The 54,167-nt window shown below is 63.9% G+C and carries 60 protein-coding genes (2 of these 60 cut by a window edge); 48 read left to right on the top strand and 12 right to left on the bottom strand.

Features of this window, described 5'->3' with window-relative positions:
- A protein-coding gene (locus FHY55_RS11790) for a cell wall metabolism sensor histidine kinase WalK (protein WP_140016095.1) crosses the window boundary here: on the top strand, positions 1 to 313 show its final stretch. Its footprint begins 683 nt before the window's first position; only the last 313 of its 996 coding nucleotides appear in the window; its start codon lies beyond the left edge, outside the window; the stop codon is at positions 311 to 313.
- A gap of 162 nt (positions 314 to 475) precedes the next feature.
- Here the strand turns inward: FHY55_RS11790 and FHY55_RS11785 are convergent, their stop codons facing one another.
- Positions 476 to 1,849, bottom strand: a complete 1,374-nt coding sequence (locus FHY55_RS11785; protein ID WP_140014382.1) for a hypothetical protein — start codon at positions 1,847 to 1,849, stop codon at positions 476 to 478.
- A 428-nt stretch (positions 1,850 to 2,277) separates the two neighbouring features.
- Here FHY55_RS11785 and FHY55_RS11780 point away from each other — a divergent pair, with 428 nt between their 5' ends.
- From FHY55_RS11780 to phoB, 6 genes are all read left to right on the top strand, one after another.
- A complete protein-coding gene (locus tag FHY55_RS11780; RefSeq protein ID WP_140014381.1) occupies positions 2,278 to 3,318 on the top strand; it encodes a substrate-binding domain-containing protein in 1,041 nt (346 codons plus the stop codon).
- A 118-nt stretch (positions 3,319 to 3,436) separates the two neighbouring features.
- Positions 3,437 to 4,900 carry a phosphate ABC transporter permease subunit PstC gene (gene pstC / locus FHY55_RS11775; RefSeq protein ID WP_140014380.1) on the top strand — a complete coding sequence of 488 codons (1,464 nt, stop codon included), beginning with the start codon at positions 3,437 to 3,439 and terminating at the stop codon, positions 4,898 to 4,900.
- Positions 4,900 to 6,228: a phosphate ABC transporter permease PstA gene (pstA, locus tag FHY55_RS11770; RefSeq protein WP_140014379.1), complete on the top strand. Its 1,329-nt coding sequence runs from the start codon at positions 4,900 to 4,902 to the stop codon at positions 6,226 to 6,228. The genes pstC and pstA overlap by 1 nt, the downstream gene beginning before the upstream one ends.
- A gap of 14 nt (positions 6,229 to 6,242) precedes the next feature.
- The gene (gene pstB / locus FHY55_RS11765) at positions 6,243 to 7,040 is read left to right on the top strand and encodes a phosphate ABC transporter ATP-binding protein PstB (protein WP_140014378.1); all 798 of its coding nucleotides are present in this window, start codon (positions 6,243 to 6,245) and stop codon (positions 7,038 to 7,040) included.
- A gap of 4 nt (positions 7,041 to 7,044) precedes the next feature.
- Positions 7,045 to 7,767 (top strand): phosphate signaling complex protein PhoU, encoded by a 723-nt coding sequence (gene phoU / locus FHY55_RS11760; protein WP_140014377.1) that lies wholly within the window; start codon positions 7,045 to 7,047, stop codon positions 7,765 to 7,767.
- A 1-nt stretch (position 7,768) separates the two neighbouring features.
- Complete coding sequence (phoB, locus tag FHY55_RS11755) at positions 7,769 to 8,461, top strand: phosphate regulon transcriptional regulator PhoB (protein ID WP_140014376.1); 693 nt, start codon at positions 7,769 to 7,771, stop codon at positions 8,459 to 8,461.
- A 113-nt stretch (positions 8,462 to 8,574) separates the two neighbouring features.
- Here the strand turns inward: phoB and FHY55_RS11750 are convergent, their stop codons facing one another.
- Positions 8,575 to 8,784 carry a hypothetical protein gene (locus FHY55_RS11750; RefSeq protein ID WP_140014375.1) on the bottom strand — a complete coding sequence of 70 codons (210 nt, stop codon included), beginning with the start codon at positions 8,782 to 8,784 and terminating at the stop codon, positions 8,575 to 8,577.
- Between the two features lie 268 nt (positions 8,785 to 9,052).
- On the opposite strand from FHY55_RS11750, the gene FHY55_RS11745 reads away from it, so the two are divergent.
- From FHY55_RS11745 to FHY55_RS11685, 13 genes are all read left to right on the top strand, one after another.
- Positions 9,053 to 9,997 carry a MoxR family ATPase gene (locus tag FHY55_RS11745; protein WP_140014374.1) on the top strand — a complete coding sequence of 315 codons (945 nt, stop codon included), beginning with the start codon at positions 9,053 to 9,055 and terminating at the stop codon, positions 9,995 to 9,997.
- Positions 9,994 to 10,893 (top strand): DUF58 domain-containing protein, encoded by a 900-nt coding sequence (locus tag FHY55_RS11740; protein ID WP_254695293.1) that lies wholly within the window; start codon positions 9,994 to 9,996, stop codon positions 10,891 to 10,893. The genes FHY55_RS11745 and FHY55_RS11740 overlap by 4 nt, the downstream gene beginning before the upstream one ends.
- 4 nt (positions 10,894 to 10,897) lie before the next feature.
- Complete coding sequence (locus FHY55_RS11735; protein ID WP_140014373.1) at positions 10,898 to 11,281, top strand: hypothetical protein; 384 nt, start codon at positions 10,898 to 10,900, stop codon at positions 11,279 to 11,281.
- On the top strand, positions 11,274 to 12,224 hold the full coding sequence (locus tag FHY55_RS11730) for a VWA domain-containing protein (RefSeq protein ID WP_140014372.1): 951 nt from the start codon (positions 11,274 to 11,276) through the stop codon (positions 12,222 to 12,224). Before FHY55_RS11735 ends, FHY55_RS11730 begins: the two co-directional genes overlap by 8 nt.
- Complete coding sequence (locus tag FHY55_RS11725; protein WP_140014371.1) at positions 12,221 to 13,111, top strand: VWA domain-containing protein; 891 nt, start codon at positions 12,221 to 12,223, stop codon at positions 13,109 to 13,111. The genes FHY55_RS11730 and FHY55_RS11725 overlap by 4 nt, the downstream gene beginning before the upstream one ends.
- Positions 13,108 to 13,782, top strand: a complete 675-nt coding sequence (locus tag FHY55_RS11720) for a hypothetical protein (protein WP_140014370.1) — start codon at positions 13,108 to 13,110, stop codon at positions 13,780 to 13,782. The genes FHY55_RS11725 and FHY55_RS11720 overlap by 4 nt, the downstream gene beginning before the upstream one ends.
- A complete protein-coding gene (locus FHY55_RS11715; RefSeq protein ID WP_140014369.1) occupies positions 13,779 to 14,954 on the top strand; it encodes a BatD family protein in 1,176 nt (391 codons plus the stop codon). The genes FHY55_RS11720 and FHY55_RS11715 overlap by 4 nt, the downstream gene beginning before the upstream one ends.
- A 144-nt stretch (positions 14,955 to 15,098) precedes the next feature.
- On the top strand, positions 15,099 to 15,677 hold the full coding sequence (gfa, locus tag FHY55_RS11710) for an S-(hydroxymethyl)glutathione synthase (RefSeq protein WP_210410478.1): 579 nt from the start codon (positions 15,099 to 15,101) through the stop codon (positions 15,675 to 15,677).
- 175 nt (positions 15,678 to 15,852) lie between these two features.
- Positions 15,853 to 16,578: a response regulator transcription factor gene (locus FHY55_RS11705; RefSeq protein WP_140014367.1), complete on the top strand. Its 726-nt coding sequence runs from the start codon at positions 15,853 to 15,855 to the stop codon at positions 16,576 to 16,578.
- 4 nt (positions 16,579 to 16,582) lie between these two features.
- Positions 16,583 to 17,746, top strand: coding sequence for an FIST N-terminal domain-containing protein (locus FHY55_RS11700; protein WP_140014366.1), 1,164 nt, complete (start codon positions 16,583 to 16,585; stop codon positions 17,744 to 17,746).
- Positions 17,746 to 20,025, top strand: coding sequence for a PAS-domain containing protein (locus FHY55_RS11695; RefSeq protein ID WP_140014365.1), 2,280 nt, complete (start codon positions 17,746 to 17,748; stop codon positions 20,023 to 20,025). Before FHY55_RS11700 ends, FHY55_RS11695 begins: the two co-directional genes overlap by 1 nt.
- A 28-nt stretch (positions 20,026 to 20,053) precedes the next feature.
- Positions 20,054 to 20,683 (top strand): hypothetical protein, encoded by a 630-nt coding sequence (locus FHY55_RS11690; protein WP_140014364.1) that lies wholly within the window; start codon positions 20,054 to 20,056, stop codon positions 20,681 to 20,683.
- On the top strand, positions 20,680 to 21,021 hold the full coding sequence (locus FHY55_RS11685; RefSeq protein WP_140014363.1) for a hypothetical protein: 342 nt from the start codon (positions 20,680 to 20,682) through the stop codon (positions 21,019 to 21,021). The genes FHY55_RS11690 and FHY55_RS11685 overlap by 4 nt, the downstream gene beginning before the upstream one ends.
- A gap of 1 nt (position 21,022) precedes the next feature.
- Here the strand turns inward: FHY55_RS11685 and FHY55_RS11680 are convergent, their stop codons facing one another.
- Positions 21,023 to 21,826, bottom strand: coding sequence for a quinoprotein dehydrogenase-associated SoxYZ-like carrier (locus tag FHY55_RS11680; RefSeq protein ID WP_140014362.1), 804 nt, complete (start codon positions 21,824 to 21,826; stop codon positions 21,023 to 21,025).
- A gap of 112 nt (positions 21,827 to 21,938) precedes the next feature.
- Between FHY55_RS11680 and FHY55_RS11675 the strand changes: the two genes are divergently transcribed.
- Complete coding sequence (locus tag FHY55_RS11675) at positions 21,939 to 22,955, top strand: quinoprotein relay system zinc metallohydrolase 2 (protein ID WP_140014361.1); 1,017 nt, start codon at positions 21,939 to 21,941, stop codon at positions 22,953 to 22,955.
- Between the two features lie 3 nt (positions 22,956 to 22,958).
- On the opposite strand, the gene FHY55_RS11670 is transcribed toward FHY55_RS11675, so the two are convergent.
- Positions 22,959 to 23,567, bottom strand: coding sequence for a hypothetical protein (locus FHY55_RS11670; protein WP_140014360.1), 609 nt, complete (start codon positions 23,565 to 23,567; stop codon positions 22,959 to 22,961).
- A 144-nt stretch (positions 23,568 to 23,711) separates the two neighbouring features.
- Here FHY55_RS11670 and FHY55_RS11665 point away from each other — a divergent pair, with 144 nt between their 5' ends.
- From FHY55_RS11665 to FHY55_RS11635, 7 genes are all read left to right on the top strand, one after another.
- Positions 23,712 to 24,839 carry an S-(hydroxymethyl)glutathione dehydrogenase/class III alcohol dehydrogenase gene (locus tag FHY55_RS11665; protein WP_140014359.1) on the top strand — a complete coding sequence of 376 codons (1,128 nt, stop codon included), beginning with the start codon at positions 23,712 to 23,714 and terminating at the stop codon, positions 24,837 to 24,839.
- On the top strand, positions 24,839 to 25,672 hold the full coding sequence (fghA, locus tag FHY55_RS11660) for an S-formylglutathione hydrolase (RefSeq protein ID WP_371706927.1): 834 nt from the start codon (positions 24,839 to 24,841) through the stop codon (positions 25,670 to 25,672). Before FHY55_RS11665 ends, fghA begins: the two co-directional genes overlap by 1 nt.
- A 34-nt stretch (positions 25,673 to 25,706) precedes the next feature.
- The gene (locus FHY55_RS11655; RefSeq protein ID WP_140014358.1) at positions 25,707 to 26,126 is read left to right on the top strand and encodes a cytochrome c family protein; all 420 of its coding nucleotides are present in this window, start codon (positions 25,707 to 25,709) and stop codon (positions 26,124 to 26,126) included.
- A gap of 115 nt (positions 26,127 to 26,241) precedes the next feature.
- Complete coding sequence (locus FHY55_RS11650) at positions 26,242 to 28,038, top strand: methanol/ethanol family PQQ-dependent dehydrogenase (protein WP_140014357.1); 1,797 nt, start codon at positions 26,242 to 26,244, stop codon at positions 28,036 to 28,038.
- Positions 28,039 to 28,165: 127 nt separating this feature from the next.
- The gene (locus FHY55_RS11645) at positions 28,166 to 28,693 is read left to right on the top strand and encodes a c-type cytochrome, methanol metabolism-related (protein WP_140014356.1); all 528 of its coding nucleotides are present in this window, start codon (positions 28,166 to 28,168) and stop codon (positions 28,691 to 28,693) included.
- Entirely contained in the window at positions 28,674 to 29,510 is an 837-nt protein-coding gene (locus tag FHY55_RS11640; RefSeq protein WP_140014355.1) for a substrate-binding domain-containing protein, read from the top strand. The genes FHY55_RS11645 and FHY55_RS11640 overlap by 20 nt, the downstream gene beginning before the upstream one ends.
- Complete coding sequence (locus FHY55_RS11635; RefSeq protein ID WP_140014354.1) at positions 29,507 to 30,040, top strand: PQQ-dependent catabolism-associated CXXCW motif protein; 534 nt, start codon at positions 29,507 to 29,509, stop codon at positions 30,038 to 30,040. The genes FHY55_RS11640 and FHY55_RS11635 overlap by 4 nt, the downstream gene beginning before the upstream one ends.
- A 53-nt stretch (positions 30,041 to 30,093) precedes the next feature.
- On the opposite strand, the gene FHY55_RS11630 is transcribed toward FHY55_RS11635, so the two are convergent.
- From FHY55_RS11630 to FHY55_RS11620, 3 genes are read right to left on the bottom strand one after another with little or no spacing between them, the layout of a single operon-like run.
- A complete protein-coding gene (locus tag FHY55_RS11630; protein ID WP_140014353.1) occupies positions 30,094 to 30,900 on the bottom strand; it encodes a quinoprotein dehydrogenase-associated SoxYZ-like carrier in 807 nt (268 codons plus the stop codon).
- Entirely contained in the window at positions 30,897 to 31,856 is a 960-nt protein-coding gene (locus tag FHY55_RS11625) for a beta-propeller fold lactonase family protein (protein WP_140014352.1), read from the bottom strand. Before FHY55_RS11625 ends, FHY55_RS11630 begins: the two co-directional genes overlap by 4 nt.
- A complete protein-coding gene (locus FHY55_RS11620; protein WP_140016092.1) occupies positions 31,822 to 32,325 on the bottom strand; it encodes an SRPBCC family protein in 504 nt (167 codons plus the stop codon). Before FHY55_RS11620 ends, FHY55_RS11625 begins: the two co-directional genes overlap by 35 nt.
- Before the next feature lie 326 nt (positions 32,326 to 32,651).
- Here FHY55_RS11620 and FHY55_RS11615 point away from each other — a divergent pair, with 326 nt between their 5' ends.
- From FHY55_RS11615 to FHY55_RS11570, 10 genes are all read left to right on the top strand, one after another.
- A complete protein-coding gene (locus FHY55_RS11615; RefSeq protein WP_371707730.1) occupies positions 32,652 to 33,806 on the top strand; it encodes an ABC transporter substrate-binding protein in 1,155 nt (384 codons plus the stop codon).
- A gap of 2 nt (positions 33,807 to 33,808) precedes the next feature.
- Positions 33,809 to 34,777: a YVTN family beta-propeller repeat protein gene (locus FHY55_RS11610; protein ID WP_140014351.1), complete on the top strand. Its 969-nt coding sequence runs from the start codon at positions 33,809 to 33,811 to the stop codon at positions 34,775 to 34,777.
- A gap of 11 nt (positions 34,778 to 34,788) precedes the next feature.
- Positions 34,789 to 35,229 (top strand): hypothetical protein, encoded by a 441-nt coding sequence (locus FHY55_RS11605; RefSeq protein WP_140014350.1) that lies wholly within the window; start codon positions 34,789 to 34,791, stop codon positions 35,227 to 35,229.
- A gap of 15 nt (positions 35,230 to 35,244) precedes the next feature.
- On the top strand, positions 35,245 to 35,511 hold the full coding sequence (locus tag FHY55_RS11600) for a PepSY domain-containing protein (protein WP_140014349.1): 267 nt from the start codon (positions 35,245 to 35,247) through the stop codon (positions 35,509 to 35,511).
- Positions 35,512 to 35,576: 65 nt separating this feature from the next.
- The gene (locus tag FHY55_RS11595) at positions 35,577 to 36,551 is read left to right on the top strand and encodes an ABC transporter substrate-binding protein (RefSeq protein ID WP_140014348.1); all 975 of its coding nucleotides are present in this window, start codon (positions 35,577 to 35,579) and stop codon (positions 36,549 to 36,551) included.
- A gap of 4 nt (positions 36,552 to 36,555) precedes the next feature.
- Complete coding sequence (locus FHY55_RS11590; protein WP_140014347.1) at positions 36,556 to 37,302, top strand: ABC transporter permease; 747 nt, start codon at positions 36,556 to 36,558, stop codon at positions 37,300 to 37,302.
- Positions 37,299 to 37,925, top strand: coding sequence for an ABC transporter ATP-binding protein (locus tag FHY55_RS11585; RefSeq protein ID WP_140014346.1), 627 nt, complete (start codon positions 37,299 to 37,301; stop codon positions 37,923 to 37,925). The genes FHY55_RS11590 and FHY55_RS11585 overlap by 4 nt, the downstream gene beginning before the upstream one ends.
- Positions 37,926 to 37,944: 19 nt before the next feature.
- Entirely contained in the window at positions 37,945 to 38,670 is a 726-nt protein-coding gene (locus tag FHY55_RS11580) for an ABC transporter ATP-binding protein (protein ID WP_140014345.1), read from the top strand.
- Positions 38,667 to 39,461 carry an ABC transporter permease gene (locus FHY55_RS11575; protein WP_140014344.1) on the top strand — a complete coding sequence of 265 codons (795 nt, stop codon included), beginning with the start codon at positions 38,667 to 38,669 and terminating at the stop codon, positions 39,459 to 39,461. Before FHY55_RS11580 ends, FHY55_RS11575 begins: the two co-directional genes overlap by 4 nt.
- 321 nt (positions 39,462 to 39,782) lie before the next feature.
- Complete coding sequence (locus FHY55_RS11570; protein WP_254695292.1) at positions 39,783 to 40,499, top strand: LuxR family transcriptional regulator; 717 nt, start codon at positions 39,783 to 39,785, stop codon at positions 40,497 to 40,499.
- Between the two features lie 412 nt (positions 40,500 to 40,911).
- Here FHY55_RS11570 and tsf read toward each other — a convergent pair whose 3' ends face one another.
- Positions 40,912 to 41,793 (bottom strand): translation elongation factor Ts, encoded by an 882-nt coding sequence (gene tsf, locus FHY55_RS11565; RefSeq protein ID WP_140014342.1) that lies wholly within the window; start codon positions 41,791 to 41,793, stop codon positions 40,912 to 40,914.
- Between the two features lie 114 nt (positions 41,794 to 41,907).
- A complete protein-coding gene (gene rpsB / locus FHY55_RS11560; RefSeq protein WP_140014341.1) occupies positions 41,908 to 42,744 on the bottom strand; it encodes a 30S ribosomal protein S2 in 837 nt (278 codons plus the stop codon).
- A gap of 262 nt (positions 42,745 to 43,006) precedes the next feature.
- On the opposite strand from rpsB, the gene FHY55_RS11555 reads away from it, so the two are divergent.
- The 6 genes from FHY55_RS11555 to FHY55_RS11530 all read left to right on the top strand — a co-directional run bounded on the left by FHY55_RS11555 (position 43,007) and on the right by FHY55_RS11530 (position 47,175).
- Positions 43,007 to 43,738 carry a PAAR domain-containing protein gene (locus tag FHY55_RS11555; protein ID WP_254695291.1) on the top strand — a complete coding sequence of 244 codons (732 nt, stop codon included), beginning with the start codon at positions 43,007 to 43,009 and terminating at the stop codon, positions 43,736 to 43,738.
- Positions 43,739 to 43,754: 16 nt separating this feature from the next.
- The gene (locus tag FHY55_RS11550) at positions 43,755 to 44,072 is read left to right on the top strand and encodes a YrhB domain-containing protein (RefSeq protein WP_168222986.1); all 318 of its coding nucleotides are present in this window, start codon (positions 43,755 to 43,757) and stop codon (positions 44,070 to 44,072) included.
- A 51-nt stretch (positions 44,073 to 44,123) separates the two neighbouring features.
- Positions 44,124 to 45,014 (top strand): PfkB family carbohydrate kinase, encoded by an 891-nt coding sequence (locus FHY55_RS11545; protein ID WP_140014338.1) that lies wholly within the window; start codon positions 44,124 to 44,126, stop codon positions 45,012 to 45,014.
- Positions 45,011 to 45,934: a pseudouridine-5'-phosphate glycosidase gene (locus FHY55_RS11540; RefSeq protein WP_140014337.1), complete on the top strand. Its 924-nt coding sequence runs from the start codon at positions 45,011 to 45,013 to the stop codon at positions 45,932 to 45,934. The genes FHY55_RS11545 and FHY55_RS11540 overlap by 4 nt, the downstream gene beginning before the upstream one ends.
- 75 nt (positions 45,935 to 46,009) lie before the next feature.
- Positions 46,010 to 46,789: a DUF502 domain-containing protein gene (locus tag FHY55_RS11535; protein WP_140014336.1), complete on the top strand. Its 780-nt coding sequence runs from the start codon at positions 46,010 to 46,012 to the stop codon at positions 46,787 to 46,789.
- Between the two features lie 149 nt (positions 46,790 to 46,938).
- Positions 46,939 to 47,175, top strand: a complete 237-nt coding sequence (locus FHY55_RS11530; protein WP_140014335.1) for a hypothetical protein — start codon at positions 46,939 to 46,941, stop codon at positions 47,173 to 47,175.
- A 66-nt stretch (positions 47,176 to 47,241) separates the two neighbouring features.
- On the opposite strand, the gene FHY55_RS11525 is transcribed toward FHY55_RS11530, so the two are convergent.
- Entirely contained in the window at positions 47,242 to 48,339 is a 1,098-nt protein-coding gene (locus FHY55_RS11525) for a patatin-like phospholipase family protein (RefSeq protein ID WP_140014334.1), read from the bottom strand.
- A gap of 9 nt (positions 48,340 to 48,348) precedes the next feature.
- Positions 48,349 to 49,122 (bottom strand): 3-hydroxybutyrate dehydrogenase, encoded by a 774-nt coding sequence (locus FHY55_RS11520; protein WP_140014333.1) that lies wholly within the window; start codon positions 49,120 to 49,122, stop codon positions 48,349 to 48,351.
- 346 nt (positions 49,123 to 49,468) lie between these two features.
- Here FHY55_RS11520 and FHY55_RS11515 point away from each other — a divergent pair, with 346 nt between their 5' ends.
- The 3 genes from FHY55_RS11515 to FHY55_RS11505 all read left to right on the top strand — a co-directional run bounded on the left by FHY55_RS11515 (position 49,469) and on the right by FHY55_RS11505 (position 52,580).
- Positions 49,469 to 51,289: an extracellular solute-binding protein gene (locus FHY55_RS11515; RefSeq protein WP_140014332.1), complete on the top strand. Its 1,821-nt coding sequence runs from the start codon at positions 49,469 to 49,471 to the stop codon at positions 51,287 to 51,289.
- The gene (locus tag FHY55_RS11510; RefSeq protein WP_140014331.1) at positions 51,286 to 52,218 is read left to right on the top strand and encodes an alpha/beta hydrolase; all 933 of its coding nucleotides are present in this window, start codon (positions 51,286 to 51,288) and stop codon (positions 52,216 to 52,218) included. The genes FHY55_RS11515 and FHY55_RS11510 overlap by 4 nt, the downstream gene beginning before the upstream one ends.
- Before the next feature lie 137 nt (positions 52,219 to 52,355).
- Positions 52,356 to 52,580, top strand: a complete 225-nt coding sequence (locus FHY55_RS11505; RefSeq protein ID WP_140014330.1) for a hypothetical protein — start codon at positions 52,356 to 52,358, stop codon at positions 52,578 to 52,580.
- Between the two features lie 42 nt (positions 52,581 to 52,622).
- Here FHY55_RS11505 and FHY55_RS11500 read toward each other — a convergent pair whose 3' ends face one another.
- On the bottom strand, positions 52,623 to 53,243 hold the full coding sequence (locus tag FHY55_RS11500; RefSeq protein WP_140014329.1) for a helix-turn-helix domain-containing protein: 621 nt from the start codon (positions 53,241 to 53,243) through the stop codon (positions 52,623 to 52,625).
- 67 nt (positions 53,244 to 53,310) lie between these two features.
- Here FHY55_RS11500 and FHY55_RS11495 point away from each other — a divergent pair, with 67 nt between their 5' ends.
- Positions 53,311 to 54,167: the 5' portion of a class I adenylate-forming enzyme family protein gene (locus FHY55_RS11495; RefSeq protein ID WP_140014328.1), read on the top strand. 604 nt of this gene lie beyond the right edge of the window; 857 of the gene's 1,461 nt are visible here — the first part of the coding sequence; the start codon lies at positions 53,311 to 53,313; its stop codon lies off the right edge, out of view.

Here is a 54,167-nt window from a genome sequence, read left to right as displayed (position 1 = left end):
ATATGGCGGCGGGGGCGGGAAGATCGAGATTTCGGTGGTGGCGGAAGAGCGCGTGGTGGCCCTGCGCGGCCCGGCGCTGCGCTGCTCTGTGCGGGATTTCGGGGACGGGATCGACCCGAGGCATATTCCGCGCCTGACGGAACGGTTTTACCGGGTGGATTCGCACCGCTCGCGGGAGATGGGCGGCACCGGGCTGGGGCTGGCGATTGCCAAACACATCGTCGCGCGCCATCGGGGGCGCTTTCAGATCGAGAGCGAGCCGGGGCAGGGGGCGTGTTTTACGGTGTTTTTGCCGTTGGGGGACGGGGGGTAGAGGGCGGCTGTGCGGGAAATGCACCAATTCGTCGCTCGGGCTCGAGTGACCGGCTTCTAGCTCTTGGCTGTGAGATTCGTAGATTTTATCAAACTGCGAAACACCGGCCTTTGCAGCACTTCAGTGCACAATGCGCTTTGATTCCGCTACATATATAAGTTTTCAGATTCCGTCTACCGTTATTTCTGTAGAAATAATACTCCAGCCATCTGGTGCTCCATATTTCCAAAAAGGAAGTATACCCAGGCCACTGGAGTAGTATGGCACCGAGCTCAACATTCTGCTAATGTTTGCGTCTGTTAAGGTAAATTTTTCAGATATTTCTCGGGTTGAGCCGTCAACAGAATAACTCATTGAGAAAGTCCAATCTCCCGCTTCCAGCGGAAACCGTTCATATGCAATACTTGAAATCTCTGCAACCAAACGATCCGATACCAAGTCTAGATCTGGGTCCCATTTGTTAACAGCCAATTTGCTATTCTGAAAATTCTTGAATATTTCATTCAGCACAGGCGTTTGCTCAAATGCATCTTCGGCAAATGCAAGTCGCAAAGACCTCGACTGGCTTGGCGATACGATAATGGGAGTAGACGTCGCCGGAAACATAGGCGTAGGCGCCCCCGCAACCCTTTCACCGATCATAAAAAATCTAACGTCAAGTGCTTGCTGACTCGGCCCAAATAATTTGCCCGTGAAGTTTGAGAATTCGGAGATTTCGCGGCTATTGTTTTCAAAAATTAGATGCACTTCAATTTCCGCTGCTCCAACATAATGGGCAACGAAAAAGTTCGCACCGAATTCGATTGAAGAAATTTTTGAATCTTCGTAAGTTAGAAACCCCCAAGACCCCAGGAGTGCCAAAGCTAGAACATATAATATTTTCAATGGAAGGATTGACAATAGTGATTGCCAGTAGGGTGGGTTGCCTCTTTCGACTTCCCATTCCGTAGGCACCACAACACCTTCAGAAATATATGGGCGCCAGTATTCCTCAACAAAGTCCTGTGAGAAGTACTGGCTGTGGGAAAACTTGTTGAAGCGATCACGAATACCCACTGTTCCAAACCCAAATGTCCCTGTTGATCCGTAACCCCAAGTGACTGATTTTGCGAGTAGCGGCCAGATATCGTGTGTCCCGCAGTCGTTTAAGATTGGGTCAAATGTAATTTGTGCTCTGTGCGAAGCCACTCGGAAACTCTCAGGAACAATTGAGCCGCACAGAATGATTCTATAAAGCTCTATGTCAGGTGCTCGCAGAGCCTTTGTAAGGGCAAAGGTTCCGAAGCTATGAGCGATCACTGATATCTTGGCGTTTGGAAAATTTCGCCTCGTATCTCGGTATTCTTGGATGACCCGTCGAATTGGTTCCTCTCTTGTCCAAAATGGCGATAGGAACCGGAATGTGTCGAAGAAGCCATACTTGATGGGCTGGACTTTTATAGTAGGGTCTCGCTCAAGGGTTTGTGAAACCATTTCGGCCCAGGAGCCTTGCGTCCTGATGCCGTGTATTAGCAAAACTATGTGATTTTTTTCCATATCGTCCTATCTTGGCGAGCTGACTTCTGACCAAGATGCCGTTTGGGTCAAGCCTAAAATACCTTATTCATTGACGATGCATTGAAGTCCCGACCTGATCAAGAAATTTTTTGGCAGTGGACATGAGCCAGATCGGGTGCGAGGATCAGGGCAAAGGGAGCCTCCATAGGCTAGGTTGCGAGCAATCCCAAGAGAATTTCATTCAATGTGCCACCTTGGCGGACATTGATCCACGTCGCAGCATCGGTGACTCTGGGCTCTGAACGGCCGTTAGCCGTATCTGCACTACAGAGATTTCCCTTCCCCTACGCCATGTCATAAAACTGTTACACACCTGTCACAAAAGCCTAACACGCAGAGCAGAGAAGGGCCCTGCGAACGCCCCTCATGAGCAGATGGGGCGAGCCTGACATGCAACGGAGTTCCAGATGTCTTTCACCAAGCTCACAGTTTCCACCCTCGCGCTGACCGCGCTGGCCGCCGGCACTGCTGCCGCCCGTGACCAAGTGCAGGTTGCCGGGTCGTCCACCGTGCTGCCCTACGCCTCCATCGTTGCCGAAGCCTTCGGCGAAAACACCGACTTCCCGACCCCGGTTGTGGAATCGGGCGGCTCCTCGGCTGGCCTCAAGCGCTTCTGCGAAGGCGTGGGCGAGAACACCATCGACGTGGCCAACGCCTCGCGCGCCATCCGCGAAAAAGAGATCAAGGCCTGTGCCGATGCCGGCGTGACCGACATCATCGAAGTGCGCATCGGCTATGATGGCATCGTGTTTGCCTCCCAGCAGTCCGGCCCGGCCTTCACCGCCTTCCAGCCGGCCGACATTTTCAACGCCCTGGCCCCGAAAGTGGTTGTGGACGGTGAGCTGGTCGACAACCCCTACACCAAGTGGAACGAGTTCAACGCCGATCTGCCCGACGCTGAAATCGCCGCTTTCATCCCCGGCACCAAGCACGGCACCCGCGAAGTCTTCGAAGAGAAGGTGATGGCGGCTGGTTGTGAAGTCACCGGCGCCATGGAAGCCATGGTTGCAGGCGGCATGTCCGAGGACGACGCCGAAGACGCCTGCCTCGCAGTGCGCACCGACGGCAAGTCGGTCGACATCGACGGCGACTACACCGAGACCCTCGCCCGCATCGACTCCAACCCCAACGGCATCGGCGTGTTCGGCCTGGCGTTCTACGAGAACAACCAGGACAAGCTGAAGGTTGCCACCATGGGCGGCGTTGAGCCCAAGACCGAGACCATCGCCTCGGGTGAATACCCGGTGTCGCGTCCGCTCTACTTCTACATCAAGAAGGCCCACATCGGCGTGATCCCCGGCCTGAAAGAGTATGCCCAGTTCTTCATCTCCGATGACCTTGCTGGCCCGACCGGCCCGCTGGCCAACTACGGCCTCGTCTCCGACCCGGAGCTGGCCAAGACCCAGGCCATGGTGAACGAAGAGCAGACCATGGGCGAAGGCATGTAAGCCTTTTCGCTGATCGGGGGCGGTGCCGCTGTGGTGCCGCCCCCTTTTTTGCGCGTGATGATACCAGTGACAGCCCCGAGTTGACGGGGCACAGAATTCAGACCCCGGGGGACGGCACATGCCGGTTTTGTGGATCATCCTGATTGTTCTTGGCCTTGGCGTGGTGGGCTATGTGGTAGCCCGCAGCCGTGCGCTGGCCACTGCGGGCAACGACCCGCGGCACCTGCACTCGCTGCCCAGCTATTACGGCTACATGGGCTTTTTGTTCGCCGTGGCGCCGGCCGTTCTGCTGCTGATTGTCTGGCTCATCGCCTCTCCCATCGTGATCGAGAAGCGGGTGGCCGGACAATTGCCTGCCGATGTGGTGGAGCAGGCGGCCTCGACGAACCTGCTGATGGCCGAGGTGCGGCGGGTTTCCGATGGCCTCGATAACGCGGTTTCGATGGGGGTGATGAGTGAAGACACCGCCGCCAACGCCCGCGCCGATTTTACCGATATGACTGCCCGACTGAAGGACGCCGGTCAGGTGATTACCCAGAACGTCACCACGCCGGTGCTGCGGGCCGCGCAGGAGATGCGGCTGGCCAATCGCGCCTCGCGCCTGTGGATGACTGTTGCGGTGATTGCGATTGCCCTCGCCGGTGCCGCGCTGGCGGTGATGCGGGCACAAAAGGACTATCGCGCCCGCAATGTGGTGGAGCGGGGCGTGCGCTGGCTGCTGGTCGGCGCGGCCTCGATTGCCATTCTGACAACGGTCGGCATTGTGCTGAGCCTGCTGTTCAACACCATCGAGTTCTTCCGGATCTACCCGCCCAGCGAGTTTTTCGGTTCGCTCACATGGTCGCCCTCCTTTGGCGGCGGCTCGGAGCTGGGCATCTGGCCGCTGCTCTGGGGCACGCTCTACATTTCGGTCATCGCACTGGCGGTGGCGGTGCCGATTGGCCTCTTCGCGGCGATCTACCTCAGCGAATACGCCTCCAACCGGGTGCGCTCGGTGGCCAAGCCGCTGCTGGAGATCCTCGCCGGTATCCCGACCATTGTTTACGGCCTCTTCGCGCTGCTCACCGTTGGCCCGCTGCTGATGGCGGTCTTTGGCGGCGAAGGGCTTGGCTGGATGCAATCGGGCACGGCGGTGATGACCGCCGGGCTGGTGATGGGGATCATGCTCATCCCCTTCGTCTCCTCGCTGAGCGATGACATCATCAACGCGGTGCCCCAGGCGATGCGCGATGGCTCCTATGGCCTTGGCGCGACCCAGTCGGAGACGATCCGGCAGGTGGTGCTGCCCGCCGCGCTGCCCGGCATCGTTGGTGCGGTGCTGCTGGCGGCCTCGCGCGCCATTGGTGAGACCATGATTGTGGTGCTCGGCGCGGGTGCTGCGGCGCGGCTCAGCCTCAACCCGTTTGAAGCGATGACCACGATCACCGCAAAGATCGTTAGCCAGCTGACCGGCGATGCAGACTTTGCCTCGCCCGAGGCTCTGGTGGCCTTTGCCCTCGGGATGACGCTCTTCGTCATCACCCTCGGGCTCAACGTTTTCGCGCTCTACATCGTGCGCAAATATCAGGAGCAATACGACTGATGGCCGATGCAACTGCAAATGCCGCTCCGGCTCGGCGCCATGGCTCGCTTGCCACGCTGGACCCGCGCACAAAGCGCCGTAATGCCGCCGAAAGCCGCTTCAAGGCCTATGGGATTGCCGCGATTGCGCTGGGGCTGTTCTTTCTGGTGGTGCTCGCGGTTTCGATCCTGCGCTCGGGCATTCCGGCTTTCACCACCACGGTGGTGACGCTGGAGATGAACGTAAGCCAGGCCGAGATCGACGAGGCCGAAAGCGGGATGCTGAAGACCGCTGCCTATACCAAGCTCTTCATCGCGCAGCTCGGCAACCAGCTGCGCGAGGCAGGGATTGGCGACGATGTGCAGGATGACGCGATTGAGCGGATCATGGGCAAGGTGGGCAGCGATCTGCGGGTGTTCTTTCAGGAGAACCCGGAGAGCATTGGCGAGCCTGTGAGCTTTACGCTCAATGCCTCCAGCCGGGTGGATGGCTACTTCAAGGGCAGGGTCAATCGCGAGACGCTGGTTGACAGCCGCTTCATGGTGGCCAGTGACCTCGACGTGGTGGATGCGCTGACCAAGGCGGGGATCATAACCCGGCAGTTCGACTGGGGCTTCATCACCGGCAAGGATGCGGGCGTGGACAACCCCGGCGGTGCGGGCATTGGCGCCTCGGTGCTGGGCTCGTTCTTCATGATGCTGGTGGTGCTGGCGCTCAGCCTGCCGATCGGCGTGGCCGCCTCGATCTATCTTGAGGAGTTTGCGCCCAAGAACCGCTGGACGGATATCATCGAGGTGAACATCTCCAACCTCGCCGCCGTGCCCTCCATCGTGTTTGGTATCCTCGGCCTTGCGGTCTTCATCCAGTTTGCCGGGCTGCCGCAATCGGCCCCGATCGTGGGTGGGCTTGTGCTGACGCTGATGACCCTGCCGACGATTATCATCTCGACCCGCGCCAGCCTGAAGGCCGTGCCGCCCAGCATCCGCGATGCGGCGCTGGGGGTGGGGGCGAGCAAGATGCAGGCCGTCTTCCACCACGTATTGCCGCTGGCTGCGCCCGGCATTCTGACCGGCACGATCATCGGCCTGGCCCAAGCGCTGGGAGAGACCGCGCCGCTGCTGCTGATCGGGATGGTGGGCTTTGTCGCCCGCGAATATCCGGGCGGCTTTATCGAGGGGTTCGTGGAGCCGAACTCAGCAATGCCCGCACAAATCTACACCTGGGCCGCCCGTTCGGACGCGGCCTTCTATGAAAAGGCCTGGGGCGGTATCATCGTGCTGCTCGTGTTCTTGCTGATCATGAACGCCATTGCCATCGTGCTGCGCCGGCGCTTTGAACGGCGCTGGTAAGGGGAGCCATCGAAATGAATGACATGCGACCGCTGGAGAGAATAGTGGACACTGACAATATCAAGATCTCGGCCAGCAAGTGTCAGGTCTATTATGGCGATACCCACGCCATCAAGGACGTGGACGTGCAGATCGAGGACAAGACCGTGACCGCCTTCATCGGGCCGTCGGGCTGCGGCAAATCCACCTTCCTGCGCTGCCTGAACCGGATGAACGACACCATCGACATCTGCCGGGTCGAGGGCGAAATTCTGCTCGACGGCGAAAACATCTATGACAAGAAGGTCGACCCGGTGCAGCTGCGCGCCAAGGTGGGCATGGTCTTTCAGAAGCCCAACCCCTTTCCGAAGTCGATCTATGACAACATCGCCTACGGCCCGCGTATCCATGGCCTCGCCAAGAGCAAGGCCGATCTGGATGTGATCGTGGAAAAGAGCCTGCGGCGCGGGGCGATCTGGGATGAGGTGAAGGACCGGCTGGATGCGCCGGGCACCGGGCTTTCGGGCGGGCAGCAGCAGCGCCTGTGCATCGCCCGCGCCATCGCCACTGAGCCCGAGGTTCTGTTGATGGACGAGCCCTGCTCAGCGCTCGACCCGATTGCCACCAGCCAGGTGGAAGAGCTGATTGACGAGCTCCGCGCGCAATACTCGGTGGTGATCGTGACCCACTCGATGCAGCAGGCCGCCCGGGTGAGCCAGAAGACAGCGTTCTTCCACCTCGGCAATCTGGTGGAGTTCGGCGAGACAGGCACCATCTTTACCCGCCCGACAGACCCGCGCACCGAATCCTACATCTCTGGCAAGATTGGCTGATAACATGTCTGCACTTCCCCCGAACGAACAGCATATCGCCTCGGCCTTCGACCGTGATCTGGAGGCCATTCAGGCGATGATCATGAAGATGGGCGGCATGGTGGAGACCGCCATCACCGAGGCCGCCGCCTCGCTGGATGCCCGTGACGAAGAGACCGCCGAGCGCGTGCGCAAGAACGACAAGGCCATCGACGGGCTTGAAGAGCAGGTGGCCGAAGAGGTTGCCCGGCTCATCGCGCTGCGCGCCCCGGTGGGCACCGATCTGCGCACCGCGCTTTCGGTGATGAAGATATCGGGCAACCTTGAGCGGGTTGGCGACTATGCCAAGAACATGGCCAAGCGCACTGGCGTGCTGGTGCAGCTGGACCCGATTGAAGGAGCCACCACCTCGATCCGCCGGATGTGCCGCGCGGTGGAGGGGATGCTGAAGGACGCGCTGGACGCCTATGTGCAGCGCGATGCCGAGCTGGCTGCTGATGTGCGGATGCGCGATCAGGAGGTGGACCAGATGTATAACGCGCTGTTCCGCGAGTTCCTGACCTACATGATGGAAGATCCGCGCAACATCACCGCCTGCATGCATCTGCATTTCATCGCCAAGAACACTGAACGGATGGGAGACCATGTGACTTCGATTGCCGAGCAGGTGATTTATCTGGTCACCGGCGAGATGCCCGAGGAAAGCCGCCCGAAAGACACCGCGCTGGCCTATGAGGTGGAACGCTGAGATGAGCCGCACTGCACAACCTCTGGTGCTGGTTGTCGAAGATGAGCCAGCGCAACGCGAGGTCTTGAGCTACAACCTTGAGGCGGAAGGGTTTGACCTTGTTTCGGCGGACAATGGCGAGGATGCCATTTTGCTGGTCGAAGAGGAGCGTCCCGACCTGATCGTGCTGGACTGGATGCTGCCGAATCTTTCGGGTATCGAGGTGTGCCGCCGCCTGAAGCTGAAGAACGACACTCGCGCGATCCCGATCATCATGCTCTCGGCTCGTGCCGAGGAGGTTGACCGCGTGCGCGGGCTGGAGACCGGGGCCGATGACTACGTGGTGAAGCCCTACAGCGTGATCGAGCTGATGGCCCGCATCCGCGCCCAGCTGCGCCGCACCCGGCCTGCTACGGTGGGTGCGCGGCTGGAGTATGAAGACATCATGCTGGATGCCGAGACCCACAAGGTTGAGCGCAGCGGGCGTGAGCTGAAGCTGGGGCCAAAGGAGTTTCGGCTGCTCTCTACCTTCATGGAAAAGCCCGGCCGGGTTTGGAGCCGCGAGCAGTTGCTCGACAGGGTCTGGGGGCGGGATATCTATGTCGATACCCGCACAGTCGACGTGCATATCGGGCGGCTGCGCAAGGCGCTCGGCGCCCATGGCGGGGATGACCTGCTGCGCACGGTGCGCGGCGCGGGCTACGCGCTGGGGTAAAGCATAGTCTCCGGGAAGGTGGGCAGATTGCCCACCCTACAGGTGGCGCAGGTTGCTGCGGGTCTCTGCATACGGGCCCTCGCGATCTTCCCAAAACGCCCAGGCCGTTAGGCTCAGATGTCGACCGGGCCTTCACCGGCCTCAAAGGCGCGGCACTTCCAGCGCGCGACCGTCCAGTTGGGGTGTTCGTTTGCCCATTTTGCCAGTTGCGAAGGTGCCATCCTCATACAGGTTGTGGGCGTGCCATCCTGAAACAGCAGGCTGCGGTTTTCGCAATCGGTGGGGCTGGCGGCGAGGCAGGTGACAAAGGCAAGTTCGATCATCGCGGGCGCTTTCCGGTTAAGGGGCGTGCTTGCACCGTGGCCGGGCATCACGCGCATGCCATCATTTTCCGGACACAGGGTAAACGTGCCTTCATGCGGGCGCAAATTTAAGCGCCTCGGGGCTGCAACGCGCTAAGCCGAGGCCGCTCCCATGCCCCGACGGGCACAACCTTGCATTGCACCACCGAGCTGAGAACCAAGACTTTGGGCTGTGTTTCCGCTTCCGGCGGGCAGGGTCTAGGCTGGGGCTGCGAATTGGGAGGATTGCATGGATACCGAAACCGGCACCCGCGGGCTGGCCGCTCTCTCTGCGCATCTTGGGCAGGTGCTGGTTGGCCATGAGCGGCTGATCGAGCGACTGCTTACCGGCATCCTCGCAGGGGGGCACCTGCTGGTGGAGGGGGCGCCCGGCCTTGCCAAGACACGCGCGGTCAAGAGCCTGGCTTCGGCCCTCAGCGGCTCCTTTGCCCGGATCCAGTGCACGCCCGACCTGCTGCCCTCGGACCTCACCGGCACCCCAGTCTTCCGGCCACAGACCGGGGATTTCGAGTTTGTGCCCGGCCCGATCTTTCACAACCTCGTTCTGGTCGATGAGATCAACCGCGCCCCGCCCAAGGTGCAATCGGCCCTGCTGGAGGCGATGGGCGAAGGGCAGGTGACGAGCGGCAATGCCACCCATGGGCTGCCTGACCCGTTTTTGGTGGTGGCCACGCAAAACCCCATTGAGCATGAGGGCACCTTTCCGCTCCCCGAAGCGCAACTGGACCGTTTTTTGCTGCATGTGATGCTGGAGCTGCCCGATGCCGCGATGGAGCGGCGGATCCTTGATTTGGTGGAAGCCGAGGGGCAAAGCGAGGCCGGGGCCTTGCCCGAGGTTGAGGACATTCGCGAGGCGCGGGTGGCGGCGATGGGCACCCATCTTTCCGGCCCGGTGCGCGACTATATCGTGCGACTTGTCACCGCCACACGCGCCGCGCCCTTTGCCGAAGAGCTGGCCCATCCCGCCAGCCCGCGCGGCAGCCTTGCGCTGGCGGCGGCGGCCAAGGCGCGCGCATGGCTGCGGGGCCGCGACCATGTGCTGCCGGAGGATGTTGAGGTGCTGGCTGAAGACGCGCTGGCCCATCGGCTGGTGCTGACGTGGCAGGCGCAGTCGGAGGGGCGCAGCGCGCGGGCGCTGGTGGCCGATGTGCTGGCTGCCACCGAGCCGCTGTGAGCCCCCCGGTGGAGCCCTTGCTCTCTATCCCCGGCGTGGCGCTCGATGCCGAGCGGCTGATTGCCCTGCGCGAGATGGCCGTTGAGCGCGAGCTTACGGCCCCGCCCGCCGCCATTCCGGGCGGCTTCTTGAGCAAGCGGCGGGGCAGCGGGCAAGAGATTGCGGACACGCGAGAATATGTGGCGGGCGATGACATTCGCCATCTCGACAGGGGCAGCACGGCACGCACCGGGGTGCTGCATATCCGGCGGTTTCAGGAAGAGCGCGACCGGGTGAGCTTTTTGGTGCTGGATCTGCGCCCCTCGATGCTTTGGGGCACGGGGCGGGCGTTTCGCTCGGTGGCTGCAGCAGAGGCGCTGGCGCTGATCGGGTGGCGTGCGGTGGAGGAAGGCGGGCGCGTTGGGCTTGTGACCCTTGGCGCGGGCGGGCCGGAGATTGTGGGCGCGCGGGGCCGGACACGGGGGATGCTCGGCGTGATCGGCGGCATGGTGCGCGCACATCGCGCGGCCCTTCATGCGGCCATGGCCAGCGGCGAAGACGAGGAGGAGCCGGAGCTGGCCGCGCAGCTGCTTTCGCTGGAGCGGATCGCGCCGCGCGGGGCCGAGGTGCTGATTGCCAGCGGGTTTGACAGCTCGGGTTCCGGGCTGGCCGCGCGACTGGGCGAGCTGGCCCAAAAGCGCCATCCGTTCTTGCTGGAGGTCGCCGACCGGGGGCCGGGCGGCTTGCCGGAGGGGCGCTACCCGGTGCGGTTGCGCAGCGGCGTGGTGCGGATGCTGCGGGTTTCGGGCAGCAGCCCGGGCCCGGCGGCGCCGGAGGGCTTTCCGCATGTGATGATCGAGGCCGCCGCGCCGTTGGAGCAGACGGCCCGGCAGCTTTATGCGGCATGGGGGCGGTGAGGCGATGGCAGACGGGCAGGCGCTGACGGAAGAGGCGGTGCAGGCCGGGCTGCTGGATATTCGCCTGCCAAGCGAGGCCGCCGGGGGCGGGCTGGCCGAGGTGGCCGCCGGGGCCGGGATTGGCCTTGCCCTTGCGCTCTGCCTTGCCGCGCTGCTGCGGCCTATGCTGCATCGGCGGCAAAGGCCCGCGCGCCTGCCGAGCTTTGCCGAACGGCTGGCGGCGGCAGAGGCGCTGCCTGAGGCCGAGCGGGAAATTGCCCTGCTGCGACTCTGGCGCGAGGCGGACCCGGCGGGCTATGCCGCCCGCCGCGCCACGCTCTACACGCAGGATGGGCTGCCGGAGGGGCTGGGCGAGAGGCTCGGTGAGAGGCAGGGGGCCAATGGCTGAATTTGCACAGCCCTGGTGGTTTTTACTGTTGCCCGTGCCGCTCCTCGCTTGGGCCTTGTTGCCCGCGACGAGCGGGGGCGGGGCGGCGCTGCGGATGCCAGAGCGGGTGGCGGCGGGCTTTTTGCAGGCGGGCGCGGGTGGCGGGCGGCGGGAGGTGCCGTGGATGGCGGCGCTGGCATGGTGCCTTCTGGTGGTGGCGCTGGCCGGGCCAAGGGTGCTCGCCCCGGTTTCGGCGTTGCGGGTGACCGGGCGCGACCTTGCGATTGCAATAGATCTCTCTGGCTCGATGGTGCGCGAGGACTTTGCGCTCGACGGGCAAGCAATTTCGCGGCTTGAGGCGGTGCAGCGGGTGGGGGCGGAATTTGCCCGCCGCCGCGCCGGGGACCGGGTGGCGCTGATCTTCTTCGGCTCGGAGGCCTATTACGCCGCGCCCTTCACCTTCGACACCGAGGCGGTGGCGCGGCGGATCGAAGAGGCGCAGATCGGCATTTCGGGGCGGGCGACCAACATGGCCGATGCGGTGGGCCTTGCGTTGAAGCGGATGGTGCGGAGCGAGGCGGCGACGAAGGTGGTGATCCTGTTGTCGGACGGGGCGAACAACGCGGGCGCGACCAACCCGCGCGGTGTGGCCAGCCTTGCCGCCGAGATGGGCGTGCGGGTCCACACCATCGCCATGGGGCCGAAGGCTCTGGACGAGGCCGAAGAGGGCGAGCGCGGCGTGGTGGATGCGGCGACCCTGCGGGCGGTGGCGAGCCTGAGCGGGGGAGAGACATTTCGGGTGCGCACAACGGAAGACCTTGTGGCGGTGGGCGAGGCGCTTGACCGGCTGGAGGCAACGGCGGGTGACGGCTTGTCAGCGGAGGTCTGGCGGGAGTTCTGGGTTTGGCCTGCGGGGTTGGCGTTGATGCTGTGCCTCGGGCTGGCGTGGCGGGGGCAGGGATGAGCGGGCTTGTGCTGCTGCGCCCGTGGTGGCTGCTCGCATTGCCGGTGCTGGCGGTGGTGGCGGTGCTGCTCTGGCAGCGCCGCGCACGGCTGGGTGATTGGGAGCGCGTGGTGCGCCCCGAGATGATGGAGGCCCTGCGGCGGCTGGGGCATGTGCAGAGCGGGCGGCGGGGGATGCGCGGGCTGGGCGCGCTGGCCGCCGCTGCGCTGGTGGTGCTGGCGCTGACCGGCCCGGCAACCACCCGGCGCGAGGCGGCGGCCTTTCGCAACCTCGATGGGGTCATCTTTGTGCTCGATGCCTCGCCTTCGATGACCGGAGCAGAGGGGTGGGGCCAGATGCAAACCGCGGGCCGTGCCGCGATGGCGGGGCTTGGCGCACGGCCCGCCGCACTGGTGGTGGTGGCGGGTGATGCCTATCACGCAGCGGATTTGACCAGCGATCACAGGGAGTTGGCCCAGACGTGGCAATTGGTGGATGCCAAGACCGTGCCTGACAGGGGCAGCCGTCCGTGGCTGGGGCTGGGCAAGGCGAGCGAGGTTTTGGCTGAGGCGCGGCTGGTGAGCGCGGATGTGGTGCTGTTCAGCGATGGTGGCGGCCTCGGGCCGGAGACGGCGGAGGCGGCGGCGCGATTGGCCGGGCAGGGCGCGCGGCTTTCGGTGGTGGCGCCGGAGGGCTTGGCCTCGGCAGAGGTGTTGGCGCGCGCGGGGGGCGGCAAGCTGTTTTCACCGCTGGAGGGCCCAGCGCTGGCGGCGTTTCTGGCCGAGGGCGGGCGGGCTCGATTGGAGCGGGCGGAATATCCGCTGTTGTTTCTGGCCGATCACGGGCGGTTGGTGCTGCTGTTTGCGTTGATCCCGCTGCTGCTTGCCTTTCGGCGGAGGCTGGCATGAGGGGGGCGGCGATCCTTGCCGGGGCGTTGCTCGCGCTGGCCCTGCTGGCGGGCGGGCTTGCGCCTTTTGGCCGGGCGCTGATGGCCGCCGGGGTGCCGGTGCCTGCGCTCTTTTCCGATCCCGGTTGGCGCGGGGTGGCGCTTTATCGCGCGGGGCGCTTTGACGAGGCGGCAGAGGCGTTTGGCGCGGCGGGGCAGCCGTTCAACCGGGGCAATGCCCTGGCGCGCGCCGGGCAATATGCTGCGGCGCTGGAGGCCTATGACCTTGCCCGCGCAGGCGATGACAGTGCGGCGGGGGCGAATTTTGACCTTGTGGCGGCCTACTATGCAGGGCTCGCGCTTGAGGCCGGCTCGGTTGTGGAATGGTTCTCGGAGCGCGATCAAAACCAGGAGGCGGTGGAGAGCTTTGAGGCGCGGGGCAATGCGCGGGCGGCGGGGACCGGCACGGAGGTGACGAATGTGGGTGCACTCGTTGGCCTCCCTGAAGTCGTCACCAATGGTGCGCGCGAGGTGCGCAAGGTGTTTGATGACAAATACATCACCGCCGATGAGCGCTGGCTGGAGACGCTGGAGGACGTGCCCGGTGCCTTCCTCGCGGCCCGTATCCGGCATGAGGCCAAGCGGCGGGCACAGGCCGGGGAGGCCCAGCCCGAGGCGGAGGATCCAGAGTGAGGGCCTTGCTGATCTGGATGATGCTGGCGGGGGCGGCGCTGGGGCAGAGCGCGGAGGTGCGCCCCGGAGAGATTGAGCTGACCGTCACCGTGGAGGATGTGGGCACTTTTCCTGAGGCGGGGCCACTCACCGGCGAGATGGTGCTGGTGACGATCCACGGCGTCTACCGCCGCCACATTGCCCGTGAGCGGCTGGAGCAGCCGGAGCTGGAAGGATTTGCGTGGATGCAGCTGGGGCAGGACCACTGGTATGAAACCCGCGAACGGGGCCAGCCGGTCAAGAACTTCCGGCGGCGGATGGCGCTGTTTGCCGAGGAGCCCGGCCCGGTGGAGATTGGCGCCTTCACCCATCACCTGACGCTGATCGACGAAAACGACGATTGGTTTGACCATGATCTGGCCTCCGAGCCGGTGACGGTGCAGGTGGCCGAGGCCCCGGGTGATGCGAGGTGGTGGTTTCCGGTGCGGCGGCTGGTGGTGACCGACAGCTGGTCGAACGCGCCCGATCAGCTTGCGCCGGGGGCAGGGGTGCTGCGGATCGTGCGGGTGGCCGCCACGGGCGCCGCGCCGCAGATGATCCCGCCGATGCCGGACCTGCGCTCGCCCACGGGGCTGGTGTTTGCGCATCCTGAGCAGCGACTGGTGGAGCTTTCGCCGGAGGGGCCTGTCTCTGTTGCGTTCTGGCGCTGGACGATCCAGCCGGGCAACGGGGTGTCGGCGATCACCGAGCCGATGGAGTTTGACTGGTACGACACGGCGGAACGGCAGCCGAGGCGGGTGCGTATTGGGGCACAGCGCGTGGCCTATGCCGCGCCGATCGCCGCTGTGCCCGCGCCGGGCAAGGCCGGAACGGTGCGGGCGGGGCTATCGCTCGGCGCATTCGGCGCGGCGCTTGCGGTGGGGCTGGTGGCGCTGCTCTGGGGGCGGCGGTGGGCGAGGCCCGGTTTTGCCGATCCGCTGCGCTGGCAGGTGCGGCGGGCCGCGCGGGCGGGTGACCTTGCGGCGCTGAGGCGGGCAGGGGCGGCGCTGGCGCGGCAGGGGCGCAGCAGCCCGGCGTCGCAAAGGGCGATGGCCGAGCTTGACGCTGCACTCTTCGGCAAGGGCGCTGCGCGGCCCGATCCGCGCGCGCTGGCCCATGCGCTGCTGGCCCGGCCCACCGATACTGATGGCTAAATTGCCAGATGCACCGGGGCGCGGCACCATCCCGCCACCATTGCCGAGGCTGCGAGGGGAGCGCTCAGCGGCAGACCCAACAGAGAGGGACGTGCCATGAGTCTGTGGTCCAGACTGTTTGGTGGCAAGGAGGAGGAACCTGCCATGAGCCAAGTTACGATACACCCGGCGGTCGACAGGGGCGTGAAGCCCGGCAACCCCGGCTTCAGCGGAGGCACGTTAAGGTGCCTCTGCGCCAATGATCCGGTGATTGTGGAGATCGCAAGCCAGACGGCCCATAACCACGTGTGCGGGTGCACCAAGTGCTGGAAGCCCGATGGGGCCGTGTTCAGCCAGGTTGCCGTTGTCGGGCGGGATGCGGTGACGGTGACACAGGGGGCCAACAAGCTTTCGGTGGTTGACCCGAGCGCCGCGATCCAGCGCCATGCCTGCTCGGGCTGCGGGGCGCATATGTATGGCCGGATCGAGGACACCGGGCATCCGTTTCACGGGCTCGACTTTGTGCATACGGAACTCAGTGACCAATCCGGCTGGTCGGCGCCCGAGTTTGCCGCCTTCTGCTCGTCGGTCATCGAGAGCGGGGTGAATCCCGAACGGATGGACGGCATTCGCGCCCGGCTGAGAGAATTGGGATTGGCGCCCTATGATTGCCTGTCACCGCCGCTGATGGACGCGATTGCGACCCATGTGGCCAAGGCGAACGGGGTGCTTGAACCGGCCTGACCGCAGGCCCCGAGCGGGCAAGCGGGCACAACAGACAGCCGGAGGCGGGCGATGGCCCGGCTCCGGGCAGAGCGTTGCATCCTAAGGCGGAAAACAGCCAAGCTGTTCAACTTGTGCGACATTGTTGCACAGGCGGAATTTTTCCTGTTAGCCTCCCGCATAGGGAGGACGAACCATGAGACATGAGGCGCTTGGCCGACAAGCCGGCCCGGTCCGATCGGTGTTGGTGATCGACGATCATCCGCTTTATGGCGCGGCGCTGGAAACCGCGCTGCAGCACGTTTTCGAGGGCTGCGAGATTGTTACCGCGACCACCTTGGGCGATGGTTTGAAGGCGCTGAGCAAGGCGTTTTCGCCCGATATGGTGCTGCTAGACCTCAAGCTGCCGGATGTGACCGGGATCAGCGGCTTTTTGCGGCTGCGGGCAGAATTGCCGGATGTGCCGGTGGTGGTGATTTCGTCGCTCACCTCCGATGAGGTGATTCAGGCGGTGCTGGATGCGGGCGCGGCGGGCTTTGTGCCCAAGGATGCGCCGATGGCCGACCTGCGGGCCGCACTTTGCGATGTGCGCGGCGGAATGACTTACCTGCCCAAGGGCTTTACCCGGGTGCGCCGTGCGCCCGAGCATCAGCGCGACAGCCATGACATTGCCCGCCGCATTGCCGAACTCACCCCGCAGCAGACCCGGATCATGAAGCTGATCTGCGTGGGCAAGCCCAACAAGCAGATTGCCTATGAGATGGACCTTGCGGAGGCCACGGTGAAGGCGCATATCACCGCGCTACTGCGCCGCCTTGGGGTGCAGAACCGCACTCAGGCGGCCGTGCTGGTCGAGAGCGCCAGCCTTGACGGGGCCGGGGTGGGCGAGCAGAGCGATGCGCAGGCGTTCTTGAGCAACTGAGGTGATGAACGCACCATCAGGGGGAGAGCCGGACACGCTAGTTGGCGTTGCCGTATCACATGCGCTCGATGGCGCAACAGCGGTGGCCGAAGTTGCGGCGGCGCTGAGCCCGCGCGACGCCTGTTTCATCCTGCTTTTCGTACCCGAGGCGCTGGACCTTGCAGAAATCGAGGCCGGGCTGGCCGCGCATCTGCCGGGCAGCCCGGTGTTTGGCTGCACCACGGCGGGTCAGATCACGCCGGAGGGCTATGAGAACGACGCTCTGCTGGCGCTCTCCTTTCCGCGCAGCCATTTTCGCTGCGCCTCCCAGCTCATCGCGCCGCTCAAGCCGCTCTCGATCCAGCGGATCACCACAGAGGCCCGCGCCCTTGCGGCCCGCTTTCAGCACACCGCCCATTGGAACCGGCTCGCCCTGACCATCAGTGATGGGCTTTCCAAGCAAGAAGATATGCTGGTGGCCGCGCTGGAGGCCGGGTTGGATGACATGCCTATCTTTGGCGGATCGGCGGCCAACGGACTGAATTTCAAGCAAACCTCGGTTTTGCATGGCGGCAAGTTCCACACCAATGCCGCGCTGCTCTTGGTGCTGGAAACCGATCTGGAGTTCTCCGGCATCGGGTTTGACCACTTTCTGCCCACGGGCCACCAGATGGTGGTGACCGGTGCCGAGCCGGAAGAGCGGGTGGTGTATGAGATCAACGGCGCACCGGCGGCAGATGAATACGCGCGGCTTGTCGGGGTGTCGCGCGAGGCGCTGTCGCCTGAGGTCTTTGCCGAAAACCCGGTGCTGGTGCGCAACTCGGCGCTTTACCATGTGCGCGCGATACAGGAGGTGCACGCGGGCGGGGCGCTCTCGTTTCTCAGCGCGATTGACGAGGGGCTGCTGCTGACGCTGGGCAAGGGCCAGGAGATTGTGAAGACGATGGCGCAGGAGCTTGATCTGCGCGACGGGCGCGGACGGGCGCCGGAGTTTATCCTCGGGTTCGATTGCGTGCTGCGGCGCATCGAGATTGACCACAAGCAGCTGACCCGGCAGGCCTCTGAGGTGCTGCGCGAGCGCCGGGTGCTGGGCTTCAACACCTATGGCGAGCAGCATTGCGGCGTGCATGTGAACCAGACCTTCGTGGGCGTTGCCTTCTTTGAGCCGAAGGCGCGGGCACTCCATTGATGATCGACCCGGATGATCCGCTTGAGGTGCAGGTCGAGAAACAGGCCAAGATCATCGCTGCGCTGGTGCGCCGGGCGGGGCGGCAGAACGAGGTGGGCAATCAGGCCTATTCGGCGTTTCAGTCCGCCATCGCCCTGCAGGGGCAGGTTTGGGACAAGACCCGTGATCTGGAACGCGCCTCCAGCGAGCTGAGCCAGCTCAGGCATGACCGCGAGCGCAGCCAGAAGAACCTGAGCGATGCGCTTTCGGTGATGGAAGGGGGCTTTGCGCTGTTCGAGGAGGGGCGGCTGCGGATTTGCAACGAGCTGTTCCGCACGTTGCTGCCCGATATTTCCGAGCGCATCCTGCCGGGGCTGACGCTGGATGACTACTTTGACGCAATGGAGCATTCCGGCCACCTTGAGCCTGATGAGGAGCAGGTTGCCCCGCCATTGCGCACGCACCGCGAGGAGCGCACGGGCACGGCCCTTTCGTCTTTCGTGATCGCGCTAAAGGGCGACAGGTGGTTTCAGATTTCCCAGCAGGGCACGGGCGGGGAGACGGTGATTGTTCTGCAAACCGAGATCACCGATATCGTCCGTAAGAACCGCTCGGAAAAGGCGCAGCTGATCGACCTTCAGGCGCATTACCTGCAGGCGGCGATCGACCACATGAGCCTTGGTCTGTGCACGGTCAGCGCAGAGGGCACGATTACGCTGCACAATGACAGGTTTCATGACCTGCTGGGCCTGCCCTACACGGTTGTGCAATCGGGCACCCTGTTCACCGAGGTGGTGGAATTTATCCGCGCCAACTATCTGATCGACCTTGAAAACCTTGCGTTGTTCGATGGCTGGATGGAGCGGGCGGGCAATGACGGGCGGTTGCGGCAGACCCTGCGGCACGCCTCTGGCCGGGTGCTCGACATGCACACCCACGCGCTGCCCGACCGGGGCTTTCTCGTCGACATCAAGGATGTGACGCTGGAATATCGCGCCACGGAGCTGTTGGAAAAGCGGGTGAAGGAGCGCACCGCCGAGCTGACCCGCGCGAATGATCGGCTGACCGCGCAGTTTGAAGAGCTGGCCCGGGTGCAGGAGGCGCTGCGGCTGGCCAAGGAGGAGGCGGAGGCGGCGAACTCCTCCAAAACGCGGTTTCTGGCCGCCGCAAGCCACGACCTGCTGCAACCGATCAACGCCGCCAAGCTGCTGATCTCGACGCTCTTTGACATGTCCCGTCAGACCGACATGGCCGACACCGTGGAGCGGCTGGAGGGGGCGTTCACCTCGATGGAGCAGCTTCTGCACGCGCTGCTCGACATCTCGCGCCTCGAAAGCTCCACCGGCAACCTCAACCCGACCGAATTTTCGCTTTCCTCGGTGATGCAGACGGTAACGCAGGACCAGCAGGCCTTTGCCGACCGCAAGGGGGTGCGCCTCAGTGCGGTGCCCTCCAGCGTGTGGGTGCGCTCTGACCAGCGCTACCTGTTCCGCTCGATCCAGAACCTCGTGGTGAACGCGATCCAATACACCGAGAGCGGGCGGGTGCTGGTGGGCTGCCGCCGCAAACCCGGCGGCAAGGTGGAGCTTCAGGTTTGGGATACGGGCATCGGGATTTCGCGCAAGGATCAGCGGCGCATTTTCGAGGAGTTCACCCGGGCCGACAATGTGCCGCCGGGCAGTGGCATGGGGCTTGGCCTTTCAATCGTGGATCGCACCTGCCGCCACTTGGGCCATCGGGTTGGCGTGCGCTCGAAGCCGGGCGTGGGCTCGGTGTTCTCGATCGAGATGGACGCCGTGGAGGCACAGGCCCCGGTGGCGGAGGCGGTGATGAGCCCGGGGGCAGGGGACTTCCCAGAGATGGACCTGATCGTGCTGGTGGTCGAAAACGACACCACGGTGCTGGATGCAACCACCCGGAAGCTGGAGCGCTGGGGGGCCTCGGTGCTTGGCGCGCGCGGCACCGAGGAGGCGCTGGCGATGGTGCGGGAGCTGGGCCTGCCGCCGGATATCATGCTGGCCGATTATCACCTTGATGGCGACGAGCTGGGCACCGATGCGATCCGGGCCATCCGCGCAGCGAGCGGGGCGCATGTGCCGGCCATCATGATCACCGCCAACCGCTCGCCCGAACTGGCGCAGGCCGGGGTTGAGGAGGATTTCACGGTGATGACCAAGCCTGTGGAACTGTCGCGCCTGCGCCCGTTGATGCATTGGAAGGCCCGAGCGGGAGCGCAGGAGGGGACGACGGGGGGCGTGAGGGCACCGACAAAAGTATCCGGTGACCTCGGCTCGACGTGAGATAGGCTCAGGCCGGGAGGATTGACTGATGAACAAGGTGATTTCGGCGCTGGCCGCCGGGCTGATGGCTCTGGGGAGCGCGGCGCAGGCTGCGGACCCGGTGGATACGGCGGCCTATGATCTGCTCTTCAAGCAGGGCACGCTCGACGGATTTGAGAAGGGCGATGTGCTGGATTACCGTCGCGAGGTGAGCAACACGTTGGTGCCCGCTGCCGCCGCACGTGACACCGGCGAGATTGAACTGACGCTGGAGGGCGGCACACCGCCGGTGGCCAGGCTGGAGTTTCGTCAGGATGAAAAGCACCGCTCGCTGGGCAACTTCCCGGCCAGCGTGGGCAACCCGGTGATCATGTATTTCGTCGAGACGGTGGTACGCGACATGGCCGAAAGCGCCGGTGGCAGCCCGTTTTACATTCGCAACCGGGTGAAAGAGGCGCTGGTGCGCCCGGCTGATATTACTGAAGCCGAAGACGGCACCGTGACGGTGGTGATGCACCCCTTTGAGGATGATCCGAACGTCGCGCGGATGCAGGGCTTTGGCGATCTTGCGCTGACGGTGGAAATGTCGACCGAGGTGCCGGGTTGGTATAGCAGCCTCTCGGCCGAGGCTGGTGAGGTCTATCGCTCGACGGTGGTGTTTGAAGGGGTGGCCGAATGAGGTGGCTTGCCGCATTGGCCCTGCTCGCCGCGCCGCTCCAGGCCCAGAGCGTGGCCGAGCGGCTGAATGACTATCCCACGGCGGCGCGCGCGGACTATGTGTTTGCCTGCATGCAGACCAACGGCCAGAGCCGCGACGTGATGATAAAATGCGCCTGCTCGATCGACGTGGTCGCCTCGATCCTGCCCTATGAGGATTACGTGGAGGCCGAAACCGTGCTGTCTATGCGGCAGGTGGGCGGTGAGCGTATGGCGATCTTCCGCAGCGCCGCCAGCGCAGAGGCCATCGTGGCCGAGCTGCGCCGGGCGCAAGCGGAAGCGGAGATTTTGTGCTTCTAGCTCAGGAGGCCTCATCCTTGGGCAGGCGCTGCTCAAAGCTGTTGCCCTCGGTGTCCGTCGCCTTCACCACGATCTCGGGTGCGCCGTTGTCATTGTAGCTGAAGCGAAACACCGGGTTTTCGGAAATCGAGATGCCGCCCTCCATGGTGAACAGGAGTTCGTCGCCCTGATGCACTTCGAGCGTGTCGATGAAGTGGGCCGGCACGAAGAGCTGGGTGATCTGGTCACGTTGGAGGCCGGAGTAATTGGGGTGGCGGATCATGATTTGGGCTTCGCGGCGCGGGGTGCTCATCTGCGGCTGGGCCCCGAAGCTGCGCAGGCGCATTTCGCCCATTCCCGCCAGCGCCGCTTCCGGGTCGGAGGTGGCCGGGGCCGAGCAGCCGCCCGAGGCCTTCACGAAGCGACCGGCCATAACGAGGCTGTCTGCCGTTTGGGCGATCACGCGGACGTTGGAATACTGATTCACCCGCACGCGGATCTCCAGATCGAGCGGATGCATCGCCGCGCCGAAGGTGAAGGTGCCTGCGACCGGGGCGGGGTTTTCGTCGATCACCACGATGGCCGTGTCGATCTTTGCCGCCTCGTCGGTTTGCACGATATGCACCGGCACGGTGGCCGCATCATTGGCGCGGTAGGGCGCATCAACGGTGAAGAGCGCGCCGCCTTCGGTGGGGGTGGCCTCCCCCAGCACGTCATATTGCAGCGCGTCCCAGCTCTCGCTGGCGGTGAGCGGGTTATCTTCTGCCGCGTGAGCGGGCAGGGCGACGAGCGCCGCGGCGATGGCGGTGCGGATAAACGGCGTCATTGGGTCTCCTCCCGTGGTCGCGCGTGGCGCGAGCATAGCAGATTGCGCCGCATCGCGCACCGATCCGTTTGTCGGCATGGTGCGCGGGCGCGTGCGGGGCGCACGCTGAGATATGTTTGAAGCGCTCGTGACCCTCTGCCTCTTGTCCGATCCGGGCCTGTGTCGCGACGCTTTGGTGGTGGGCGGCGAGGCAGAAACGCGGGCGGGATGCGAGGCAAAGCTGGCGCAGGTGGTGGTGCCGCAGGGGCGCTGGAGCACGGGCCAGCCGTTTTGCGCGCCACGCGGGGCGGCGCTGGCGTTTGAGGAGGTTGCGCCGGGGGTGTTTGTGCACAGCGGCGCGGTGGCGGAGCCGGATGAGGCCAACCGGGGGGATGTTTCCAACATCGCTTTCGTCGTGGGCCGCGAGGCTGTGGCGGTGGTTGACAGCGGGTCGGCCCGGTGGATTGGCGAGGCAACGTGGCGCGCAGTGCGCGAGGTGACGGATCTGCCGGTGCGCCATGTGGTGCTGACCCATATGCACCCCGACCACGTGTTCGGCGCCACGGCGTTCGAGGGGGCGCAGGTGATGGGCCATGCGGCACTGGCCCGTGCGCTGGCGGACCGGGCCGAGAACTACAGCGAAAGCCTTGAAGGGTTGGTCGGGGCGGAGGCATTTTTGGGCACCGCCGCGCCTGATGTGACCGTGGAGGTGGCGGAGCAGGTAGAAATTGACCTTGGTCATATTTCGCTGGAGCTGGAGCCTTGGCCACGGGCGCATACCGGCACCGATCTGACCGTGAAGGTGGGCGATGTGGTGATTGCCGGGGATCTTGTGTTCGACAAGCACACGCCCGCGCTCGACGGCTCGGTGCTGGGCTGGCTCGCAGCGCTGGATCGGCTGGAGGGGCAGGGCGCTCGGGTGGTGCCGGGGCACGGCAGACCGGTGCTTGAGATGACAGAGGCGATTGCCCCGATGCGGCGCTATCTTGAGGTTTTGCGCGACGACACCCGGGCCGCGATTGCAGCGGGTGAGCGTCTTGGGGAGGCTGTGGAGCATGTGGCCGCTGGGGAGGGGGCGCATTGGGCGCTCTTCGAGGCCTACAACAAGCGCAACGCGACGGTGGCCTTTACGGAGTTGGAGTGGGACTAGGCCCTACTCGGGCAGCGCGCCCTGCAACATCTGGGCGATGGCGTAGAGGCGCTTTTCCAGCAGAACCGGGGTTTCGCACACATAGGTGAGGCTTTGGCGGCGGTCGGTGTAGATGCGTTCATCCCAGTCGATCTGCTCTTCCAACTCATCCACCCGGTCGTAATCGGGGGCCTCCTTGGCCATTTCACTGCCCATCTCCACGCGGGCGGCGTCGATCCGGGCGGCGAGGTCGATCTGGCCAAGGGAGTATTCGCCGATGCCGGTGATGATGCGGCTGCGCAGGTTGTTGAGCTGGTCGAAGGCGCGAGTGAATACATGGCCGAGCAGGGCCGGGTCGTGTCCATGCGCTTGGGTAAAGGCGGTGAGGCGGGGCTGCACCTCTTCAAGCGGCAGGCGGCGCAGGGTGAGGTAGCCCACCAGATCGGCAACGGCAGCCTCGGTTTTTTCGGTGAGCTCGGGCTCTTCCAACGCCACGGGCCACATCAGGCCGGGGGACAGGGCCTCTACCTTGCGCTGGACGCAAGGCCATGTCGGATCCGAGAAATCGGCGGCGAGCACGGGGGTGGCCGGGGTAAGCGCCAAAAGCAGTGCGAGCAGAGCCCTTGTTTTCATGATGTTCCTCCCGCTTGCCACTCTATCCGCGGGTGCACCTTTGTCTACAGCGCCCAATACCACCTTTGGTCTGCATTGTTCCGTATCGGCTCTGCTCCTAGCCTCATCGGAAACAGAAGTGCCTATAAGTCTGGGAGGAATTTGATGCGGACACGTGCCGCCGTGGCCCTTGAGGCCGGCAAACCGCTTGAGATCATGGAGGTCAACCTCGAGGGCCCGAAGGCGGGCGAGGTTTTGGTGGAGATCAAGGCCACCGGGATTTGCCATACCGACGAGTTTACCCGCTCGGGGGCGGACCCTGAGGGGCTTTTCCCGTCGATTCTGGGCCATGAGGGCGCAGGCGTGGTGATGGAGGTGGGCGAGGGCGTGACAACGCTGAAGCCGGGCGACCATGTCATCCCGCTTTACACGCCGGAATGCCGGCAATGCGCCTCCTGCCTCAGCGGCAAGACCAACCTCTGCACCGCGATCCGCAACACGCAGGGGCAGGGCCTGATGCCCGATGGCACGACCCGGTTTTCCATGCTCGATGGCACGCCGATCTATCACTACATGGGCTGTTCCACCTTTGCGAACCACACGGTGATGCCCGAAATCGCGCTCGCCAAGGTGCGCGAAGACGCCCCTTTCGACAAGATTTGCTACATTGGCTGCGGCGTAACCACCGGCATCGGCGCGGTGATTAACACGGCAGGTGTTGAGATTGGGTCAACGGCGGCGGTTTTTGGCCTCGGCGGGATTGGCCTGAACGTGATCCAGGGCCTGCGGATGGCCGGGGCCGACAAGATCATCGGCGTGGATCTCAATGATTCCAAACGGGAAATGGCCGAGAAATTCGGCATGACACATTTTGTTAACCCCTCGAAGGTAGAGAATACCGTGGCGGAGATCGTGAAGATCACCCAAACGGAGTTCGACCAGATCGGCGGGGTCGACTATTCGTTTGACGCGACGGGCAACGTGAAGGTGATGCGCGACGCGCTGGAATGCTCGCACCGCGGCTGGGGCTGCTCGGTGATCATCGGCGTGGCACCTGCCGGGGCCGAGATCAGCACGCGCCCGTTCCAGCTGGTGACGGGCCGGGTGTGGAAAGGCACGGCCTTCGGCGGCGCCAAGGGCCGCACGGATGTGCCCAAGTTCGTCGACTGGTACATGGACGGGAAGATCGAGATCGACCCGATGATCACCCACACCCTCAAGCTCGACGACATCAACGAAGGCTTCGACCTGATGCACGAGGGTAAATCCATCCGAGCGGTGGTGGAGTATTGATGGCGATGGAGGTGATCTCCGAGACGGCCTGCTATGGCGGGCGGCAGATTGTGGCCAAGCACCCCAGCAACGCCTGCGGCTGCGAGATGACCTTTGCCGTCTACCTGCCGCCACAGGCCGAAGACGGGCCGGTGCCGGTGCTCTGGTATTTGTCCGGGCTCACCTGCACCCATGAGAACGCCATGACCAAGGGCGGGTTTCAGGAACATGCCGCCGAGCACGGGTTGGCGGTGATCTTCCCCGACACCTCGCCGCGCGGCGAGGCGGTGGCGGATGACGAGGCCTATGACCTTGGGCAGGGCGCAGGGTTTTACGTGAACGCCACGCGAGAGCCGTGGTCGCCGCATTTCAGCATGTATGATTACATTACCGGCGAGTTGCGCGGGTTGGTGATGGAGAACTTCCCACTGCAGGACCGCCACGGCATCACCGGCCACTCGATGGGCGGGCATGGGGCGCTGACGATCGCCATGCGCAACGCCGAGATGTTCGACAGCCTCTCGGCCTTTGCGCCCATCGCCAACCCCACCCGCTCGGATTGGGGCCGCAAACAGCTCAGCGCCTATCTGGGCGATGACGAGAGCTCTTGGGCCGATCATGACGCCACCATCCTTCTGGAGGAGAAGGGCTGGAAGGGCGAGATTCTTGTGGATCAGGGGGCCAGTGATCAGTTCCTTGATCTGCTGAAGCCCGAGGCGCTGGCCGAAGCCATGGTAAAGCGCCGCCAACCCGGCGCGATCCGGATGCAGCCGGGCTATGACCACTCTTATTTTTTCGTCACGACCTTCGCCCGGGACCACGTGGCCTGGCATGCGGAGCGACTTTGCGGCTGAGGCGCCGCGACCAAAACAGGGAGAGAGACCAACAATGATCGCAAGACTGCTCGCCGCCGCCAGCCTGACGCTTGCCGCCTCCGTTGCAGGAGCCCAGGACATGGCCGGCGACCCAGCCAAGGGTGAGAGGGTGTTCAAGAAATGTCAGGCCTGCCACATGGTTGGCGCTGACGCCAAGGCCAAGACAGGCCCGGTGCTCAACGGCATCATCGGGCGCGCCGCTGCCAGTTACGAAGACTTCAAATATTCCGACGCGATGCAGGAGGCCGCCGCGGGTGGCCTTGAGTGGACCGAGGAAAACCTCGCCGCCTTCCTGACCAAGCCGAAGGAATTCATGGATGGCACCAAGATGACTTTCGCGGGGCTTCGCAAGGAGAAGGACGTGGCCAATGTGCTCGCCTATCTGGCGACCTTTGGCGAGGACGGCACGGCAGCAGAAGGGGAGGGTTCCTGACCAGAGATTCTGCCCGGCGCGAGGAGGACACGTGAAGCCGGGCCAAACCGCCAGCCAGTGAAATGGGCCCGGGACACCGGGCTTTGGCGGCACCAACCAAATGGGAGAGAAGACAATGAAAAAGCTACTTGCTTTGACTTCCGTCGCAGCGATGTGCGCAACCGGCGCACTGGCCAACGACGGGCTGATCGCGGAGATGGAGAAGCCCGAACAATGGGCCATCCAGACCGGCGACTACAAGAACCAGCGATATTCTGCGCTTGACCAGATCACCGCCGACAACGTGGGCGACCTGCAAGCCAACTGGACGTTCTCAACCGGCGTTCTGCGCGGCCACGAGGGCAGCCCGCTGGTGATTGGCGACGTGATGTATGTGCACACGCCCTTCCCCAACATCGTCTATGCGCTCGACCTGACCCAGGATGGCAAGATCATCTGGAAGTACGAGCCCAAGCAGGATCCGAACGTCATTCCGGTGATGTGTTGTGACACGGTGAACCGCGGCGTGGCCTATGCCAACGGCAAGATCTACCTGCACCAGGCCGACACCAAGGTTGTCGCGCTCGATGCGATGACCGGCGAAGAGGTTTGGTCGGCGGTCAACGGTGATCCTTCGAAGGGTGAAACCAACACCGCAACGGTTCTGCCGGTGAAAGACAAGCTCATCGTGGGTATCTCGGGCGGCGAATTCGGCGTTCAAGGTCATGTGACCGCCTATGACCTCGACAGTGGCGAGCAGCTTTGGCGCGCCTATTCGGTGGGTCCGGACGACCAGATCCTGTTCAACGAAGAAACCACCGAACTCGGCAAGCCGGTTGGCGCCGACAGCTCGATCAACTCCTGGGAAGGTGACCAGTGGATGATCGGTGGCGGCACCACATGGGGCTGGTATGCGGCTGATATGGAAGAGAATCTCTTCTATTACGGCTCGGGCAACCCCAGCACGTGGAACCCCGCGCAGCGCCCGGGTGACAACAAGTGGTCGATGACCATCTTCGCCCGTGACATCGACACCGGCGAAGCCAAGTGGGTCTACCAGATGACGCCCCATGACGAATGGGACTTTGACGGCGTCAACGAGATGATCCTCACCGAGCAGGAGATCGACGGCGAGGAGCGCAAGCTGCTCACCCACTTCGACCGCAACGGTCTGGCCTACACGATGGACCGTGTCAGCGGCGAGCTGCTGGTGGCCGAGAAGTATGACCCGGCGGTGAACTGGACCTCTGGCGTTGACATGGACCCGGAGTCGGACACCTACGGGCGTCCCGCAGTGGTGGCGCAATACTCCACCGAGCAGAACGGCGAGGACGTGAACTCGACCGGTATCTGCCCGGCGGCGCTTGGCACCAAAGACCAACAGCCGGCGGCCTACAGCCCGAAGACCGAGCTGATGTATGTGCCCACCAACCACGTGTGCATGGACTATGAGCCGTTCCGTGTGAGCTACACCGCAGGCCAGCCCTATGTGGGCGCCACCTTGTCGATGTATCCCGCGCCGGACAGCCATGGCGGCATGGGCAACTTCATCGCGTGGGACAACACCACCGGTGAAATCAAGTGGTCGCTGCCCGAGCAGTTCTCGGTGTGGTCGGGTGCTTTGGCAACCGCGGGTGACGTGGTGTTCTACGGCACGCTGGAAGGCTACCTGAAGGCGGTCCATGCCGAGACGGGCGAAGAGCTTTACAAGTTCAAAACCCCATCGGGCATCATCGGCAACGTGATGACCTATGAGCATGGCGGCAAGCAGCACATCGCTGTGCTCTCGGGCATTGGCGGCTGGGCGGGCATCGGCCTTGCGGCTGGCCTCACCAACCCGAATGACGGCCTTGGCGCCGTGGGTGGCTATGCCGCGCTGAGCGATTACACCGCCCTTGGTGGCCAGCTCACCGTGTTCTCCCTGCCGGACTGATACCCCGGCCTCCGGCATCGCTGCCACTCCCCGGTGGCGGTGCCGACAAGCAATAAAAGCGATCGGCACGGGCAGGCCCTCAGAGGCCCGGCCCGTGCCGCACCGCCTAACCACTCCGAGGACATACATGCAACTGACGCGCACCCTTGTCGCCTCCGCCCTCTTCGCCGCCCTGGCCGCGCCGCTGGCCGCGCAGGAGGAAGAAGAGTTCGACAACATCTCCGTCGCCTATGAGGAGGACGGACGCTATTACACCGAAGATGACATCCCCACCTACAACGTCACCGAAGACGGGGCGAAGGTGGACTGGCTGACCTATTCGGGCTTCCGCCGCTATCACTCCGAATGCCACGTGTGCCACGGGCCCGAGGGCATGGGCTCTACCTACGCCCCGGCCCTGAAGGACTCGGCCATCAACATGGATTACTACGATTTCGTGGACGTGGTGGTGAACGGGCGCCAGAAGATCAACGCCGCCGAAAACTCGGTGATGCCCGCCTTCGGCGATAACCCCAATGTCATGTGCTATCTCGACGACATCTATGTTTACCTCAAGGCGCGCGGAACCGAGGCTGTGCCCCGTGGTCGCCCCGGCGGCCGGGAGGACAAGTCCGAGGCGATCCGCGAGGCGGAGAATGCCTGCCTTGGCCTGTAGGGCGCTCACATGGGCGGCGGGGCTGGTGATGCTGGCCTCCGCCGCCGCCGCGCAAACATCCGACCTTGTCAGCAAGACGGCGTTCAGGGTCTGCGCCGATCCGGCCAATGCGCCGATGTCGGTGGAGGACGGCAGCGGCTATGAAAACGCGCTGGCCGAGTTGATCGCCGGAAAGCTGGAACTGCCGGTGGAATACACGTGGTTTCCGATGGCCACCGGTTTCATCCGCCAGACGCTGCGGGCCAACCGCTGCGATGTGGTGATGGGCTATGCCCAGGGCCACGAGCTGGTGCTGAACACCAACCACTACATGACCTCGGTTTACGTGCTGATCCTGCCGGAAGATACCGGGCTGGAGGGGGTGACGCGCCTCTCTGACCCAGCGCTAAAGGGCAAGCGGATCGGGGTGATCGCGGGCTCGCCGCCCGCCACGCACATGGCCCGCAACGGGCTGATCGGGAAGGCAAAACCCTACAACCTCATGGTTGATCGGCGGGTGGAATCTCCGACCGAAGACATGCTGAACGACCTTGAGGCGGGCGAGATCGACGCCGCCATTCTCTGGGGGCCGATAGGCGGGCCACTGGTGAAGCAGGATCATCCGGGCATGACGGTGGTGCCGCTGATTGCTGAAGAGCTTCCGCCGCGGCTGTTTTTCCGCATCACCATGGGCGTTCGGCTGGGGGATAAGGTGTGGCAGCGCAAGCTGAACTCGCTGATCCGGCGGCATCAGGATGAGATCAACGCGATCCTGACCGAGGCCGGTGTGCCGCTGGTGGCGGACATGGGCGACAGGATGCTGGACGCGGAGAAATGAGGGCGGCGTGGCTGGCGCTGGTGCTGCTGGCCACCCCCGCGCTCGCCCAGGTGAGCGAGCCGGAAGACTACCGCATGGACCACTACCGCGCGCCGGTGCCCGAGACGCTTGAGGGCGGCACAGTGCTTGGCCCCGAAGAGGCCCATGCGCTTTGGGCGGCGGGCGGCATGGCCTTTATCGACGTGCTGCCGCGCGCGCCCAAACCGGAGAACCTGCCCAAAGGCACGATCTGGCGCGAGAAACCGCGCGAGAGCATCCCAGGCGCGATCTGGCTGCCCAACGTCGGCTATGGCGCGATTGCCGAGGAGACGGCGGCCTATTTCCGGGCCGGTCTGGAGAAGGCCACGGCGGGCAACAAGGCGCATCCGGTGACGATCTTTTGCCTCGATGAGTGCTGGATGAGCTGGAACGCGGCGAAGCGGGCGTTGGAGTGGGGGTATTCTGACGTGTATTGGCTGCCCGAAGGCACCGATGGTTGGGCGTTTTTTGACTACCCGACAGAAGTGGTGGAGCCGGAGCCGGGCGGGTAAGGGCTGCTCTTCAAGCCCTTCGGCCATTCATCGCATCTGCGCAGCAGGCCGGTTCAATAGTCGGCCAGCGCCCGCTCGGCGTGGGTGGTGGTGCCTTCGGTGTCGGTCATCGTGACGCCGAGGTGAGCGGCGGAGCGGGGCACCGAGAGGGAGACGCTCGGGTTCTCGCTGAGCGAGATGGAGCCGGTTATGTCGACATATCCCGCCCCATCAAGCTCCACATCCAAGCTCTCGACGTAGCGCATTGGGATGAAGAGCAGCGTGATCTGATCCATCTGCATGCCCGAATGGCTGGGGTGCATCACGTCGATGTCCACCTGCTTCTCGCCATGCGCCAGCGCCCCGAGCCGGTCGAGCGCGGAGCCGGAGGGGCCGGGCTCCAGTGCGATCTCCATGTTGCCCAGCGTGGCCAAGGCCTCTTCCGGATCGGTGCCCGGCGGCGCGGCGCAGGCGCCTTGGCCGGAGGTTTTGACGAAGGTTTCCACCATCCAAAGCGCGCCATCGGTGGTTTCGGCGACCATATGCATCGGCGTGGGGCCGTTGATGCGGAAGGTCGCCTCGAAGTTGAAGCGGGGCAGGGGCTGGCGGAAGGTGAACACTGCCGAGACCGGCATTGGGTTTTCATCAAGGATGACGGTGACGGACGACAGCAGCCGCCCCTCGGGCGCGGCCACCTGCGCGGCAATCAGGGTGCGGGCATCGTCATAGGTGCGGTAGGGGGCGTCGATGGCGATGACATCATCGCCGGGCAGGAGCGTGCGGCCCTCATAGAGCGCGGCTTCAAGATCAGGCCAGGCGGGCTCCAGCGCGAAGGCGGGGCTGGCGAGCGCGAATAGCGCGGGCAGGAACAGGGCTTTCATTTGTCCTCCATCACGAAGCGGCCAAAGGCGCGGGGGCCGTCGCCGGTGGGAATTTCGGCCAAGGTTTCAAGGCTTTGCGCGTCGATCACGGTGAGCGTGTTGGAGAACCAGCCCGCCACCACCACCTGCGCGCCGCCCTCGGCCACGTCGATCCCCTCCGGGTATTCGCCCACGTCGAGGGTGGCGACGGGGGCGAGGCTGGCCAAGTCTATCACGGAAACCGTGTCGGCGTATTGGTTTGTGACGAAGGCGCGGCCCTGGGCGAAGGCGATGCCATAGGGACGCTCGCCCACGGGGAGGGTGGTGATAGCGCTGGGGGCCTCCGGGTCGATCACCGTCACGTCGTTGGTGCCGACATTGCCGACCCAGAGGCGGCCTGACGGGTCGAACCCGAGGCCGTAGGGGCGGGTGCCGGTGGGGACGGTAGCGTGGGGCGCGAGGGATTGCGCGTCGAAGAGGGCGACCTCGTGGGCATCGCGGGCAGCGGCGGCGAGCCAGCGGCCATCGGGGGAGATTTCGAGGCCAGCGGGGGCGGCGCCGGTTTGCAGCTCCGTCACCGGGGCAAGGGTGGTGGCATCGCGCACCCAGATGCGGGCATTGAACCAGTCGGAGATGAACAGGCGATTGCGGGTGGCGTCCAGCGCCACGCCGGTTGGGCCACCCTCGAGCGTGGTTTCGGCCTGGATGCTGCCCTCGGGGGAGAGGCGGCGGATGGTTTTGGTTTCAGGCGCGACGACCCAGACCATGCCGCCATGCGCCACCACCCCGGCGGGCTGGCCGGGAACGGGGATGCGGGCGCGTTCGGTGCGGGTTGCGAGGTCGATCACCGAGAGATCAGAGGAGCTCTGGTTGGTGACGTAGGCCAGATCCCCCGCCGCAAGCTGGCCTGCGACGAGGGTGGGGAGGATGAGGCAGAGGAGGCTAGTTGGAGCCGGCAAAGCGCTCGGCCAGCGCATCCAGCCCGGCCTGATACACAGCGGAGACGGCGGCAATGGAGGCCTCGTCGTTGAGCTCGGGGGGCGGGTCGTTGTTGGGGTAGCCCCGGTAGAACGCGCCGCGCCACTCGATGATTGAGCCGCCGTTTGCGCCCGGTTTCACAGTAAGGTGCGAGGAGTAGTTGGTGACAGGCAGCGTTTCGACCGCGACTTCGGTGATGCGGTAAGAATAGCTCATCTTCTCGTCGGAGAACTTGTAGAGCACCTCGTCAATCGTCGGGCCGCCTTCTTCGCCCAGCGTCAGCAGGCGCGTGGCGTCAATCTCGTTGCCGCCTTCGCCCTCCGTCGAAAACACGGCGGGGTGCCAGCTCATATCCTGAAAATTGCCGACCACCGCCCAAACCTCTGCGGGCGGGGCGGGCACTTCGGTTGTGAGCGTCACCTTCTGACGGGTCGGCCCATGCGCGGCGGCTGGAAGCGCGGCGATCATGGGGGCGGTGAGCGCAGCAAGAAGTAGCGCGCGGCGGGTGCGGTTTGGCACGGGGTCTGATCCTCCCTTGAACGCTGTGCCTGCGCGCTTTTTCGCCGGCCCGCTCCTCCGCGGGATTTGGCAATTAATGCCGGAAAAACAAGGCCCCGGCGCGCAACTGCGGCACAATCTTGGGAAGAATGCTAAGGGGTATACCATGGTGCGCAATTGCGCCAAAGGTATCGGTTTGGTGGCGGCTTGGGCTGTGGCAGGCTGAGGCCAAGCGCCGCATGTGACGGTGCAGGGAGGACAATTTGCGAAACGTTGCCATCATGCTGGTACTCGGCATGTGCGGGCTGCTCGTCGCCGCGCCTGCGGCGGCTGTTGAGATGCGCTCTGCCGTGTTCCGGATCGACTATCCAACGCTTGCGCCGATTTCTCGCTTTGATGACGTGCCCGAAGACCTGGGCTTTGCAGGCGCGGTGCTGGCGACCGAAGACAACATGACCACCGGCAGCTTTCTGGGCCATACCTACGAGGTAGAGACCGTCGCCGCCCCGCCCGAAGAGGCCGACGCCGCCTTTCAGGCGCTGCTCGATGCGGGCCATGAAATCATTGTTGTAATGGCCGCGGGAGACGACCTGCTGCGCCTTGCTGATATGGCGGGCGAGGGGGTGCTGTTGCTCAATGCGCTGGCCGGGGACGTGGCCCTGCGAGACGGCGAATGCCGTGCCAACGTGCTGCATATCGCGCCGTCCATGGCCCAGAGGGCCGATGCCGTGGCGCAATTCGCCGTATGGAAAAAATGGACGGAGTGGATGCTGATCCACGGCTCCAACCCCGCCGATCTGGCGCAGGCCGAGGCCTACCGCCGGGCCGCGGCGAAGTTTGGCGCACAGATCGTGGAGGAGCGCGAGTTTGAAGACACCGGCGGCGCACGGCGCACGGATTCGGGGCATGTGCTTGTGCAACGCCAGATCCCCGTCGCCACGCAGGGGGCCGAAGAGCATGACATTGTCATCGCTGCCGACGCCTCCGACTACTTCGCACCCTACCTGCCGTTTCACCTCTGGACGCCCGCGCCGGTGATGGGGGCGGCGGGGCTTCGGCCCGTAACCTTCCACGGCTCGCAAGAGGCCTGGGGTGCGACCCAGTTTCAGACCCGCTTTGAGGAACTCGCCGGTCGCTACGTGCGCGAGGAGGATTACAACACATGGCTCGCCTTGCGGATCGTTGGCGAGGCGGTGACGCGGGCGAGCACCGGTGAGGTGGCGGCCTTGCGCGACTACCTCTTGAGCGACGATTTCGAAGTGGCCGCCTTCAAGGGGGTGCCCGTCACATTCCGCCCGTGGAACGGGCAATTACGCCAGCCGGTCTTGCTTTTTGACGGGCGGATCACAGCCAGCGTCTCACCGCAGGACGGCTTTTTGCATCAGGTCTCACCGCTCGACACGCTCGGGCTGGACCGGCCTGAAAGCGCCTGCACGGCATTTGGAGGATGAGTATGAGAGGATTGGCCCTGGCCGCTTTGCTGGCTACAACGGCGCTGCCCGCGATGGCGGAGAAGGTGTTTGTTTCAAACGAGCGGGGCAACACCGTCACAGTGCTGGACGCCGGAAGCTGGGAGGTGCTGGAAGAGTTTTCCGCAGGGAACCGCCCGCGCGGCATTACCATCAGCCCAGACGGCAAGCTGCTTTATGTCTGCGCCAGCGATGATGATCTCGTCCGTGTGTTCGACACGGAAACCTATGAGGAACTCTATTCGCTGCCCAGTGGGCCGGACCCGGAGTTGTTTGTTCTGCACCCCTCCGGCAACCCGCTTTACATTGCCAATGAGGACGACAACCTTGTGACGGTGGTGGACACCGAGAGCCATACCGTGCTGGCCGAGGTGCCCGTGGGCGTGGAGCCGGAAGGCATGGGGATTTCGGCCGACAGCAAGTGGGTGGTGAACACCTCCGAAACCACCAATATGGCGCATTTCATCGACACCTCGGACTATTCGATCAAGCATAACATCCTTGTCGATCAGCGCCCGCGCTATGCGGAGTTTACCGCCGATGGCAAATGGCTCTTCGTCACCTCCGAGATCGGCGGCACGGTGAGCGTGATCGACATGACGGGCGAGGCCCCGAACCTGACGCAAAAGATCGGCTTCGAGGTGGCGGGCGTGCAGCCCGAGTGGCTGCAACCCGTGGGCGCGAAGGCCACCAGCGACGGCAATTGGCTGTTCGTCGCACTAGGCCCGGCCAACCGGGTCGCGGTGGTCAATATCGATACAATGGAGGTGGAAAAATACATTCTGGTCGGGCAACGCGTGTGGCAACTGGCCTTCACACCCGGCGAGGAGTTTTTGGTGACGACGAACGGCAACTCCAACGATGTGACGATCATCGACGTGGAGGCGCAGGAGGCGATCAAATCGGTGCAGGTGGGGCAACAGCCCTGGGGTGCCGTGGCGACGCCGGAATGATGGGAGGAACAATGAAATACCTGACACTGGCGCTCACCGCGCTCATGGCGGCCCCTGCTGCGGCAGCCCCGCTTTGCGATGACCTTGGCTTTGCCGGGCTGCTGGCCAGTTGCAACCGGGGCGAGCCGATCGAGCTGACGCTGGCCTCCGGGCAGCCGCTTTCAGCCGAGGGCACCTATACGCTGCAATCGGGAGCTTATTACAAGTTGCTGATCACCGCCGATGGCTCTGCCGAACTGGCGATCAGCGGGCCGGACTTCTTCAGGGCGATCTGGATGAACGAGATCGTCATCAACCAGATCGAGATCCGGCCGATGGCGGTTGAGAGCCTCGAATTCGACGCAGCGGGAACGGCGGAAATCTCCTTTGTGGCGATCAAGCCGGGTAGCCACGTGCTGCGCATCCCCGGAAGCACCGGGGAAACGCAGATGGTCACCTTTAACATCCAATAGGGAGGAGAACCCCGAATGAAACGCACGATTGCAACCATTGCCGCGACCCTGATGCTCGGCGGTGCCGCCTTTGCCGAAGCCCATGGCGACGGGCCCGATGCCGAGACGGTCGAGAAGATCATGATGAAGCTGACGGAAATGAAGTGCCAGATGGACGAAGACGACATCGAGATGGAAGAGGATGGCGGCTACGATCTGGATGACGTGATTTGCGAGGGCGGTCAGCAATATGACATCACGCTCGACGCGGAGTTGAACGAAACCGGGCGGCGCGCCGAATAGGCCCGCCCATCGGCCCCTTGCCTGTGCAAGAGCAGGGCAGGGGGCCACACTCTGGGAGGACTGACATGAAGACGCTGAGAACACTTGCACTGGCCGGGGCTGCTGCCCTTGCCACGGCGGCGGGCGCGATTGCGCAGGATTTGCCGCAGATCCGGGCGGCTGTGCTGAAGATCGGCACGGTGAACTGGGAGCTTGAGACGATCAAGGCCAATGGCTTTGACAAGAAGCACGGCTTTGAGCTTGTGGTGCAGCCCTTCGCCGACAATGGCGCAACACGGGTGGCGCTGGAGGGCGGCGAGGCAGACCTGGCCGTGGCCGACTGGATCTGGGTTGCCCGGCAGCGTGCGGCGGGCAAGGACTATGTAGTGGTGCCCTATTCCAAGGCCGTGGGCGGCCTCGTTGTGGGCGCTGACAGCGACATTCAGAGCCTTCAAGACCTGAAGGGCAAGAAGGTGGGCATTGCCGGCGGGCCGCTCGACAAAAGCTGGCTCATTCTGCGCGCCTATGCCGAGCAAGAATACGGGATGGACCTGAAGGCCGAGACCGAGCAGGTGTTTGGCGCGCCGCCGCTGATCTTCAAAAGCGGGCTTTCGGGCGAGACCGACGGGGCGATCAACTTCTGGCACTTCCTCGCCAAGATGAAGGCGGCGGGCATGCGCGAGGTGATCTCGGTGGAGACGGCCAGTTCTGCGCTGGGGCTCGACCCGGAAACGCCGCTGCTGGGCTACGTGATGAAAGAGAGCTTCCTTGCGGAAAACCCCGACCTGGGCCATGCCATGTATCGCGCAAGCCGGGATGCAAAGGAGCTTCTGGCCTCTGACGATGCCGCATGGGAGGCGATCCGCCCGATGATGAATGCCAAGACCGACGCGCAGTTTGAAACGCTGAAAACGGACTTTCGCGCCGGGATTCCGGCCGATGCACCCGTTTCGGAAGCCGGGGCGGACGCGCTGCTGAAGGTCATGGCCAGCCTCGGCGGAGCGGAACTGGTGGGTGAAGCGACGGAGCTGCCCAAGGGCCTGTTCCTGACCTCCGAATAACCGCGTGAAAGGGGTCGGCACGCCAGCGCTATCGCTTCTGGGGCTCGTTTGCCTCTGGATCGTTGCCGCCGCGCTGACAGCCGACCCGACGATCCTGCCGCAGCCCTGGGCGCTGATCGGGCCATTCTGGGCCGAGTTGCGCGCGGGTGAGCTGCTATATCATCTGGGCCATACGCTTTTGCGTGTGGCCTGGGCGTTCTTATTGGCGATGTCGATTGGCTGCGTGCTGGGCCTGATGATGGGCCGCAGCGAGCGGGTGAACCAATGGCTGGACCCGTGGCTGGTGGTGTTTTTGAACCTGCCGGCGCTGGTGCTGATCGTGCTTTGCTACCTCTGGATCGGCCTCACCGAAGCGGCTGCCATTGCCGCCGTAACTCTCAACAAGATCCCAAATGTGACCACGGTCATAAGGGAGGGCGCGCGGGCGCTCTCGCCGGATTTGGACGCGATGGCAGGGGTTTACCGGATGCCCTTCTTCGACCGGCTGCGCCATGTGGTGCTGCCGCAACTTGCGCCCTTCATGGCCGCCGCCGCCCGCTCCGGCATCGCCGTGATCTGGAAGATCGTGCTGGTGGTGGAGTTCCTGGGCCGCTCGTCGGGCGTGGGCTTTCAAATCCACCTCTACTTCCAGCTTTTCGACGTGGCGATGGTGCTGGTGTATGCCTTCTCCTTCATCGCGGTGATGCTGACGGTGGAATGGGCCGTGCTGCAACCCTGGGAGCGGCGCACACGCCGGTGGCGGACGGCATGATTTCGGTCGATATCCATTCCAAGCACTTCGGCGAGAGCCAGGTGCTGGGCCGCGTGCGGTTTGAACTGGGGCAGGGGGAAACGCTCGCCGTTCTGGGGCCGTCCGGTGTGGGCAAAAGCACCATGCTGCGGATCGTGGCGGGGATCGACCGGCGCTTTGAAGGCCATATAGAGCGGCCCGAGCGCATGGCGATTGTTTTCCAAGAGCCCACGCTGCTGCCGTGGCGCACCGTTCTGCAAAACCTGACGCTGGTGCATCGCGGGCTGGGTGACGCCGAGGCGCGCGAGGCCTTGGGGCGGGTCGGGATTGCCGATAAGGCAGGGCTCTTTCCCGGGCAGCTTTCGCTTGGCCAGCAACGGCGGCTTTCACTCGCACGGGCCTTCGCGGGCAAGCCGGAGTTTTTGGTGATGGACGAGCCCTTCGTGTCGCTCGATGTGGAGATGGCCGAGGGCATGATGCGGCTGACAGAGGCGCTGATTGCAGAGGTTGGGCCATCGGTGCTGCTGGTGACCCACGCCCGCGAGGAGGCAGAGCGGCTAACGGGGCGCATCCTGCACCTTGAAGGCAGCCCGGCGGTGCTGCATCCTGAGGAAAAGGACCACCTCAGATGTGTAAAGCCCTGACAGAGCTTTGTTTTCCGGCATGAGCGAGGCGCTTCTCCTGCGTGATGTGTCGTTTCGCTACGGCGCGAAACAAGCGCTGGATGGCGTCAGCTTTGCAGTGCCGCGCGGGCAGTTTTGTGCCTTGCTGGGGCCAAACGGGGCAGGGAAGAGCACGCTGTTTTCGCTGCTGACCCGGCTGTTGGTGACGCGCGAGGGCGAAATCCGGGTCGCCGGGCATGACATGGCCCGCGCGCCGAGGGCGGCGCTTGCCAAGATCGGCGTGGTCTTTCAGCAGCCGACGCTTGATCTGGATATGACGGTGGCCCGCAATATGGCCTATTTTGCTGCGCTCCACGGCATCTCCGGGCGCGCGGCACAGGCGCAAATCGACGCGGCGCTCGACCGGCTGGAAATGCGCGAACGTGCCGGCGAAAAGGTGCGCAGCCTTAATGGCGGGCACCGGCGGCGGATGGAGATTGCCCGCGCACTCGTGCATGGCCCAGAACTCCTGCTGCTTGATGAGCCGACGGTGGGGCTGGATACCGCCTCACGGCTGGCAATTACCGAGCATGTTCATGCACTTGCGGGCGGCGGTTTAAGTGTTCTCTGGTGCACGCATCTGGTCGATGAGATCGCCCCGGAAGATGACGTGGTGGTGCTGCACAAGGGCCGCGTACTGGCGCAAAAGCGGGCTAGTGAGTTGGCTGGCGATGGCTCTCTGCAAGATGCCTTCATGGAGATGACAGGCGCGGGGCAGGGCGCATGAGTGGCTTTTTCACCGCCCTTGTCGCCATCGTGCGGCGCGAGGCGGCGCGCTTCGTCAATCAGCGGTCCCGCTTCTTTGCTGCGCTGGTCAGGCCGCTTGTCTGGCTGGTGATCTTTGCCGCGGGCTTTCGCGCCGCGCTCGGTGTGTCGATCATCCCGCCGTATCAGACCTACATCACCTACGAGGTGTATATCCTGCCGGGCCTGTGCGGAATGATCCAGCTTTTCAATGGGATGCAAAGCTCTCTGAGCCTAGTTTACGATCAGGAGATGGGCTCGATGCGGCTGTTGCTGACTTCGCCGCTGCCGCGATGGTGGCTGTTGTTCTGCAAGTTGATGGCCGGTGTGGCCGTGTCGATCTTGCAGGTTTACGCCTTTCTCGGCATCGCGGCGCTCTATGGCATCCAGCTGCCTTGGGAGGGCTATCTGCTGGTGTTTCCGGCGCTGGTGCTCAGCGGGCTGATGCTGGGCGCATTGGGGCTGCTCATCAGTTCGACGGTCAAGCAGCTGGAAAACTTCGCGGGGGTGATGAACTTCGTGATCTTCCCGATGTTCTTCCTGAGCTCGGCACTTTACCCGCTGTGGAAGATGGCCGAGAGCTCTGAGCTGCTGCGGGACATCTGCGCGTGGAACCCGTTCACCCATGCTGTCGAGCTGATCCGCTTCTCGCTCTACGGCACGCCAAACCTTTGGGCGCTTGCCATCGTAGCGGTCTGCTTCGCTGCGTTCTTTGTTCTGGCGCTCTGGGGCTATGACCCGGCGCGGGGGCTGATGCGGCGAAAAGGGGGGTGACGGGGCGCTTGAGCCTATATGACCTTGGTAGTGTCCGATATGCCTATAATCGGTATTATGTTAATAACGAGGGTTGAGGAATGTCGGGTAACCATCTGCCACAACATCATATTCGCCCTATGGGTGTTGGCGCTCAACTTATTCACGAATTAACCATCTCCGTTACTGTTTCAGCAGAATTCTGCCTGAGCAATCGACAAGCTGCGTTTAAGCCCATAGGTCAAGCTGGGGATAACGAGGAATGGGTGCAGGTGTTACTGCCTGCGCGTCAGTTTAACAAAAATGCTAGATACGGTTGAGAAGATCATTGCTTGCCGCAACTTGGAGGACGTTTGGGCGTATCTCCGCGGTGCGATGGCGGAGTTCGGGTTTACCCGCCTGCTCTATGGCCTGACCAGTCACCGCTCGGGGCTGCACCTGGGCGACCGGCAAGACATCACCATCATGTCGACCTTCGACCCCGACTATATGGCGCGGTTCCTTGATGGCGGGCTGTACTTTCATGCGCCGATGGTGCGCTGGGGCATCGACAATGTGGGCGCTCGCTCTTGGCGGTGGATTGCAGAGCGCGCGGAAGCCGGGCTGATGGATTCCGCTGAGGAGCGGTTGTTTGAGCTCAATCGCAGCTATGATCTGCTAACCGGTGTTACGCTGAGTTTTCCGCACTCCAGCCAGCGCACGCGTGCCGGGATCGGGCTGGCACCCGATCCGGGCGTAGAGCAGGATGAGGTTGACGAGATCTGGAACCGTCATGGCCGCGAGATCTGGGCGCTGAACAACGTGGCGCACCTCAAGATCACCACCCTGCCCCTCCTGAACGCCCGCCGCCCGCTGACCCCCCGTCAGCGCGAGGTGCTGGAATGGGTTGGTGATGGCAAGACGACCGCTGATATCGCAACCATCGTTGGGCTGACTGCGGCCACCGTTGAGAAGCACCTACGGCTCGCACGCGAGTCTCTGGGGGTGGAAACCACCGCACAGGCGGTGCTGAAGGCGAGCCTTCTTAACCAGATTTATCAAGTTGAACGCAGCGGATAGCCGGGCCTATCCGGTAGATCCGTGAACGAGCGTGAATGTAGCGTGAAAAGGATTGGGGGTAAGCTTTTCCCTGCTTTCCTTCCCCTACGGTATTTGTCATTTTGACACCGTTCCGTGAGTGGTGGCATTAGCCAAGGAACTCGTGGCAGGAGCGGCCTCACAATACTGGGGAGCTCAGGCTACACCGGGTAACCGGATCGCTGGCCTGGGGGTGTATTTTCACCTGCCGGGTCGGCACCCCGAACAGGATAGCCTGTCCTCATCCCCAAAATGACGCGGTGTCATTCGGTTCGGTTTTTGTGGTGCGGTCCCTTCCCAGGGTGCCGCACCACAGTGTTTTTATGAGTGCGCCAAAACGAAAAAGGGCCGCCGAACTTGCGTTCGACGGCCCCTGTTTTTCAGATTGAAAGGCTCAGCCCTGGGCAGCCTTGGCGACTTCGGCGGCGAAGTCTTCGGTTTTCTTCTCGATGCCTTCACCCACTTCAAGACGCACAAAGCCGACGATCTCGGCACCGGCTTCCTTGGCGGCCTCGGCCACAGTCAGGTCGGGGTTGATGACAAAGGACTGGTTGAGAAGCGTGATCTCGGCGAGAAACTTCTTCATCCGGCCAACGATCATCTTTTCGATGACCTGCTCGGGCTTGCCGCTTTCGCGGGCGATGTCCATCTGCACCTGACGCTCTTTCTCGACGATCTCCTGATCGAGCTCGTCTTCGTTGAGGGCCTGCGGGCGCGGGTCGGCGGCGGCCACGTGCATGGCAACCTGCTTGCCGAAGGCCTCATCACCGCCCTTGAGGGCGACGAGCACGCCGATCTTGCCCATGCCGGGAGCAGCGGCATTGTGCACGTAGGACACAACGGTTTCGCCCTCGATCTTCGCCATGCGGCGGATCGACATGTTCTCGCCGATGGTGGCGATCTTGTCGGTGATCACGGCTTCAACGGTCTTGCCGCCCATGTCGGCGGCCTTCAGCGCGTCAACGTCATCAACGCCGGTGGCCACATCGGCGATGCCGGCGACCATTTCCTGGAATTCGGCGTTCTTGGCAACGAAGTCGGTTTCGGCGTTCACCTCAACGGCCACGCCTTTGCCACCCTCAACCTTGACGGCCACGAGGCCCTCGGCGGCGGTGCGGCCGGATTTCTTGGCGGCTTTGGCGAGGCCCTTGGTGCGCAGCCAGTCGATGGCGGCTTCCATGTCGCCGTCGTTCTCGGTCAGCGCCTTCTTGGCGTCCATCATGCCGGCGCCGGTCTTGTCGCGCAGCTCTTTCACCAGTGCAGCGGTAATAGCCATGTCATGCTCCTTCGGGAGATCTTATTGCAATAGGTACGGGCGGTTATGCACCGCCCGTTTATCGGTGTGATGACAAGGGGGCGGGGCCATCAAAGCCCCCTGCCCCGGTGCCTCTCAGCTCTCGGCGGCCTCTTGGGCGGGCGCAGCCTCTTCAGCCGCGGGGGCTTCTTCGGCGGCGGGAGCCTTATCGGAGGCTTCAGCGGCAAGCGCCTCTTCAACGGCGGCCTCTTCCAGCGCACCGATGTCAACGCCGGCGGCGCCCATTTGGGCGGTCATGCCGTCCAGCGCAGCGCGGGCGATGAGGTCGCAGTAGAGCGCGATGGCGCGGGCGGCGTCATCGTTGCCGGGGATGATGTAGTCAATGCCATCGGGCGAGCAGTTGGTGTCGACCACGGCTACGACCGGGATGCCAAGTTTCTTGGCTTCGGCGATGGCGAGGTCTTCCTTGTTCACGTCGATGACGAAGAGCAGGTCGGGCAGGCCGCCCATCTCGCGGATACCGCCGAGCGAGGCTTGCAGTTTGGCCTGCTCGCGCTCCATGCCGAGACGCTCTTTCTTGGTCAGGCCTTCAAAACCGATGGCCGACTGCTCGTCGATGTTCTTGAGGCGCTGGATCGACTGGGAGACGGTCTTCCAGTTGGTCAGCGTGCCACCGAGCCAGCGGTGGTTCATGTAGTATTGCGCGCATTTTTCGGCGGCTTCAGCGATCGGGCGAGCTGCCTGACGCTTGGTGCCAACGAAGAGGATGCGGCCGTTCTTGGCCACGGTCTCACGCACGACGTTGAGCGCGGCGTCCAGCATCGGGACGGTCTGCGTCAGGTCGAGAATGTGGATGCCGTTGCGGTCGCCATAGATGAACTCGCCCATGCGGGGGTTCCATCGTTGGGTCTGGTGACCAAAGTGAACGCCAGCTTCAAGCAGCTGACGCATGGAGAAATCAGGGAGCGCCATGTCCAATGTTCCTTTTCCGGTTTGCGCCTCGGCGGGGCGTGAGGGCTAATGCCCAACCGGCGGACCTTTGCGGGATGTCTCCCCGCAGGGCCCAAACCCCGCCTGTGAAGTGTTCGCGCATGTAGCGCGGGGCGCAAAAACTTGCAACCCCGGATCGCAACCCCTATCTGTTTTAGCAGACAGACGCTGCGCGTTACCGTGGCAAATATTTTTTGACCGATCATTTTAACGAAAGGCGCAGGCCATGCCCCCCGCCGCCAGAATGAGTGATTTTCACGCGTGCCCGATGGTTACTCCGGGCGTTCCTCCCATCCCCCATGTCGGCGGCCCGATCCTGCCGGCCTGCTCGATCAACGTATTGACCTGCAACCTTCCGCAGGCCCGGCAGACGGATATGGCGTTTTGTGTCGGCCCGCCCGACACCATCGTTTTCGGTTCGCCCTCGGTCCTCGTCAATAACCTGCCCGCCGCCCGCATGGGCGACCCCTGCGCCCATGGCGGCGTCATCACCATGGGCTGCCCCACGGTGATGATCGGGCTGGCCTATGTGCCCGGTAGCATGTTGCAAAGCGCGGCAAACGGGGTGAACCCTTCGGGCAGCGTGATCAACTGCGGCCATTCCATCGACGCGGTGCTCGACCGGCTGGACGGCACCGACCCCAACGCCACCGCCCCGGCGCATGGTGACGGGTCGTTCTCTGACATCGAGGCGCGGCACGGTACCACGCTCCAGTGGGGCTCCAGCTTTCAGGACGCGTTCGACGCGGTTCAGGCCGGCGGCCCCGGAACTCGGGCGATCGTAGGGATCGGCTATTCCAGCGGCACCGCCTCCCACGTCGTCGTCATGGCCAATGACGGGGGCACTGTGGGGATCGTCGAAAGCCAGGACTGGGGGCCGGGCAACCGGAGAGAGGTGATCACCGATGCGGCGAGAGCGAACACGCGCTACAACTCTGATGGCGGCAGCAATATTGGCTGGGGCCTTGTGCCTTGAGCCGGGAGCAGGACTGATGGCGGGAGAACGGATCACCCCAGAGCAGGCGTTGGAACTGGTGCGGGAGAAAATCGCCACGATCAGCGACCATGACTTTGTGGTTGAAGAAGAACGCACGATGGATCGCACCTACGGCTGGATCTTCTTTTACAACACCAAGGCCTACCTGTCGTCGGGCGACCCGAGCGATATCATGCCGGGCACCGCGCCGATCATCGTGCTGCATGATGGCTCGGTGGTGCCAATGCCCAGTTCGATGCCTCCTCAGGCCGCAATCCTGCGGTTTGAGGAAATGCTCGAAAACCCCGACATGCGGCCCGAAGACTGGAAATAGGCTTGCTTTCTGGGGCTTGCCTCGGCCCGCGCTTGGAGCCACAAAGCGCGCATGGCTGCGCCCTCCATCCTCTGTATCGGCTCCGTCCTCTGGGACGTGATCGGCCGCACCCCCGCCTCGATGCGGCTGGGTGCGGATGTGCCGGGCCGGATCACCCGCATTCCGGGCGGCGTTGCGCTCAACATCGCCATGGCCCTGCGCCGCGCCGGTCTGTCGCCCGTGCTGCTGAGTTCGGTGGGGCGCGACGGGCCGGGCGAGGAACTGGTGGCGCGTTGCGACCTGCTGGGGCTGGAAACCGGCTTCCTGCACCGCTCCGATGACCTACCGACAGACACCTATATGGCCATCGAAGGCGCGGGCGGGCTGGTGGCGGCGCTGGCCGATGCCCATTCGCTGGAGGCCGCCGGGGCGCGCATTCTGGCACCGTTGGAAGACGGGCGGCTCGGCTCGGCGCAGGCCCCCTACCCCGGCCTCATCGCGCTTGACGGCAATCTGACAGAAACTCTGCTGGCCGAAATCGCTGAAAGCCCCCTGTTTGCCGCCGCCGATCTGCGGGTTGCGCCCGCCTCGCCGGGCAAGGCCGAGCGCCTGCTGCCGCTGCTCGGTCATCGGGGCACCACGCTTTATCTCAACCGCGAAGAGGCCGGGCTGCTGGCCCAGAGGCCGTTTGACGATGCCGCGAGCGCCGCCAAGGCCCTTGTGGCGCGGGGTGCGGGCCGCGTGCTGGTGACGGATGGCGGGGCGGAAACCTGCGATGCCTCCGAGGCCCAAACCCACGTGTCCACCCCGCCGCCGGTGATGGTTGAGCGGGTGACGGGCGCGGGAGATACCTTTATGGCCGCCCATATCGCCGCCGAGGCCGCCGGGCAAAACCGGGCCGAGGCGCTTGCTCATGCCCAGGCCGTGACGGCCGCCTATGTTTCTGGAGAAACCCGCCTGTGAAGTTGAAGATCACCGAAGAAGTCGCTGATGCGCTTGCTGAAAACCGCCCCGTGGTTGCTCTGGAGAGCACCATCATCACCCATGGCATGCCCTATCCGCAGAATGTGGAAACCGCCCGCGCGGTGGAGGATGATATCCGCGCGGCCGGTGCGGTTCCGGCCACCATCGCGGTGCTGGAGGGCGCACTCTGTGCAGGGTTGACCGAGGCGCAACTGGACGCGCTGGGGCAGGCAACCGGCGTGGCCAAGCTCTCGCGCGCTGACATCGCCCATTGCCTCGCCAGCGGCGGCACCGGGGCCACCACGGTCGCCGCCACGATGATCGGGGCGCGGCTGGCAGGGATCGAAGTGTTCGCCACCGGCGGCATCGGCGGGGTGCATCGCGGGGCCGAGCTGAGCTTTGATATTTCCGCCGACCTTCAGGAACTGGCCAAAACACCCGTAAGCGTGGTGGCCGCCGGGGCAAAGGCCATTCTGGACATCAACAAGACCCTAGAAGTGCTTGAAACCCTTGGCGTTCCAGTCATCACCATGGGGCAGGCAGAGTTTCCGGCCTTCTGGTCGCGCAGCTCCGGCTTGCCCTCGCCGCTCAGCGCCGAAACTGCCGCCGAGGTGGCGCAGGCGCACGTGATGCGCGGGCAGATGGGCCTTGAGGGCGGGCAGCTGGTCGCCAATCCGATTCCGCGCGAGGCCGAAATCCCCGCCGAGGAGCTGGCACCAGTGATCGCCGAGGCGCTGGCCGCTGCCGAAGCCGAGCAGATCGCCGCCAAGGCGGTAACGCCCTTCCTGCTCGACAGGATTTTCCACGCCACCGAGGGGCGCTCGCTGACCGCAAATATTGCCCTCGTGCGCCACAACGCTCGGCTTGCTGCCGAAATCGCAGGCGAAATCGCCCAAATGCGGGCAGAAACGGTGCGTTAACACCTGCCATCCCTTGTCGCGCCCCACTTGCGCGCATACTTCTGATGCAATCGCCCAAGGAGTGCCCACCCCACGATGGCCAAGACGCCACCGACCCCGGAAAACCCGCTCGATCCCAAGCCCTACCGCCGTCCCGGTTGGCTCTCTGGGTTGCGTTCTTCCTTCTTCACCGGCCTTGTTGTCGTCGGCCCCGTTGCCGTGACCATCTGGCTGATCTGGACGGTTGTGGGCTGGGTCGATGGGGTTGTGATGCCCTTTGTGCCCGGCGCCTATCACCCTGAAACGCTGGTGAACCGCTTCTTCAACTGCGAGGGCTGTGAGCCGATCCGGGTGAATATCCGGGGTGTTGGCGTGGTCGTCTTTCTGCTGTTCACCATTCTGGTTGGCTGGATGGCCAAGGGGTTTCTGGGCCGTTCCTTCTTGCGTTGGGCTGAGAGCCTTGTGGACCGAATGCCGGTGGTCCGTTCCATTTACAACGGCCTCAAGCAAATCGCAGAAACTGTGTTTGCCCAGACCGAGACAAACTTCGACAAGGCCTGCCTTGTGCAATACCCGCGCGAGGGGATCTGGGCGATTGCCTTCGTCTCGACCAAGGCCAAAGGCGAAATCGCCGCGAAGTATCCGAATGATGACGAGTTGCTTTCGGTCTTTCTGCCGACCACGCCCAACCCGACCTCGGGCTTTTTGCTTTTCGTTCCGCGCAAGGATGCCATCATACTCGATATGACGGTGGAAGACGCTGCCAAGTTGGTTATCTCGGCGGGCCTCGTTTACCCCTCCGACAGAATCCCCGCCTCGATCCCGGGCGGCGCGGCGGCGGTGGAAGAGATGCAAAAGAAGAAAGGGGCGGCCTGAGGCGCCTCCAAGGCCCCTCACCCGCACCATATGCGCTAAAATTGCGACATTGCAGCCACATCTTGTGGTGCAACCGAGAGCTGCCGTTGCGACCGCACGGAAACAGCTTAAATTGAGTTCCGAGCAGGTAAAAAAATGGGAAAAACCCGATGAAACTCTTCTACGCAGGCCTTCTTTCTGTCGCCCTTTCCGCCCCGGCTTTTGCCGGTGGCCTGAATGAGCCGGTGATGGAGCCGACTGTGACAGCCGACGCAGACACCACCGCCCCTCAGGACACGCTGGTCAGCCGTGACGCCATTGCCGCCGACACCGCGGCAGGTGGCAGCCACGACATCATCGTGCCGATCACGGCCCTTATCCTCTTCGGGATCAGCGTCGCCAACTGACGCCAACCGGATTGTCGCCCGGCAGGGGCCGCTCGGAGCTTTCCGCAGCGGCCTGTTTGCCGTTTGTCATTCCGGAAAGGTCCGCCCGAGCCCGTCGCCATAGATCGCGGCCAGATCGACGCTGCTTTTCTTGCCGACCTTGGCGCCATTGACGTTCAAGAACCGCGCCGCAGCCCGGCGACCGGCTTCTTTCAACTCGCTCATCACGTAGGGGTTGGGCACGGTTTTGGTGGCGACCGACAGATCGTTCATCAGATCGTCATCCGAGATCATGTGCACCCGCACGTATTTCATCGCGCCCTCTGGGATGGTGCCGCTGTCGATCAGCCGATGGACAAAGGCAATGGCGCGCAACTCCTGCATCAGCGCGGCGTTGAAGCTGATCTCGTTGACGCGGTTGGCGATGTCTTGCGGGGTTTGCGGCAGCTCCTCGCGCTCCAGCGGGTTGATGTTGATGATGATGATGTCATCGGGCAGATGGTGCGCATAAAGCGGGAACAGCGCCGGGTTGCCGGTGTAGCCGCCGTCCCACCAGAATTCATCGGTTAGCGTTACCGGATCCTTGGCCTCTACCGCACGAAAGACCGTGGGTAGGCAGGCCGAGGCCAGAATGACCTCTGGCGTGATCTCATCGCCGCGAAACACCCGAATGCGCCCGGTGCGCACATTGGTGGCAGACACATAGAAGTCTGGCCCCCGCGCGTGGCAGACATGGGTGTAATCGAAGGCTTCCACCACCTTGCGAAGCGGATTGTCGTAAAACGGGCCGAGGCTGTAGGGCGAGGCCACGCGGGCGGCGGTTTCCTGCATCCAGAAATAGGGCGAGAACTCCATGAACTTGCTCACCACTTCGGCGGGCGGCGCAAAGGGGGCAAGCCATTGGCTGATCTGGGTGTCAGGAATCGCGCCCATCTGCTCCCAAAGCCAATCGAGGTTGGCCCGGGCCACCCGGTTGCCCTCTTCCACATCGCCATCGGCCAGCCCGCGCACCAGCCCGGCCTTGAGCGCCGCGCCATTCACCGCCCCGGCTGAGGTGCCGGATATGGCCGCCACCTCAAAATCGCCGGTCTCCAGCAGCCGATCAAGCACACCCCAGGTGAAGGCACCATGGGCCCCTCCCCCCTGGAGTGCGAGGTTGACGGCGATCTTCTTTTTCTGTGCCATGATGCGTGCCTAGCTGGCCGTCCAGCCACCATCGGCAGAGATCGTGGTGCCGGTGATCTGGGCCGCCGCGTCGGAGCAAAGGAAGATGGCAAGGCCGCCGAGTTGTTCGGTGGTGACGAACTCCTTGGAGGGCTGCTTTTCGAGGATGACCTTCTCGACCACCTCGTCTTCCTTCATGTTGTATTCCTTTGCCGTGTCGGGAATCTGCGCTTCCACAAGCGGGGTCAGCACGTAGCCGGGGCAAATGGCATTGGCGGTGATCGGCTCTTTCGCCGTCTCCAGCCCCACGGTCTTGGTCATGCCAACGATGCCGTGCTTGGCGGAGATATAGGCCGATTTGTAGGGCGAGGCGCGCAAGCCGTGGGCGGAGGCGATGTTGATGATGCGGCCCCAACCGGCCTTGCGCATCAGCGGCAGGGCCGCAGCGGTGGTGTGGAAGGCCGAAGAGAGGTTGATGGCGATGATCGCATCCCACTTCTCCGCCGGAAACTGGTCAATCGGGGCCACGTGCTGAATGCCAGCGTTGTTGATGAGGATATCACAGGCGCCCGCCTCTTCGATCAGCTTGCGGCACTCATCGCCCTTGGACATGTCGGCCTTGATGTAGCGGGCCTCGACGCCATGGGCCTTGCCGATCTCTTCGGCCAGCGCGTGATCTTCGTCGCGGTCGGTGAACGAGTTGAGCACCACATTGGCCCCCGCTTCAGCCAGCGAACGCGCAACTCCCAGCCCGATCCCCGAGTTGGACCCGGTGATGACGGCGGTTTTGCCTTTGAGAGACATCTCTCTTCTCCTTTTGCGAAAATCCGTTGGTGCAGAGCATAGATGCTGCACCTGCAAAGGAAACGGAGAATGTCACAAGACGTTCCCGCCCTGCGTCAGTTTGTCGGATCGTGATGTTGCGCGGGATGGAGGAAAGACGCGGGTCTGCCGCAGCCAAAAAAAAAGCGCCCGCACAAGGCGGGCGCAAGTTATTGAGGCAGGTTTCATACAGGCAAGAAACCTATCGAGCAGTGCCCCCTTTATACGCGTTCAGGCGCTCATGTCCAAGGTAAAAGTTTGAAAAGGCTGAACTCCGCCGTTAGGCTTTGGCTCAAATAAACAAGGGCAGACAGGGATTGTTGCCAAAATGGCCTCCGATTTTTTCCGAACAGCTACGCAGGTTTGCGCGGTTCTCGCAGCAGTTTCCCTAGGGGGATTCGCAGCAGCAGAGCCAAAACACGGCATTGCAATGTATGGCGAGCCCGCGCTGCCGCCCGATTTCACCGCCCTGCCCTACGTCAACCCGGATGCGCCCAAGGGTGGCGAATATGTGCAGAGCGAGATCGGCAGCTTTGACTCCATGCACCCATTCATCCTCAAGGGCCGCGCGCCCTGGGCCTGGCGGACTTTCGGATTCGAAACGCTCATGGGCCGCAGCCAAGACGAGCCCTTCACGCTCTACGGTGTGCTGGCCGAAACGGTGGAAACCGGGCCGAACCGGGAGTGGGTGGAGTTTCACCTTCGGCCCGAGGCACGGTTCAACGATGGCTCGCCGGTGACGGTGGAAGATGTGATGTGGTCTTACGAGACCCTCGGCACCCTCGGCCACCCGCGCTATCACACGGCGTGGAAGAAGGTGGCCAAGATGGAGAAGGTGGGCGAACGCGGCGTGCGCTTCACCTTCAACGAGCCCGATAACGAGCTGGCCTTGCTCATGGGGATGCGTCCGATTCTGAAGAAGGCCGATTGGGACGGGATCGACTTTGAAGAAGCCTCCATGCGCGTGCCCGTCGGCTCCGGCCCCTATGTGATTGACAGCATAGACCCGGGCCGCTCGATCACCCTCAAGCGCAACCCGGACTGGTGGGCCAAGGATTTGCCCTTCTACCGGGGCCAGCACAACTTCGACACGCTGCGCTATGAGTGGTTTGGCGATGGGGACGTGGCCTTCGAGGCCTTCCGCGCGGGCGAGCTCAGCTACAACCGCGAGAACAACGTGGCCAAGTGGAACAGCTCTTATGATTTCCCCGCGGTCCAATCGGGCGACGTGGTGAAGGCGCTGATCCCCCACGAGCGGCCTTCGGGCATCACCGGGCTGGTGATGAACACCCGCAAGCCGATGTTTGAAGACTGGCGCGTGCGCGAGGCGATGATCCTCGCGTTCAACTACGAGTTCATCTCCGACAAGCTGAATGACGGGGGCGATCCGCGCATCTGCTCCTACTTCTGCAACTCCGAACTCGCCATGAAACCCGGCCCGGCAGAGGGCAAGGTGGCAGAGCTTCTGGCCCCCTTCGCTGCCGACCTGGCACCGGGCACCATCGAGGGCTACGAGCTGCCCAAGGGCGATGGCTCTGTGCGCAACCGCGCCAATGTGCGCGCTGCGATGAACCTACTCAACGAGGCCGGCTGGACGGTGGATGACGCGGGCGTGCTGCGCAACGCGGCGGGCGAGGCCTTTGCCTTCGAGATCCTGCTGCAAACCGGCGCGCCGCAGCCTGCCAATATCGCCGACCTCTACGTCGAAGGGCTGAAACGGCTGGGGATGCAGGTTACAGTCGAGGCCGTTGACCGGGCGCAATATCGCGAGCGCACCAACGTCTATGACTTCGACATGACGTGGTATACCCGCCCGCTCTCCATGTCGCCGGGGAACGAGCAAACGCTCTACTGGGGCTCCGATGGCGTGACCGAGCCCGGAACCCGCAACTGGATGGGCATGAACTCTCCCGCCGGTGAGGCGATGATCCGCGCGATGCTGGAAACCGAAGACCGCGAGGTGTTTCTGGCAGCCGTGCGCGGGCTCGACAGGGTGCTGACGGCGGGGCGCTATGTGATCCCGATCTGGTACAGCCCGGAGGCACGGCTCGCCTTCAAGAAAGAGATGAAATACAACGCCGACCACCTGCCCGCCTATGGCGATTGGGCCGGGTTCCTGCCCGATGTCTGGTGGTGGGAAGAGGAATGATCCGCCCTGCCCTGCGTGCGGCACTGATCGGCGTCATGGCCACGGCCGCGCAGTCAGAAACCGTGGAAATCCCCGGCCCGGAAGGCCCGCTTCAGGGCGAATTGCTGCTGCCTCAGGGCGCGCAGGCAGGGGTGGTGATTGTGCCCGGCTCTGGCCCGATTGACCGTGATGGCCGGTTTTCGACCGGGCGCGGTGCCCTGACCTATCGCCTGTTGGCCGAGGCGCTCGCCGCCGAGGGGGTGGCGAGCCTTCGGATCGACAAGCGCGGGCTCTTTGGCAGCAAGGCCGCCATCAGCGACCCCGAGGCGGTGACTGTGGAAGCCTATGGCGAGGATGTCAGCCATTGGGCCGCGCTGCTCTCCGCGCGGCTGGGGAAAGAGTGCGTCTGGCTCGCCGGGCATTCGGAAGGCGGGCTGGTTTCGCTCGCCGTAGCCTCTGCTGGCGCGCCGGGGGTTTGCGGGCTGGTGCTGCTGGCTGCGCCGGGGCGGCGGCTTTCGGTGATCCTGCGCGAGCAGCTGGCTCGGCAACCGCAGACCAAGCCCTTCGAGGAGGAAATGGAGCGCATCCTTTCTACGCTGGAGCGCGGCGAGCGGGTGGATATCGACAGCCTCAGCCCCGCCCTGCGCCAGCCTTGGCGCGACAGTATTCAGGGCTTTCTCATCAACCTTTTCGCCAAGGATCCGGTGGCGCTGGCGCGCGCCTACCCGGGGCCGGTGCTGGTGATTCAGGGCGAGCGGGACGCTCAGATTACCCGGGTCGATGCCACTGCGCTGGCAGGGGCCGCGCCGGGGGCCGAGCTGCGCCTCTTTCCGCAGATGACCCATATGCTCAAGGATGACGTGGAGGGCGCGCCCTATGCCACCTATGAAGATCCGGACCTGCCGCTGACGCGTGGCCTTGCCGAAGCCATCGCCGCCTTCACCCGTTGAGCGACCAGCGGGCGGGCCTTGTGCTTGTTAACGCACCATTAATCGTGACTGCCTAGCCTCCACCCCCATCAACCACAACGCGAATTGATGGGAATCGGCAAATGCGCTACGCTTCGGATGATCTGGGAGGACAATCGATGGCTTGGAAACAGCTCTTCGAGAACTGGGCGGATGCCCTACCGAAGATCGTGGACCTATACCCACATGTGGATGCAGTCGCGCTGCAAAGGTTTCGCGGCAACCGAACGCTCTTTGTCGCCTACCTCGCTGCCACCCACGACCTTACGCTGCGTGAGGCGGATGAAGGGGTGAACGAAATGCTTCGCCGGTTTGGCCGCAGCGAGATGGCACAAGCCGCCTGAAGCTTGCCAGCCTGAGGCCGGTTAACTGCGCGGCGCACAGGGCTATGCCAGCGAGGTCACCCAGAGGATCGTGGCATCCTCGTCGCTCTGTGACACCACGTTATGCCCCATCGTGGCATCGTAATAGGCGCTGTCACCCCGGCGCAGCTCCACCGGTGCATAGAACTCGGTGTAGAGCATGACCACACCGGTCAGCACGTATAGAAACTCTTCGCCATCATGGCGCACCCAGCCGTCAAATTCTTCCATCCGGCGGGCCCGGATGCGGGCGCGGTAGGGCAGCATCTTCTTCTGGGTGAGCTGGCTGGCGAGCAGGTCATGCTCGTAGGTGGGCGTGAGCTGGTGGTCTCCCTCGCCCGCCGTGGTCACCGCCATCCGGCCATTCACCCGCGTGTCGCTGGGCGGGGTAAAGAGCTGTGGCAGCGATATCTTCAGCCCCTCGGCCAGCTTCTTCACCGCATCATAGGTGGGGGACATCTGGCCATTCTCTATTTTCGACAGGGTCGAGCGTGCCAACCCCGCCTGCCGCGCGGCCTGCTCCAGCGTCCAGCCCTGAGCCGTGCGCAGACTGCGCACCCGCTCGCCCAGATCAAGCGGCGCGGCCTCGGCCTGCTGGCCGCTTTCCCGCGCGATGCGGATCAGGCTCTTTGGATCGTCTCCCATGGACAGGCGGTTTAGGCCCGCGGGCGAGCCCTTGCAAGCGCGGGCGCCCGGCGCTAGCAAAAAGCCCATGCATGCCCCCTGCCCCAGCCCGTTCAACATGGCCGCCTATGTGCTTGGCGCGGCTGAGAAAACCCCGGACAAAACCGCATTGGTCATTGCCGGGGCCGCCAAGGCGCAGCGCTGGCGCTATGCTGAGATCCGCGCCCATGTGGCCGCCATCGCGGGCGGGCTTCTGGCGCGCGGCCTTCAGCCGGGTGACAGGGTGCTGCTTCGGCTGGGCAATACGGTGGAGTTTCCGCTGGCCTACCTCGGGGCAATCTGGGCCGGGCTGGTGCCGGTGCCAACCTCTGCCGCGCTGACCGTGCCAGAAATCACCGCCATCGCCGCAGAGCTGGCCCCTGCGCTGGTGATCGCCGGCAAGGACGTGCCCCTGCCCGAGCATCCGGCCCCGGTTCTGCCCGAGGCGGCGCTGTATGACATGCAGGGCGAGGCACCGCCCCAGATGGGCAGCCCCGACCGGCTGGCCTATATCATCTACACCTCCGGCACCTCGGGCCGCCCGCGCGGGGTGATGCACGCCCACAGGGCCGTTTGGGCGCGGCGGATGATGTGGGAGGGCTGGTATGACCTGCGTGAAGAGGACCGGCTGCTGCACGCCGGCGCCTTCAACTGGACCTACACCCTCGGCACTGGCCTGATGGACCCTTGGGCGCGGGGCGCCACCGCCGTGATCCCCGCGCCGGGCACAGAGCCGCGCCAGCTTCCGCTGCTGATGGCCCGCCATGATGCCACGCTTTTTGCCGCCGCGCCGGGGGTTTATCGGCAAATGTTAAGGCACCATGAGCGACTCTCCACGCCCAAGCTGCGCCACGGCCTTTCTGCCGGTGAAAAGCTGCCCGACGCGCTGCGCGAGGCCTGGAACTC

This window comes from Oceanicola sp. D3, assembly GCF_006351965.1.
Taxonomy (GTDB): domain Bacteria; phylum Pseudomonadota; class Alphaproteobacteria; order Rhodobacterales; family Rhodobacteraceae; genus Vannielia.
Note: the sequence above shows the minus strand (reverse complement) of the source record. Positions and strands in the feature narration are given on the sequence as shown.

Bases quoted from the DNA above. Each gene is read 5' to 3' on its own strand.
- FHY55_RS11785 (WP_140014382.1), bottom strand. From the start codon at position 1,849: ATGGAAAAAAATCACATAGTTTTGCTAATACACGGCATCAGGACGCAA.
- FHY55_RS11780 (WP_140014381.1), top strand. From the start codon at position 2,278: ATGTCTTTCACCAAGCTCACAGTTTCCACCCTCGCGCTGACCGCGCTG.
- pstC (WP_140014380.1), top strand. From the start codon at position 3,437: ATGCCGGTTTTGTGGATCATCCTGATTGTTCTTGGCCTTGGCGTGGTG.
- pstA (WP_140014379.1), top strand. From the start codon at position 4,900: ATGGCCGATGCAACTGCAAATGCCGCTCCGGCTCGGCGCCATGGCTCG.
- pstB (WP_140014378.1), top strand. From the start codon at position 6,243: ATGAATGACATGCGACCGCTGGAGAGAATAGTGGACACTGACAATATC.
- phoU (WP_140014377.1), top strand. From the start codon at position 7,045: ATGTCTGCACTTCCCCCGAACGAACAGCATATCGCCTCGGCCTTCGAC.
- phoB (WP_140014376.1), top strand. From the start codon at position 7,769: ATGAGCCGCACTGCACAACCTCTGGTGCTGGTTGTCGAAGATGAGCCA.
- FHY55_RS11750 (WP_140014375.1), bottom strand. From the start codon at position 8,784: ATGATCGAACTTGCCTTTGTCACCTGCCTCGCCGCCAGCCCCACCGAT.
- FHY55_RS11745 (WP_140014374.1), top strand. From the start codon at position 9,053: ATGGATACCGAAACCGGCACCCGCGGGCTGGCCGCTCTCTCTGCGCAT.
- FHY55_RS11735 (WP_140014373.1), top strand. From the start codon at position 10,898: ATGGCAGACGGGCAGGCGCTGACGGAAGAGGCGGTGCAGGCCGGGCTG.
- FHY55_RS11730 (WP_140014372.1), top strand. From the start codon at position 11,274: ATGGCTGAATTTGCACAGCCCTGGTGGTTTTTACTGTTGCCCGTGCCG.
- FHY55_RS11725 (WP_140014371.1), top strand. From the start codon at position 12,221: ATGAGCGGGCTTGTGCTGCTGCGCCCGTGGTGGCTGCTCGCATTGCCG.
- FHY55_RS11720 (WP_140014370.1), top strand. From the start codon at position 13,108: ATGAGGGGGGCGGCGATCCTTGCCGGGGCGTTGCTCGCGCTGGCCCTG.
- gfa (WP_210410478.1), top strand. From the start codon at position 15,099: ATGAGCCAAGTTACGATACACCCGGCGGTCGACAGGGGCGTGAAGCCC.
- FHY55_RS11705 (WP_140014367.1), top strand. From the start codon at position 15,853: ATGAGACATGAGGCGCTTGGCCGACAAGCCGGCCCGGTCCGATCGGTG.
- FHY55_RS11700 (WP_140014366.1), top strand. From the start codon at position 16,583: ATGAACGCACCATCAGGGGGAGAGCCGGACACGCTAGTTGGCGTTGCC.
- FHY55_RS11695 (WP_140014365.1), top strand. From the start codon at position 17,746: ATGATCGACCCGGATGATCCGCTTGAGGTGCAGGTCGAGAAACAGGCC.
- FHY55_RS11690 (WP_140014364.1), top strand. From the start codon at position 20,054: ATGAACAAGGTGATTTCGGCGCTGGCCGCCGGGCTGATGGCTCTGGGG.
- FHY55_RS11685 (WP_140014363.1), top strand. From the start codon at position 20,680: ATGAGGTGGCTTGCCGCATTGGCCCTGCTCGCCGCGCCGCTCCAGGCC.
- FHY55_RS11680 (WP_140014362.1), bottom strand. From the start codon at position 21,826: ATGACGCCGTTTATCCGCACCGCCATCGCCGCGGCGCTCGTCGCCCTG.
- FHY55_RS11675 (WP_140014361.1), top strand. From the start codon at position 21,939: ATGTTTGAAGCGCTCGTGACCCTCTGCCTCTTGTCCGATCCGGGCCTG.
- FHY55_RS11670 (WP_140014360.1), bottom strand. From the start codon at position 23,567: ATGAAAACAAGGGCTCTGCTCGCACTGCTTTTGGCGCTTACCCCGGCC.
- FHY55_RS11665 (WP_140014359.1), top strand. From the start codon at position 23,712: ATGCGGACACGTGCCGCCGTGGCCCTTGAGGCCGGCAAACCGCTTGAG.
- fghA (WP_371706927.1), top strand. From the start codon at position 24,839: ATGGCGATGGAGGTGATCTCCGAGACGGCCTGCTATGGCGGGCGGCAG.
- FHY55_RS11655 (WP_140014358.1), top strand. From the start codon at position 25,707: ATGATCGCAAGACTGCTCGCCGCCGCCAGCCTGACGCTTGCCGCCTCC.
- FHY55_RS11650 (WP_140014357.1), top strand. From the start codon at position 26,242: ATGAAAAAGCTACTTGCTTTGACTTCCGTCGCAGCGATGTGCGCAACC.
- FHY55_RS11645 (WP_140014356.1), top strand. From the start codon at position 28,166: ATGCAACTGACGCGCACCCTTGTCGCCTCCGCCCTCTTCGCCGCCCTG.
- FHY55_RS11640 (WP_140014355.1), top strand. From the start codon at position 28,674: ATGCCTGCCTTGGCCTGTAGGGCGCTCACATGGGCGGCGGGGCTGGTG.
- FHY55_RS11635 (WP_140014354.1), top strand. From the start codon at position 29,507: ATGAGGGCGGCGTGGCTGGCGCTGGTGCTGCTGGCCACCCCCGCGCTC.
- FHY55_RS11630 (WP_140014353.1), bottom strand. From the start codon at position 30,900: ATGAAAGCCCTGTTCCTGCCCGCGCTATTCGCGCTCGCCAGCCCCGCC.
- FHY55_RS11625 (WP_140014352.1), bottom strand. From the start codon at position 31,856: ATGCGCTGGCCGAGCGCTTTGCCGGCTCCAACTAGCCTCCTCTGCCTC.
- FHY55_RS11620 (WP_140016092.1), bottom strand. From the start codon at position 32,325: ATGATCGCCGCGCTTCCAGCCGCCGCGCATGGGCCGACCCGTCAGAAG.
- FHY55_RS11615 (WP_371707730.1), top strand. From the start codon at position 32,652: ATGTGCGGGCTGCTCGTCGCCGCGCCTGCGGCGGCTGTTGAGATGCGC.
- FHY55_RS11610 (WP_140014351.1), top strand. From the start codon at position 33,809: ATGAGAGGATTGGCCCTGGCCGCTTTGCTGGCTACAACGGCGCTGCCC.
- FHY55_RS11605 (WP_140014350.1), top strand. From the start codon at position 34,789: ATGAAATACCTGACACTGGCGCTCACCGCGCTCATGGCGGCCCCTGCT.
- FHY55_RS11600 (WP_140014349.1), top strand. From the start codon at position 35,245: ATGAAACGCACGATTGCAACCATTGCCGCGACCCTGATGCTCGGCGGT.
- FHY55_RS11595 (WP_140014348.1), top strand. From the start codon at position 35,577: ATGAAGACGCTGAGAACACTTGCACTGGCCGGGGCTGCTGCCCTTGCC.
- FHY55_RS11585 (WP_140014346.1), top strand. From the start codon at position 37,299: ATGATTTCGGTCGATATCCATTCCAAGCACTTCGGCGAGAGCCAGGTG.
- FHY55_RS11580 (WP_140014345.1), top strand. From the start codon at position 37,945: ATGAGCGAGGCGCTTCTCCTGCGTGATGTGTCGTTTCGCTACGGCGCG.
- FHY55_RS11575 (WP_140014344.1), top strand. From the start codon at position 38,667: ATGAGTGGCTTTTTCACCGCCCTTGTCGCCATCGTGCGGCGCGAGGCG.
- tsf (WP_140014342.1), bottom strand. From the start codon at position 41,793: ATGGCTATTACCGCTGCACTGGTGAAAGAGCTGCGCGACAAGACCGGC.
- rpsB (WP_140014341.1), bottom strand. From the start codon at position 42,744: ATGGCGCTCCCTGATTTCTCCATGCGTCAGCTGCTTGAAGCTGGCGTT.
- FHY55_RS11555 (WP_254695291.1), top strand. From the start codon at position 43,007: ATGAGTGATTTTCACGCGTGCCCGATGGTTACTCCGGGCGTTCCTCCC.
- FHY55_RS11550 (WP_168222986.1), top strand. From the start codon at position 43,755: ATGGCGGGAGAACGGATCACCCCAGAGCAGGCGTTGGAACTGGTGCGG.
- FHY55_RS11545 (WP_140014338.1), top strand. From the start codon at position 44,124: ATGGCTGCGCCCTCCATCCTCTGTATCGGCTCCGTCCTCTGGGACGTG.
- FHY55_RS11535 (WP_140014336.1), top strand. From the start codon at position 46,010: ATGGCCAAGACGCCACCGACCCCGGAAAACCCGCTCGATCCCAAGCCC.
- FHY55_RS11530 (WP_140014335.1), top strand. From the start codon at position 46,939: ATGAAACTCTTCTACGCAGGCCTTCTTTCTGTCGCCCTTTCCGCCCCG.
- FHY55_RS11525 (WP_140014334.1), bottom strand. From the start codon at position 48,339: ATGGCACAGAAAAAGAAGATCGCCGTCAACCTCGCACTCCAGGGGGGA.
- FHY55_RS11520 (WP_140014333.1), bottom strand. From the start codon at position 49,122: ATGTCTCTCAAAGGCAAAACCGCCGTCATCACCGGGTCCAACTCGGGG.
- FHY55_RS11515 (WP_140014332.1), top strand. From the start codon at position 49,469: ATGGCCTCCGATTTTTTCCGAACAGCTACGCAGGTTTGCGCGGTTCTC.
- FHY55_RS11510 (WP_140014331.1), top strand. From the start codon at position 51,286: ATGATCCGCCCTGCCCTGCGTGCGGCACTGATCGGCGTCATGGCCACG.
- FHY55_RS11505 (WP_140014330.1), top strand. From the start codon at position 52,356: ATGGCTTGGAAACAGCTCTTCGAGAACTGGGCGGATGCCCTACCGAAG.
- FHY55_RS11500 (WP_140014329.1), bottom strand. From the start codon at position 53,243: ATGGGAGACGATCCAAAGAGCCTGATCCGCATCGCGCGGGAAAGCGGC.